Annotated in this window: 49 protein-coding genes, 2 tRNA genes and 2 pseudogenes; 30 read left to right on the top strand and 23 right to left on the bottom strand. The window is 63.0% G+C overall.

All coding sequences use genetic code 11. The features are described 5' to 3' along the window. The 6 genes from AC04SF_RS34835 to AC04SF_RS34810 form a co-directional block, all read left to right on the top strand. A partial coding sequence (locus AC04SF_RS34835; protein ID WP_488481465.1) for a DUF5801 repeats-in-toxin domain-containing protein occupies nucleotides 1-1,683 on the top strand: 1,683 nt, incomplete at its 5' end. A gap of 72 nt (nucleotides 1,684-1,755) precedes the next feature. Then, nucleotides 1,756-2,124, top strand: coding sequence for a hypothetical protein (locus tag AC04SF_RS34830; protein WP_488481464.1), 369 nt, complete (start codon nucleotides 1,756-1,758; stop codon nucleotides 2,122-2,124). Between the two features lie 387 nt (nucleotides 2,125-2,511). After that, nucleotides 2,512-3,711: an ABC transporter substrate-binding protein gene (locus AC04SF_RS34825; protein ID WP_488481463.1), complete on the top strand. Its 1,200-nt coding sequence runs from the start codon at nucleotides 2,512-2,514 to the stop codon at nucleotides 3,709-3,711. 18 nt (nucleotides 3,712-3,729) lie between these two features. Further along, nucleotides 3,730-4,452, top strand: a complete 723-nt coding sequence (locus AC04SF_RS34820; protein WP_488481462.1) for a thermonuclease family protein — start codon at nucleotides 3,730-3,732, stop codon at nucleotides 4,450-4,452. Nucleotides 4,453-4,612: 160 nt separating this feature from the next. Next, nucleotides 4,613-5,365 carry a GGDEF domain-containing protein gene (locus AC04SF_RS34815; RefSeq protein WP_488481461.1) on the top strand — a complete coding sequence of 251 codons (753 nt, stop codon included), beginning with the start codon at nucleotides 4,613-4,615 and terminating at the stop codon, nucleotides 5,363-5,365. 512 nt (nucleotides 5,366-5,877) lie between these two features. Beyond that, a complete protein-coding gene (locus tag AC04SF_RS34810; RefSeq protein WP_095198252.1) occupies nucleotides 5,878-6,099 on the top strand; it encodes a hypothetical protein in 222 nt (73 codons plus the stop codon). 52 nt (nucleotides 6,100-6,151) lie between these two features. Here AC04SF_RS34810 and AC04SF_RS34805 read toward each other — a convergent pair. After that, a tRNA-Thr gene (locus tag AC04SF_RS34805) sits at nucleotides 6,152-6,226 on the bottom strand. Between the two features lie 94 nt (nucleotides 6,227-6,320). Here AC04SF_RS34805 and AC04SF_RS34800 point away from each other — a divergent pair. The 9 genes from AC04SF_RS34800 (at nucleotide 6,321) to yacG (ending at nucleotide 12,024) form a co-directional block, all read left to right on the top strand. Then, entirely contained in the window at nucleotides 6,321-6,566 is a 246-nt protein-coding gene (locus AC04SF_RS34800; protein ID WP_488481460.1) for a hypothetical protein, read from the top strand. A 128-nt stretch (nucleotides 6,567-6,694) separates the two neighbouring features. Continuing rightward, nucleotides 6,695-7,987: a UDP-N-acetylglucosamine 1-carboxyvinyltransferase gene (murA, locus tag AC04SF_RS34795; RefSeq protein WP_488481459.1), complete on the top strand. Its 1,293-nt coding sequence runs from the start codon at nucleotides 6,695-6,697 to the stop codon at nucleotides 7,985-7,987. A gap of 205 nt (nucleotides 7,988-8,192) precedes the next feature. Next, complete coding sequence (locus AC04SF_RS34790) at nucleotides 8,193-8,624, top strand: DUF2948 family protein (RefSeq protein WP_488481458.1); 432 nt, start codon at nucleotides 8,193-8,195, stop codon at nucleotides 8,622-8,624. Between the two features lie 7 nt (nucleotides 8,625-8,631). Continuing rightward, the gene (gene hisD / locus AC04SF_RS34785; protein WP_488481457.1) at nucleotides 8,632-9,924 is read left to right on the top strand and encodes a histidinol dehydrogenase; all 1,293 of its coding nucleotides are present in this window, start codon (nucleotides 8,632-8,634) and stop codon (nucleotides 9,922-9,924) included. Nucleotides 9,925-9,930: 6 nt separating this feature from the next. Next, on the top strand, nucleotides 9,931-10,416 hold the full coding sequence (locus AC04SF_RS34780; RefSeq protein WP_096454022.1) for a UPF0262 family protein: 486 nt from the start codon (nucleotides 9,931-9,933) through the stop codon (nucleotides 10,414-10,416). Further along, a complete protein-coding gene (locus AC04SF_RS34775) occupies nucleotides 10,404-10,874 on the top strand; it encodes an arsenate-mycothiol transferase ArsC (RefSeq protein ID WP_488481467.1) in 471 nt (156 codons plus the stop codon). Before AC04SF_RS34780 ends, AC04SF_RS34775 begins: the two co-directional genes overlap by 13 nt. A gap of 87 nt (nucleotides 10,875-10,961) precedes the next feature. Continuing rightward, nucleotides 10,962-11,180: a translation initiation factor IF-1 gene (infA, locus tag AC04SF_RS34770; RefSeq protein ID WP_006200926.1), complete on the top strand. Its 219-nt coding sequence runs from the start codon at nucleotides 10,962-10,964 to the stop codon at nucleotides 11,178-11,180. 23 nt (nucleotides 11,181-11,203) lie between these two features. Further along, the gene (locus AC04SF_RS34765; protein ID WP_475436124.1) at nucleotides 11,204-11,830 is read left to right on the top strand and encodes a Maf-like protein; all 627 of its coding nucleotides are present in this window, start codon (nucleotides 11,204-11,206) and stop codon (nucleotides 11,828-11,830) included. Next, nucleotides 11,827-12,024, top strand: coding sequence for a DNA gyrase inhibitor YacG (gene yacG, locus AC04SF_RS34760; protein WP_095198259.1), 198 nt, complete (start codon nucleotides 11,827-11,829; stop codon nucleotides 12,022-12,024). Before AC04SF_RS34765 ends, yacG begins: the two co-directional genes overlap by 4 nt. Nucleotides 12,025-12,091: 67 nt before the next feature. On the opposite strand, the gene melA (AC04SF_RS34755) is transcribed toward yacG, so the two are convergent. The 6 genes from melA (AC04SF_RS34755) to melA (AC04SF_RS34730) form a co-directional block, all read right to left on the bottom strand. After that, nucleotides 12,092-13,462, bottom strand: coding sequence for an alpha-galactosidase (gene melA, locus AC04SF_RS34755; protein ID WP_488481456.1), 1,371 nt, complete (start codon nucleotides 13,460-13,462; stop codon nucleotides 12,092-12,094). 20 nt (nucleotides 13,463-13,482) lie between these two features. Beyond that, nucleotides 13,483-15,150 (bottom strand): ABC transporter ATP-binding protein, encoded by a 1,668-nt coding sequence (locus tag AC04SF_RS34750; protein WP_488481455.1) that lies wholly within the window; start codon nucleotides 15,148-15,150, stop codon nucleotides 13,483-13,485. A gap of 10 nt (nucleotides 15,151-15,160) precedes the next feature. Further along, nucleotides 15,161-16,300, bottom strand: coding sequence for an ABC transporter permease (locus AC04SF_RS34745; protein WP_096454012.1), 1,140 nt, complete (start codon nucleotides 16,298-16,300; stop codon nucleotides 15,161-15,163). After that, nucleotides 16,301-17,308: an ABC transporter permease gene (locus tag AC04SF_RS34740; protein WP_095198262.1), complete on the bottom strand. Its 1,008-nt coding sequence runs from the start codon at nucleotides 17,306-17,308 to the stop codon at nucleotides 16,301-16,303. 115 nt (nucleotides 17,309-17,423) lie between these two features. Then, a complete protein-coding gene (locus AC04SF_RS34735) occupies nucleotides 17,424-19,505 on the bottom strand; it encodes an ABC transporter substrate-binding protein (protein WP_488481454.1) in 2,082 nt (693 codons plus the stop codon). A gap of 107 nt (nucleotides 19,506-19,612) precedes the next feature. Continuing rightward, a complete protein-coding gene (melA, locus tag AC04SF_RS34730; RefSeq protein ID WP_488481453.1) occupies nucleotides 19,613-21,079 on the bottom strand; it encodes an alpha-galactosidase in 1,467 nt (488 codons plus the stop codon). Nucleotides 21,080-21,292: 213 nt separating this feature from the next. Between melA (AC04SF_RS34730) and AC04SF_RS34725 the strand changes: the two genes are divergently transcribed. Beyond that, complete coding sequence (locus AC04SF_RS34725) at nucleotides 21,293-22,201, top strand: helix-turn-helix domain-containing protein (RefSeq protein WP_488481452.1); 909 nt, start codon at nucleotides 21,293-21,295, stop codon at nucleotides 22,199-22,201. A 22-nt stretch (nucleotides 22,202-22,223) separates the two neighbouring features. On the opposite strand, the gene AC04SF_RS34720 is transcribed toward AC04SF_RS34725, so the two are convergent. From AC04SF_RS34720 to AC04SF_RS34700, 5 genes are all read right to left on the bottom strand, one after another. Next, nucleotides 22,224-24,251 (bottom strand): aldo/keto reductase, encoded by a 2,028-nt coding sequence (locus AC04SF_RS34720; protein WP_488481451.1) that lies wholly within the window; start codon nucleotides 24,249-24,251, stop codon nucleotides 22,224-22,226. A gap of 35 nt (nucleotides 24,252-24,286) precedes the next feature. Further along, nucleotides 24,287-25,366: an ABC transporter ATP-binding protein gene (locus AC04SF_RS34715; protein WP_488481450.1), complete on the bottom strand. Its 1,080-nt coding sequence runs from the start codon at nucleotides 25,364-25,366 to the stop codon at nucleotides 24,287-24,289. An 8-nt stretch (nucleotides 25,367-25,374) separates the two neighbouring features. Next, on the bottom strand, nucleotides 25,375-26,211 hold the full coding sequence (locus AC04SF_RS34710; RefSeq protein ID WP_488481449.1) for a carbohydrate ABC transporter permease: 837 nt from the start codon (nucleotides 26,209-26,211) through the stop codon (nucleotides 25,375-25,377). Continuing rightward, the gene (locus AC04SF_RS34705) at nucleotides 26,208-27,068 is read right to left on the bottom strand and encodes a carbohydrate ABC transporter permease (protein WP_488481448.1); all 861 of its coding nucleotides are present in this window, start codon (nucleotides 27,066-27,068) and stop codon (nucleotides 26,208-26,210) included. The genes AC04SF_RS34710 and AC04SF_RS34705 overlap by 4 nt, the downstream gene beginning before the upstream one ends. A 92-nt stretch (nucleotides 27,069-27,160) precedes the next feature. Further along, nucleotides 27,161-28,432 carry an extracellular solute-binding protein gene (locus tag AC04SF_RS34700; protein ID WP_488481447.1) on the bottom strand — a complete coding sequence of 424 codons (1,272 nt, stop codon included), beginning with the start codon at nucleotides 28,430-28,432 and terminating at the stop codon, nucleotides 27,161-27,163. A gap of 104 nt (nucleotides 28,433-28,536) precedes the next feature. On the opposite strand from AC04SF_RS34700, the gene AC04SF_RS34695 reads away from it, so the two are divergent. The 3 genes from AC04SF_RS34695 to AC04SF_RS34685 all read left to right on the top strand — a co-directional run bounded on the left by AC04SF_RS34695 (nucleotide 28,537) and on the right by AC04SF_RS34685 (nucleotide 30,436). Next, the gene (locus tag AC04SF_RS34695) at nucleotides 28,537-29,412 is read left to right on the top strand and encodes a helix-turn-helix domain-containing protein (RefSeq protein WP_488481446.1); all 876 of its coding nucleotides are present in this window, start codon (nucleotides 28,537-28,539) and stop codon (nucleotides 29,410-29,412) included. A 327-nt stretch (nucleotides 29,413-29,739) separates the two neighbouring features. Beyond that, nucleotides 29,740-29,815, top strand: a tRNA-Phe gene (locus AC04SF_RS34690). A gap of 180 nt (nucleotides 29,816-29,995) precedes the next feature. Beyond that, a complete protein-coding gene (locus tag AC04SF_RS34685) occupies nucleotides 29,996-30,436 on the top strand; it encodes a hypothetical protein (RefSeq protein ID WP_488481445.1) in 441 nt (146 codons plus the stop codon). A gap of 89 nt (nucleotides 30,437-30,525) precedes the next feature. On the opposite strand, the gene AC04SF_RS34680 is transcribed toward AC04SF_RS34685, so the two are convergent. Then, on the bottom strand, nucleotides 30,526-31,215 hold the full coding sequence (locus AC04SF_RS34680; protein ID WP_488481444.1) for a hypothetical protein: 690 nt from the start codon (nucleotides 31,213-31,215) through the stop codon (nucleotides 30,526-30,528). A 341-nt stretch (nucleotides 31,216-31,556) separates the two neighbouring features. Between AC04SF_RS34680 and AC04SF_RS34675 the strand changes: the two genes are divergently transcribed. Further along, nucleotides 31,557-32,681, top strand: coding sequence for a DUF4432 family protein (locus AC04SF_RS34675; RefSeq protein ID WP_488481443.1), 1,125 nt, complete (start codon nucleotides 31,557-31,559; stop codon nucleotides 32,679-32,681). On the opposite strand, the pseudogene AC04SF_RS34670 reads toward AC04SF_RS34675, so the two are convergent. Next, nucleotides 32,678-32,839 (bottom strand): annotated as a pseudogene (locus AC04SF_RS34670) (alpha/beta hydrolase); the annotation flags it as partial. The gene AC04SF_RS34675 and the pseudogene AC04SF_RS34670 sit on opposite strands and share 4 nt — an antisense overlap. Nucleotides 32,840-33,078: 239 nt before the next feature. On the opposite strand from AC04SF_RS34670, the gene AC04SF_RS34665 reads away from it, so the two are divergent. After that, nucleotides 33,079-33,498: a hypothetical protein gene (locus tag AC04SF_RS34665; RefSeq protein WP_488481442.1), complete on the top strand. Its 420-nt coding sequence runs from the start codon at nucleotides 33,079-33,081 to the stop codon at nucleotides 33,496-33,498. A gap of 21 nt (nucleotides 33,499-33,519) precedes the next feature. On the opposite strand, the gene AC04SF_RS34660 is transcribed toward AC04SF_RS34665, so the two are convergent. The 3 genes from AC04SF_RS34660 to AC04SF_RS34650 are packed head-to-tail and all read right to left on the bottom strand — an operon-like array spanning nucleotide 33,520 to nucleotide 37,357. Further along, nucleotides 33,520-34,419, bottom strand: a complete 900-nt coding sequence (locus AC04SF_RS34660; protein WP_488481441.1) for an alpha/beta hydrolase — start codon at nucleotides 34,417-34,419, stop codon at nucleotides 33,520-33,522. A gap of 21 nt (nucleotides 34,420-34,440) precedes the next feature. Next, on the bottom strand, nucleotides 34,441-36,489 hold the full coding sequence (fhuB, locus tag AC04SF_RS34655; protein ID WP_488481440.1) for a Fe(3+)-hydroxamate ABC transporter permease FhuB: 2,049 nt from the start codon (nucleotides 36,487-36,489) through the stop codon (nucleotides 34,441-34,443). Next, nucleotides 36,482-37,357 carry an ABC transporter substrate-binding protein gene (locus tag AC04SF_RS34650; protein WP_488481466.1) on the bottom strand — a complete coding sequence of 292 codons (876 nt, stop codon included), beginning with the start codon at nucleotides 37,355-37,357 and terminating at the stop codon, nucleotides 36,482-36,484. The genes fhuB and AC04SF_RS34650 overlap by 8 nt, the downstream gene beginning before the upstream one ends. 459 nt (nucleotides 37,358-37,816) lie before the next feature. On the opposite strand from AC04SF_RS34650, the gene AC04SF_RS34645 reads away from it, so the two are divergent. After that, nucleotides 37,817-38,161: a hypothetical protein gene (locus AC04SF_RS34645; protein ID WP_096453505.1), complete on the top strand. Its 345-nt coding sequence runs from the start codon at nucleotides 37,817-37,819 to the stop codon at nucleotides 38,159-38,161. 49 nt (nucleotides 38,162-38,210) lie between these two features. Here AC04SF_RS34645 and ggt read toward each other — a convergent pair whose 3' ends face one another. The 3 genes from ggt to AC04SF_RS34630 form a co-directional block, all read right to left on the bottom strand. Further along, complete coding sequence (gene ggt, locus AC04SF_RS34640; RefSeq protein WP_488481439.1) at nucleotides 38,211-39,950, bottom strand: gamma-glutamyltransferase; 1,740 nt, start codon at nucleotides 39,948-39,950, stop codon at nucleotides 38,211-38,213. A 243-nt stretch (nucleotides 39,951-40,193) separates the two neighbouring features. Then, a complete protein-coding gene (gene rhaI / locus AC04SF_RS34635) occupies nucleotides 40,194-41,486 on the bottom strand; it encodes an L-rhamnose catabolism isomerase (protein WP_488481438.1) in 1,293 nt (430 codons plus the stop codon). A gap of 101 nt (nucleotides 41,487-41,587) precedes the next feature. Then, nucleotides 41,588-43,690: a bifunctional rhamnulose-1-phosphate aldolase/short-chain dehydrogenase gene (locus AC04SF_RS34630; RefSeq protein WP_488481437.1), complete on the bottom strand. Its 2,103-nt coding sequence runs from the start codon at nucleotides 43,688-43,690 to the stop codon at nucleotides 41,588-41,590. Nucleotides 43,691-43,874: 184 nt separating this feature from the next. On the opposite strand from AC04SF_RS34630, the gene AC04SF_RS34625 reads away from it, so the two are divergent. From AC04SF_RS34625 to AC04SF_RS34595, 7 genes are all read left to right on the top strand, one after another. Beyond that, entirely contained in the window at nucleotides 43,875-44,678 is an 804-nt protein-coding gene (locus AC04SF_RS34625) for a DeoR/GlpR family DNA-binding transcription regulator (RefSeq protein WP_013897232.1), read from the top strand. A 55-nt stretch (nucleotides 44,679-44,733) separates the two neighbouring features. Beyond that, a complete protein-coding gene (rhaS, locus tag AC04SF_RS34620) occupies nucleotides 44,734-45,729 on the top strand; it encodes a rhamnose ABC transporter substrate-binding protein (protein WP_183456234.1) in 996 nt (331 codons plus the stop codon). Nucleotides 45,730-45,813: 84 nt separating this feature from the next. Next, nucleotides 45,814-47,355: a sugar ABC transporter ATP-binding protein gene (locus AC04SF_RS34615; RefSeq protein WP_488481436.1), complete on the top strand. Its 1,542-nt coding sequence runs from the start codon at nucleotides 45,814-45,816 to the stop codon at nucleotides 47,353-47,355. Next, nucleotides 47,352-48,329, top strand: coding sequence for an ABC transporter permease (locus AC04SF_RS34610; RefSeq protein WP_488481435.1), 978 nt, complete (start codon nucleotides 47,352-47,354; stop codon nucleotides 48,327-48,329). The genes AC04SF_RS34615 and AC04SF_RS34610 overlap by 4 nt, the downstream gene beginning before the upstream one ends. After that, nucleotides 48,326-49,321 carry an ABC transporter permease gene (locus tag AC04SF_RS34605; protein WP_488481434.1) on the top strand — a complete coding sequence of 332 codons (996 nt, stop codon included), beginning with the start codon at nucleotides 48,326-48,328 and terminating at the stop codon, nucleotides 49,319-49,321. The genes AC04SF_RS34610 and AC04SF_RS34605 overlap by 4 nt, the downstream gene beginning before the upstream one ends. Next, nucleotides 49,321-49,638 (top strand): L-rhamnose mutarotase, encoded by a 318-nt coding sequence (gene rhaM, locus AC04SF_RS34600; RefSeq protein ID WP_488481433.1) that lies wholly within the window; start codon nucleotides 49,321-49,323, stop codon nucleotides 49,636-49,638. The genes AC04SF_RS34605 and rhaM overlap by 1 nt, the downstream gene beginning before the upstream one ends. Beyond that, nucleotides 49,635-51,011, top strand: coding sequence for an FGGY-family carbohydrate kinase (locus AC04SF_RS34595; protein ID WP_488481432.1), 1,377 nt, complete (start codon nucleotides 49,635-49,637; stop codon nucleotides 51,009-51,011). The genes rhaM and AC04SF_RS34595 overlap by 4 nt, the downstream gene beginning before the upstream one ends. Here the strand turns inward: AC04SF_RS34595 and AC04SF_RS34590 are convergent, their stop codons facing one another. The 3 genes from AC04SF_RS34590 to galE form a co-directional block, all read right to left on the bottom strand. Next, nucleotides 51,012-52,838 (bottom strand): alanine racemase, encoded by a 1,827-nt coding sequence (locus AC04SF_RS34590; RefSeq protein WP_488481431.1) that lies wholly within the window; start codon nucleotides 52,836-52,838, stop codon nucleotides 51,012-51,014. A gap of 2 nt (nucleotides 52,839-52,840) precedes the next feature. After that, complete coding sequence (locus AC04SF_RS34585) at nucleotides 52,841-54,091, bottom strand: D-amino acid dehydrogenase (RefSeq protein WP_488481430.1); 1,251 nt, start codon at nucleotides 54,089-54,091, stop codon at nucleotides 52,841-52,843. Nucleotides 54,092-54,192: 101 nt separating this feature from the next. After that, nucleotides 54,193-55,188 (bottom strand): UDP-glucose 4-epimerase GalE, encoded by a 996-nt coding sequence (galE, locus tag AC04SF_RS34580; RefSeq protein ID WP_488481429.1) that lies wholly within the window; start codon nucleotides 55,186-55,188, stop codon nucleotides 54,193-54,195. Between the two features lie 278 nt (nucleotides 55,189-55,466). On the opposite strand from galE, the pseudogene AC04SF_RS34575 reads away from it, so the two are divergent. After that, nucleotides 55,467-55,693: pseudogene (locus AC04SF_RS34575) on the top strand (5-aminolevulinate synthase); the annotation flags it as partial.

The following is a 55,693-nucleotide window of genomic DNA, read 5'->3' as shown; positions in this document are numbered from 1 at the left end:
CTTTCGGTCAACAGCTCGACCGGCGCGGTGACGCTGACGCAGGACCGTGCGGTGCACGAGAACACGGCCGACAATCCGACCGACAGCTCCGAAGGCATCAACCTGACCTCGGGCCTGGTGACGCTGACGGCGACGGTGACCGACAATGACGGCGACAAGGCCTCGCAGTCGCTCGACCTCGGCTCCAAGGCGACCTTCCATGACGACGGCCCGGTCTTCACGTCCGTCATGGATGCGGTCGTAGCCAACCAGGCCGGTACCAGCTTCACCGGGCTCTATACCGCGGCCTTCGGCGCCGACGGGCTTGATCACTTGTCGCTCGCGCTTCAAGCGAGTGGTGTGTACAGCGGCAGCGCGGTCAATTTCGTCCAGAGCACCAGTTCGGGGGTCACGACCGTTCAGGTTCAAGACGCAACCACGCACGCTGTTGACTTCACTTTCTACTACACCGAGACCCAACAGGCCGACGGTGGTGTGCTGATGCATGCCTATTCGAATTCGAGCGATCCGGCAGGCAGCGCCTTCTTCACCCTCGATCTCAATGCGAACGGCACCTACGACTACACCTTGAACTCGCCGTCCGTGATAACCACGACAACGGTGACCGGAGATTCCGCCTTCACGTCCTCCGGTGGCGGGCAAACATCGCTCACCTCGCCTGATGGCCAGCTCGTCATCACCGGCGATCTCAACGGCGCTGCGGCGCAGGTCAAAGCTTCCAACGTGGGCATCGCTGTCGGCAGCAGCGGGCAGCAAATGGATCCGCATGAGACGCTGCACCTCAACTTCACGCAGGATCAGACAACAGTCAGCTTCCTTCTAAACAAGTGGGGCGGGTCCAACGGCAGCGTCGCCGATGTGCAGTTCCATGTCCTAGACAATGGCGGCACCGTCAAGGACTTTGACATTCAGATTACAAAGCCCGCTACCGACATCTCGATCAAAATCGTGGATACCTCGGACAACACTCTTCTCACCACCAACGGCGGCGTGGCGTTTAACGCAGCGACCAGTACCTATACGCTGTATGTCAATCACACCTACGATGACGTCAACGTCACCTATGACCATGCGGTCAGCGGCAACCCGACCTTTGCTTTCAACAACATCACCTATGGCGAGGTGACGACGATCCACGATCTCACGATGAATTTCGGCCTGTCGGCAACCGACCGCGATGGGGATACCTCTCCGCTCGCCGATCCCCTGACGATTGCCACAACCTCCTCACTGACGCTCGATGCACATAACTCGGCGTTTGCCCCAGTCGACGGAAATGACGGCGTCGTCATTTCCGGCGGCACCGGCAACGACATTCTCATCGGCGGTGACGGCAACGACATCCTCTACGGCGGCGGTGGAACGAACAATATGACGGGCGGCGCAGGCGCCGATACGTTCAAGCTCGACCATCTCGATATCAAGGATCTCATCGCCGACTACCATGGCGGCGAAGGCGACAAGATCGACTTGAGCGCGCTGTTCGACAAGGCGGCGGCCGGCAACATCACCGACTATGTGCATTACAACAGCGCAACCAGTACTGTGAGCGTCGACACCAGCGGCTCGGGCAACGCGGCCAACTTTGTCGATGTCGCCGTTCTGCAGAATGCACCTGCCGCCGGCACGATCAACATCCTTTACGACGACACGCAGCATCAACAGCATACGGCCACGATTTAGCACTTATGCGCGGCCGTTCTGGCATGCTATACATTAGCGAAGAATAAAATGGCGGTTTGGAGAGGGACTTAAATGAAGCGTTGTGCAAGATTGCTGGCTTCGGCCGTGGCGCTGCTGCTGGCTGGATCAACGGGCTTTGCCGCCGACATCATAGGGGAACCGGTAGGCGACTATTGCCGCACCGTCGGCACGTCCAACCTGGTGTTGAACGACAACATCGTCGATCTCAAGGAGCAGGTGGTGAAGCTGATGGACGAATCGGTTGCCGTCGCCAAGAGCCCGGAATGGATCAACTCATCCCGGCCTGCCTTCGTCTGGGCGTCGGAAGCCAAGGTCGCCTGCGGCATGGCCTATGGCTATCTGAAGACGAACTACAAGGACGAAGACACGCTCAACAAATGTGAGTGTTTCCACGACCGCATGGTCGAATACATGCACTGACCGGTGGGCCACGCCTGTTGGCCATCATGATATCCGACGGATCAATTTCGTGGGCGATCGCCGGGACGATCGCCTTGATCGGCCTTGGTCTGTTTGCCACGCAGGCCCGTGCCAACCGGCTGGGCCTTTGCTTTCAGGAGTTTAGCCAGCAAGGGAGGATGGCATCCTCGCCCAGGCGAAAGCCGTTTGCGTGCGCGGCGTGAGCATGCCCGGCCCAGATGTACGAAATGCGCCGACCATCGCGCCGGGCAGCCAGACGGATCATGGCGCTGAGAGCCCGGCTTTACAGCAGCTAGAGAACAGCAAGACGGTGCGGCGAGTCCGCCTTAACATGAATTAAAGAACCAGATCGGGAAAATACCCGGCGAAATGCAGGGTGGAGCAATCATGGAAGCTGGCCGACAGGTCCACTGTCCGCGGAAATCAGCAATCGCCCTGGCGCTCGCCATGACCTTGTCGGGCTGCCAGTCGAAAGGCGGCGTTTCCGAAGTGCTCGATCCGGCGGCGGTCGCCGCGCCTGCGGGACAGAATGGCGCTCCCGGCCCCGGTCCGGCCCAGGCGAGCCAGTCGCTCGGCACCGGTTCCGCCAAAGTCACGATGCTGCTGCCCTTGTCCGCTCCTGGGACGTCAGGGGAAACCGGCCGGAAGATGCTCGACGGCGCCAAGCTGGCGATGACGGATATCGGCAATGGATTGCTGACGCTGACGATAGAGGACACGAAAGGCGACAGCGCGCAGGCCAGCAAATTGGCGGTGCAAGCCATCACGACGGGATCCAAGGTCGTCATCGGCCCGACCGAACTGCCTTCGGCCCAGCATATCGCCACGCTGTCGGGATCGAAGCGGCCACCGGTTCTGGCGCTTGCCGACAATTTCGCGGGCGGCGCCGGGGTTTATGCCGTGCGCCTCAGCGAAGCCGACAGCGCCGCGGCGGGCGCAGCGGGGCTCGCCGCGAAAGGCAGCAAGAAGTTCGTATTGCTCGTCGCGGAAGGCTCGAACGCCAGTGCCGTGGAGAAGCGGGTGGCGAACGGCCTCAGCATCTATGGGGCGACGCTCGCGGTCACTGTGCCTTATTCGGCCGGCGACAGTGGCGCGAAGGCGGTCGACCAGATGGGCTCACTCGTGGACGCTCCCGACGCGGTCATCATTGCCAGCGGCGACGGCAGCCCCGCGCCTGTCCTTGCCGCCCTCAAATCAAAGGGCATTCCGGGAAAAGCAATCTCTGTCGTCGGAACGGACCGTTGGCTGGAACACCCCATGGATCCACTGTTCGAGGGCGCATACATCGCCACGCTCGATCCAGGCGAAACCGGACCGATCGCCGACCGCTTCAGGACGACATACAATTACCAGGCCGACGTCAATGTGGCCTATGCTTATGATATGGTTGCCCTGACGGCAGGGATCGCCAGCGCGGTCGGACCTGACGGCTTCAGCAAACAGGTGCTCGAAAACCCGAACGGGTTTCGCGGATCGACCGGTTTGTTCCGTTTTCGCGCTGACGGATCGAGCCAAAGATCGATGCCATTCTATCGGATAGAAAAGGGTGCGCTCAAACTGGTTGCCAAATCGACGTCGGGTTTCTGACGGGCTGCCGGCCCGATCTTGCTCGAACGCCGTGCCGGACTGATGAGCTGGCATGCCCGCCTGGTGATCGCGATCGGGGGCCTCGAGCTCGTGGTCGGGATCGCCCTGATCATGCGGGCCGGAGCCTTGCTCTCTCTCGACCGGCCGGTCCCTGCGCCGTCCCTGCAAATTGCCGGCAAGCAAGCGAATCAGGCAACCGCGGCCATCATCGAGGGACAATCGCGGGAACCCGCACGGCGGATTGCGGAGAGCCTTATCGCTCCGCCGCCGGTTGACGTGTCGGAAATCGAGCGGGTCGAAGCCCGGCCGCCGCTCGGGGAACTCGGCCTCGCCGTCCGCCCCAAAACACCCATGCCGCAGGACTGGCGCGAAACCCTGCTCTACCGTCCGATCGCGACGTCGTCGGCGACTTTCGAATCGATGGGGTGGAAAGTGGTCATCAGCGGGACCCAGGACATCGGCGTGGACCAGACCTGTTCGTTTCGCGACGAGGCCTGGCCCTGCGGCCAGCGAGCCCGCGCGGCCTTCAATGCCTGGCTGCGGGGGCGCGCGCTGAACTGTTTCCTGCCGCCGGAAACCGAGCGTTTTGCCATCGCGGCCCCGTGCCGGCTGGGCAAGCAGGATGTCGGGGCCTGGCTCGTCGCCAATGGCTGGGCGATGGCGCTGCCGGGCGGCATCTATGGCAAGGCGGAAGCAATTGCCAGGAATGCCGGGATGGGTATCTTTGGACCGCCGCAATAGGCAGCAGCTGACCGTCAAAACGCAGAATTTCTCACAGACCGGCTTCGTCGGGGCATATCGAAGACGCCATCCGGCGTTTTCCATAAAATTGTACGGTTCGGCGAAACCGAAATTACGGCAGGCAGGCCTTATACCAGCCGACCTGACAGGAGATCGGCCAATGACGAGACCAATGGCGACCACCACTGCCCAGCCCTGGAAGCAGGTCGCATGGCTGACATTGCTGGGGACCGCCGGGAGCCTCGGCCTTTCCCTTGGCCTCAACTACCTGCTGCTGTTCAGCGACGCGCTGACGCCGTTCACCCGCAGCATGATCACCGCGGGACTGCTGCCGGTGATCATCGGCCTGCCGCTTTTCGCGCTGATCGGCTGGAATCGCGTCGAAATCCACCGCTACCGGCAGGAACTCAACAAGTCCGGGACCTATGACAGGCTGACGGGCTGCCTGAACGGGCCGGTCTTCACGTCGATGGTTGAACGGCGGGCAGCCGGGCGATCGGGGCCAGGACCGCGCTCGGGCGCCTTCCTGATCATTCATCCCGAACACCTTCGCTCCATCAACATGCGCTTTGGCCTTGAATGGGGCGACGAGGCCTTGCGGCTCATCGTCTCGACCATACAGTCGTCGGTGCGCGAGGACGATCTGATCGGACGCATCGGCGCCTCGATGTTCGGGGTTTTCCTCTCGGGCGCGACGGAAGCAGAGGCCAAGGAGATTGGCGAGCGCATCCGCACGCGTATCGCGCAAGTCTACTTCGCGCCAAAAGGCACCGAGGATGTCCTCACCATCAAGGTCGGCGGCGTGATGCTGGAGAACGAGATGGAGTTCTCGGACATGTTCCGGTCCGCCGAACAGCACCTGTCCGACACGCAGGATGACGCGGGGTTTGAACTGACGCATCTCCACAGCTGACGACCCGCTGGGGGCGCTTTGGGGGGGCTGCTCGATTTCACAATCCCGCCCATCCACGCCCTGCTGGTGTCGGCGGCCATCCCGCTGTGGATCGGCACTACGGTGCTGAGTTTGATCCTCCACGGGCAGCCTTGAGGCAATATTCTTCGTGGCACGAAGTAAGCGCTCTCGCTGCCACACAGCGCGGTGAACTCGTCCGTCGCCTGAGGCCATCCCCTAAGAAAGTGGTATTGCGAGCGGGCGGGCATCGAACCCCCCGCCGCATGAGCCCGCTCTCTGCGTTCAACAATTATAACGCTATGAAACAATACTGGCGCTGCCGCCATTCAGGGGTATAATCAGCCGTTGTTTAGCTCAGGCTCGGCAACAGGTAGGAGGAGTAAGGCCTGCCGCACCCCCCAGTGCAGGCCTATCTGTCGCCTCCCCCTCCGCGACGCTCCTCCTACTGGCCCTCCGAGCCGGGCCTTGAGGACAGGGGGCCGTCCTCAACCAAGGTTGCGGAGGATTAGGCGATGTCCGTTACCGACCAAGCACTAAAATACGGCATCCTAAGTGCCAAGGAGTTGGCTCTATTGAGTCGTGCGTTCGACACGGCATGTCGTCAACGCCTGGTAGACGACCATTCGCTGGAGGCGGAAATCATAGCGGAGGAAATCGTTGCCGCATACCGACATGGGGTGAGGAGCGAGGACGAATTGATCAAGGCGGCTGGAACCTCATCACACATCGGATAGATCACGCCGCGGTGAGGAGTTTGAAGGTCAGCCGCGCTCGCGCGGAAAAGACTGGTGCTGCGAGAGAGGATTGAACTCTCGACCTCTCCCTTACCAAGGGAGTGCTCTACCACTGAGCTACCGCAGCCGCTGATGGCGGGGCTTCTGCCATATCGAACCGGCAAGCGCAAGGCCAAGAACAACGCTTCTGTGAAAGCCTTTGCCGGATAGCTTTTAATGACATGGCCGCGCCACAATGTTGGCTATCCCTGAACGGCAGGTTTGGCCGGGTCGCCGGCCGGGACGGGACGATGAGCGACAAGACAATTCCAGCGAAAAACGGCGGTACGGACCGCAAGGACCGGCTCGCCGAGCAGTTGCGCGCCAATCTGCAGAAACGCAAGGCGCAGTCGCGCTCGCGCCGTACAGGTGAAGCCGACCAGCGGCCGGACGGGCTCAGCTCGGCCAAGGAAATACAGAAAGATTAACTCAAATCAGCCACTCTTGGCTCGGATGCTGGGAAATCCTATTTCTTGAACCAAGCCGGCCGATGGTCTAGACGGGCCGATACTCAAACGATTGAACCGGCCTTTTTGGCCGAGAGGGACGTTTTCCAATGGATCGCATCAGAATTGTCGGCGGCAACAAGCTTGCCGGAAGCATTCCGATCTCAGGCGCGAAAAACGCCGCTTTGCCGCTGATGATCGCCTCGCTCTTGACCGACGACACGCTGACGCTGGAAAACGTGCCGCATCTGGCCGATGTCGAACAGCTGATCCGCATCCTCGGCAATCACGGCGTCGATTACTCGGTGAATGGCCGCCGCGAGAAGCAGAATGAGGGCTATTCGCGCACCATCAACTTCTCCGCCCGCAACATCGTCGACACGACGGCGCCTTACGAGCTCGTCTCGAAGATGCGGGCCTCATTCTGGGTGATCGGGCCGCTGCTGGCCCGCATGGGCGAGGCCAAGGTGTCGCTGCCCGGCGGCTGCGCCATCGGCACGCGCCCGGTCGACCTGTTCCTCGAAGGCCTGCAGGCGCTCGGCGCCGATCTCGACGTCGACACCGGCTATGTCATCGCCAAGACCAAGAATGGCCGCCTGGTCGGCAACCGCTATGTGTTCCCCAAGGTCTCGGTCGGCGCCACCCATGTGCTGATGATGGCGGCCTCGCTGGCCAAGGGCGAGACGGTGCTGGAAAACGCCGCCTGCGAGCCCGAAATCGTCAATCTCGCTGAATGCCTCAACGCCATGGGCGCCAGGATTTCCGGTGCCGGCACCCAGACCATCACCATCGATGGCGTCGAATCGCTGTCGGGTGCGCGCGTGCGCGTCATCCCCGACCGCATCGAGACGGGCACCTATGCGATGGCCGTCGCCATGACCGGCGGCGACGTCGTGCTCGAAGGCGCCCGCCCCGAATTGTTGCAGAGCGCGCTCGACGTGATTTCGCAGACAGGTGCCGAGATCACCCAGACCAATTCCGGCATTCGCGTCAAGCGCAACGGCGCAGGCATTTCGCCGGTCGACGTGACGACCGCGCCCTTCCCGGCCTTCCCGACCGATCTGCAGGCGCAGTTCATGGGCTTGATGACCGTGGCCAAGGGCAAGTCACGCATCACCGAGACGATCTTCGAGAACCGCTTCATGCACGTCCAGGAACTGGCCCGACTCGGCGCCCACATCACGCTTTCGGGCCAGACGGCGATTGTCGACGGCGTGGCGAAGCTGAAAGGCGCGCCGGTCATGGCAACCGATCTGCGCGCTTCCGTCTCGCTGGTCATCGCCGGCCTCGCGGCCGAAGGCGAGACCACCGTCAACCGGGTCTACCACCTCGATCGCGGCTTCGAGCGGCTGGAAGAAAAGCTGTCCAATTGCGGTGCGGTGATCGAGCGGATTTCGGCTTAGGCCAATCGGCACGATTCCAGGCGTCCTGCAACGCCGAATATTGGCGAAATCCTCGGTCAAGGAGTCCTTCTCCCCTTCACCATACGGGGAGAAGTACCCGACAGGGCGACGAGGGGCAGCGCAAACCGAAGATATTGGCGCGGTTGCACCGATCGCCAAGACCGCCTAACAGAGGGCTGAAACCAACCTTAGGTGCAAATTCCGCATGGCCCTCAAGCTTATCGCGCTCGACGACCAGGACCTGAGCATCGTTTCGGCCCATGTCCAGGACGCCGTCCTGAAAGTCAGCGACCTCGAATACGTGCCTGCGGCCAAGCGTTTCGTGCTGACCATGAACCGTTTCGTCTGGGAGGCGAAGTCGGGCCTGTTTCGCCAGCACAATGAGCGGCGGCAGGCCGTGCTGCATTTCGACCGGGTGCTGGGCGCCAAAACCAATGGCATCGCCCGTAACAAGCCGGCCGAGGTGCTGTCCCTGCTGGCGATCAGCTTCATCGAAATCAGCAAGCCAGCCGGCATCGTCGAACTGATCTTTTCGGGCGGCGGCACCATCATGCTCGATGTCGAGTGCATCGAGGCCCGCCTTGCCGATATAGGCGGCGCGTGGGAAGCCACGTCACGCCCCGTCCACAAGGCTTGAGCGTCCCATGGCCATCACGCTTCGCCAATCCGATGCCGATTTCGAGCAGCGTTTCGCGGCCTTCCTGACGACCAAGCGGGAAGTGTCCGCCGATGTCGACGCCGTGGTGCGCGACATTATCGCGCGCGTCCGCGCCGACGGCGACAAGGCCTTGATCGACTACACGAAGAAATTCGGCGGCGGCGACCTCAGCACGCTGGGCATCGCCGTCTCCAGGGACGACATTGCCAGAGCCTATACCGAGGCCGATCCACGGACAGTCGAAGCGTTGCATTTCGCGCGCGACCGTATCCGCTCGCATCACGAGCGGCAGAAGCCCAGGGATGATCGTTACACGGATGCCGCCGGCGTCGAACTCGGCTGGCGCTGGACAGCGATCGAGGTGGTCGGGCTCTACGTGCCGGGCGGCACGGCGAGCTATCCGAGCTCGGTGCTGATGAACGCCGTGCCGGCCAAGGTCGCCGGCGTCGAACGCATCGTCATCGTGGTGCCAGCGCCGCAAGGCATTATCAATCCGCTGGTGCTGGTGGCAGCCGATATCGCCGGTGTCTCGGAGATCTACCGCGTCGGCGGCGCGCAGGCGATCGCAGCACTTGCTTACGGCACGGAGACCATAAAGCCGGTCGCCAAGATCGTCGGCCCCGGCAATGCCTATGTCGCGGCGGCCAAGCGCCAGGTCTTCGGCACGGTCGGCATCGACATGATCGCCGGCCCTTCGGAAGTGCTTGTCGTGGCCGACGGCAGCAATGATCCGGACTGGATCGCCGCCGATCTTTTGGCACAGGCCGAGCATGACGTCTCGTCACAGTCGATCCTGATCACCGACGATCCAGCCTTCGGCAAAGCAGTCGAAGCCGCCGTCGAGCGCCAGTTGCAGAGCCTGCCGCGCGCCGAGACGGCTGCCGCAAGCTGGCGCGATTTCGGCGCGGTGATCCTGGTGCCGACAATCGAAAAGTCGCTGCCGCTGGTCGACCGCATCGCGGCCGAACATGTCGAGCTGGCTATCGACGACGCCGAGGGCTTCCTGGCGAAAATGCGCAATGCCGGCGCCGTCTTTCTCGGCCGGCATACGCCGGAAGTCATCGGCGACTATGTCGGCGGCTCCAACCATGTGCTGCCGACCGCGCGCTCGGCGCGCTTCTCGTCGGGCCTGTCGGTGCTCGATTTCGTCAAGCGCACTTCGATCCTGAAGCTCGGGCCGGAGCAGCTGCGCGCGCTGGCGCCGGCCGCGATCGCACTTGCCAAGGCGGAAGGGCTCGACGCGCATGGCCGTTCCGTCGCCATACGGCTGAACATGTAGGCTGAGATGACGGGCTCTGATCAAACCCGCGCAAAGCTGATCGATGTCGAACTCGATGAATCGATCGGCCGTTCGACGCCCGATGTCGAGCATGAGCGGGCGGTGGCAATCTTCGATCTGATCGAGGAGAACAGTTTTCAGCCCGTCAACGACGCCGGCACGGGTCCTTACCGGCTGAAACTGTCGCTGGCCGAGCAGCGCCTGGTCTTCGCCGTGGCGCGCGAGGACGGCGCCGCGGTGGTCACCCACATCCTGTCGCTGACGCCGCTCAGGCGCATCGTCAAGGATTACTACATGATCTGCGAGAGCTATTACGATGCTATCCGCTCCTCGACACCGAGCCATATCGAGGCGATCGACATGGGCCGGCGCGGTTTGCACAATGAAGGTTCGCAGACGCTGATGGACCGGCTTTCCGGCAAGATCGACATCGACTTCGACACGGCGCGCCGGCTGTTCACGCTGGTCTGCGTGCTGCACTGGCGGGGCTAGCCCTGGCACCCGGCGCCCTGCCCCGCTCGATCCTGTTCCTGTGCGGCATGAACGCCGTGCGCTCGCCGATGGCCGAGCAACTGGCGCGCCGGATGCTGCCCGCCACCATATTCGTCGCCTCTGCCGGCGTGCGCGCCGGCGAACGCGACCCGTTCGTCGATGCCGTGCTGGCCGAAGACGGTCTCACGTTGGGCGAACGTCATCCCAGGACGCTGGACGACCTCGAGGACGACTATTTCGACCTGATCGTCACGCTGGCGCCGGAGGCGCACCATGCCGCGCTGGAACTCACCCGCTCGCTCGCCGTCGAGGTCGAATACTGGCCGACACAGGACCCGACCAATGCTGGCGGCACGCGCGAGCAGATCATGGCGGCCTACCGCGATGTGCGCGAGCGGCTGAAGTTGCGCATAAGCCGACGTTTTTTGCCTCCGGAAGCAAAAAACGCGACGGATTAAGCGTGTTCACAAGCGGACGATTATCATATAGGTTCCGCCGAAATTCCAGCCGGGGCGCTGGAACTGCCATCCAAGCAAAGGTATCGAATGCCGAAGGAAGAAGTCCTCGAGTTTCCGGGTGTCGTGACGGAATTGTTGCCCAACGCGATGTTCCGGGTGAAGCTCGAAAACGAACACGAGATCATCGCCCATACGGCCGGCCGCATGCGCAAGAACCGCATCCGCGTGCTGACCGGCGACAAGGTTCTGGTCGAGATGACGCCATACGACCTGACCAAGGGCCGCATCACCTACCGCTTCAAGTAAGATCAAGGCTCGACTGGTCCGCGATGAGCATTTTGCAGAAGCTGGTGCTTGCCTCGGGTTCGCCGCGCCGCATCGAACTGTTGCAGCAGGCCGGCATCGAGCCGGACCGTATCCTGCCAGCCGATATCGACGAAACGCCGCTGCGTGCCGAGCATCCGCGCTCGCTGGCCAAGCGGCTGTCGAAGGAAAAGGCCGAGAAGGCGTTCGCGTCGCTGAAGACCGAGACGGATTATGCGCCAAGCTTCGTGCTGGCCGCCGACACGGTGGTCGCGGTCGGCCGGCGCATCCTGCCCAAGGCCGAAACACTGGACGATGCCGCCAATTGCCTCGGGCTGCTGTCGGGCCGTTCGCACCGGGTCTATTCCGGCATCTGCCTGATCACGCCGGGCGGCAAGCTGCGCCAGCGGCTGGTCGAGACGCGGGTACGTTTCAAGCGGCTGCCGCGCGAAGAGATCGACGCCTATGTCGCCTCGGGCGAATGGCGCGGCAAGGCCGGCGGCTATGCCGTCCAGGGCCTCGCCGGCGCTTTCGTCGTCAAGCTCGTCGGCTCCTACACCAACATCGTCGGCCTGCCGCTCTATGAGACGGTGGCGCTGCTGTCGGGCGAAGGCTTCAAGACCCATCAGAGCTGGCTTTCCCCACGGCCATGAATTCCGACTCCAAAGTCACGCCGCTGCGCCCCAAACGCCCCTGCCCCGAATGCGGCAAGCCGTCAGCGCGCGACAGCTTTCCATTCTGCTCGACGCGCTGCAAGGACATCGACCTCAACCGCTGGCTGAAAGGCGCCTATGTCATCAAGGCCCGCGACGATGAGGAAGAGCCGGACGCCGACGAGCCTAAGTAAGGCCGGCCTTGTTTCTATGCATGTCGTTGTCCCAAAACCGGGGCCACTTTTGGGCGACATGCATTGGTCAGGCCGCCTCGGTCTTGCGGCTCGTGCGCGCCCAGGCCGGTAGCCAGTCGCCGTGAGCGGTCAGGAGATCATCGACCAATGACCAGATCTGGTCGAGGTCGAGCTCGGCCGCCGTGTGCGGATCCATCATCGCCGCATGGTAGATGTGCTCGCGGTTCTCGCTCATCAGCGCCCGCACCGTCAGTTCCTGGACGTTGATGTTGGTGCGGATCAGCGCCGTCAACTGCGGCGGCAGGTCGCCTATATAGGTCGGCTGGATGCCGGAGGCATCGACGAGGCAGGGAACCTCGGCGGCGCAATCGCGGGGCAGCGAGGTGATGCAGCCATTGTTGCGGACATTGCCGTAGATCACCGACGGCTCGCCGGTCCAAACCGAGTTCATGATCGAGGAGGCATACTCCCTGGACTCCTCAACCTCGATGCGCTGGGCCGAGCGATAGGCCTGCGCCTGATCCTTCCAACGCTCGATCTGCTCGATGCAGCGCTTGGGGTATTCGTCGAGCGGAATGCCATATTTCTCGATCAGATCGGGGCGGCCCTCCTTGATGAAATAGGGCGTGTATTCGGCGAAATGCTCCGAGCTTTCGGTGACGAAATAGCCGAGTCTGGTCAGCATCTCGTAGCGCACCTTGTTGGGGCAGCGCGGATTCCAGCCCAGCTTGGGCGCGCGGCCTTCGCGATAGGCGCGCACAAGATCCGGATAGAGGTCGCGGTAGGAACCGTCAGGCTGGCGGTGCTCGAATTTCAGGTAGAAGGCCATGTGGTTGATGCCGGCCGACCGGTAGCGGATCTCGTCATAAGGCAGGGAGAGGTCGTGAGCGAGTTCCATCGCCGTGCCCTGCACCGAGTGACAGAGCCCGACCTGCTTGATTTCGGGGTATTTCTCCGAAATCGCCCAGGTGTTGATCGCCATCGGATTGACGTATTGCAGCATGATCGCTTCGGGGCAGACGGCGAGCATGTCCTCGCAGATCTTCCACAGATGCGGCACGGTCCTCAGGCCGCGCATGATGCCGCCGACGCCGAGCGTGTCGGCGATCGTCTGGCGCAGGCCGTATTTCTTCGGCACTTCGAAATCGGTGACGGTGCAGGGCTCATAGCCGCCGATCTGGAAGGCGACGACGACGAAATCGGCCCCGGCAAGTGCCTTGCGCTGGTCGGAATAGGTCTCGGCCTTTGCCTTCACGCCGAGCGTCGCGATCAGCTTGTTGACGACGATGGCGCTCTCTTCCAGCCGCTGCGGATTGATGTCCATGAGCGCGATCGTCGCGCCCGAGAGTGCTGGCCGCTGCAGCACGTCGCCGACGATGTTCTTCATGAACACCGTCGAGCCGGCGCCGATGAACGTGATCCTGGGATTTCTTGCCACTTTAAACCTCCGGCACTTTGCTACGCCACGTCGAATGCGGCCCTGACGAGCCGTTCGGTGTAGGCGGTCTTGGGATTATTGAGGACTTCGTCGACAGGGCCTTGCTCGACGATCTTACCGTTCTGCATGACGATGACGCGGTGGCACAGCGCGCGCACCACCTTGAGATCGTGCGAGATGAAGAGGTAGCTCAACCCACGCTCATCCTGCAGCTTGCGCAGCAGATCGATGATCTGCGCCTGCACTGACAGGTCCAGCGCCGATGTCGGCTCGTCGAGCAGGATGAATTCGGGCTCCAACGCGATGGCGCGGGCGATGGCGACGCGTTGCCGCTGGCCGCCGGAGAATTCGTGGGGAAAGCGCGACAGTATATCGCCGGGCATGCCGGCGCTGACCAGCGCCTCGCGCACCCGGTCGACCCGCTCGGCCCGCGTCGCGCCGATGCTGTTGACGATCAGCCCTTCCTCGATGATCTGGCCGATCGTCATGCGCGGGTTGAGCGAGGAGAACGGATCCTGGAAGACGATCTGCATACGCGAGCGAAACGGCCGCATCTCGTTGCGTGACAGGCCGTGGATCGGCTGGCCGTCGAAGCGGATTTCGCCGCGCTTGGCGTCGGTCAATCTCAGCAGCGCCTGGCCGAAAGTGGTCTTGCCGGAGCCGGATTCGCCGACCAGCCCCAGCGTCTCGTGGCGGCAAAGCTTGAGGCCGAGATCGTCGACGGCGACCAGTTCGCGCCAGTCCGGTTTCAGGAAACTTCCATGGCGCAGCATGAAGCAGACGCGCACATCATTCGCCTCGAGGATGGCGCCGCTGCGCTCAGGAAGCGGTTGCGGCCGCCCGCGCGGCTCGGAGGCCAGCAGCCGCTGCGTGTAGGGATGCTGCGGGTTTGCAAACAGCCGTTCGGTGATGTTGTGCTCGCACATCGCGCCATGCTGCATGACATAGACGTAGTCGGAGAATTTGCGCACCACGGTGAGATCGTGGGTGATCAGAATCACCGCCATCCGCAGCTCTTTCTGCAGGTTGCGGATCAGGTTGAGGATCTGCGCCTGAACGGTGACGTCGAGCGCGGTGGTCGGCTCGTCGGCGATCAAAACGTCGGGATTGTTGGCCAGCGCCATGGCGATCATCACGCGCTGGCGCTGACCGCCCGAGAGCTGGTGCGGGTACTGTTTGAGCCGCGCTTCCGGCTCGGGAATCTGCACATGCCGCAACAGTTCAAGCGCTCGTACCCAGGCTTGCCTGCGACCCACCTTGCGATGCACCCGGATCGCCTCGACGATCTGGCTGCCGACTGTATAGATCGGGTTGAGCGAGCTCATCGGTTCCTGGAAGATCATCGAGATGCGGTTGCCGCGCAGCTTGCGCCGCTCGCTCTCGGGGAATTTCAGGATGTTCCGGCCGTCGTAACAGATGCTCGATTTCGGCGACACGGTGGCGCGCCTGGACAGCAGCCCCATGACGGCGCGTGCCGTCACCGACTTGCCGGAACCGGATTCGCCGACGATGGCGATCGTTTCGCCGCGATAGAGCTGGAACGAGATGTCCTTGACCGCTTCGACAACGCCGTGCTCGACCTTGAAGGCGACCTCAATGTTGCGGGCGTCGATGATGGGCTGGTCCTGGCGCCCGTCATGGTCGAGGCGGAAGGCTGGTGCGAAAGGCTCGGCGAGCACGACGGTCATCCCAGCCACCTCAATACGGATCGACGGCATCGCGCAGGCCGTCGCCCAGCGCGTTAAAAGCAAAAACGGTGGCGAGCACGAAACCGACCGGCGACAGGATCCAGGGATAGGTGCCGATGACGGAATAGGTTGCGGTGTCCTGCAGCATCAGGCCCCAAGAGATCAGCGGTGGCTTGACCGCGAAGCCGAGGAACCCGAGGAAGCATTCGAGCAGCACCACGGTCGGGATCGCCAAGGTCACCGCGACGATCACGTGGCTCATCACATTGGGCAAGATGTGCTGCAGGATGATGCGCCGGTCGGTGGCGCCGACCGCCATGGCGGCACGCACATATTCGATGCGCGCCAGCGCCAGCGTCTTGCCGCGCACCTCGCGCGACATCTGCGCCCAGCCCAGCGCCGACATGACGATGATGACGAAGGCGAGGAAGACATTGGTCGGCGCGGTGACGGGGATCAGCGTCGTCAGCGCCAGATACAGCGGCAGTTGCGGGAAGGCGAGCACCAGTTCGACGAAGCGCTGCGTCCAGATATCGAACCGACCGCCGAAATAGCCCGAAACCATGCCGACGGTGGTGCCGATGACGGTGATGATGAAGACCACCGTCAGCGCGATCATCAGCGAGACCCGTGAGCCATGTATGGCGCGCGACAGCACATCACGGCCGAACTTGTCGGTGCCGAGGAAATGCACCGGCTGGCCGTCCGTTGAGGCGAAGAAATGCCGGTCCGCCGGGATCAGCCCGAAGAGCTTGTAGGGTGCACCCTCGACAAAGAAGCCAAGCAGCCTTGGATGGTCATAGTCGGGGCCGACGACGGGCTGGAAGGTGACCGGATCGAGGTCGGCCGAATCGGCCAGCGCATAGACCCGCGGCCGCATGACGAAATTGCCGTCCTTGTCGTGGAAGGAAGGCAGTTGCGGCGGCGCGAAGCCGACATCGGTCGCCTTTGGATCCATCGGCGCCAGGAACTCGGCGAAGACGGCCATCACCAGCAGCAGCACAACGAGCCAAAGCCCGGCCATGCCGGTCCAGGAGCGCTTCAGCCGGCGCCAGACGAGCGCGATATAGCTCTCATTGCCGCGCGCCGGTCTGGCGACGATGGGTCCTTCGGCCGGCAGCGGCGGGGGCGATGGATCGCGGGCCAGCATCTAGCTCTCTCCGTATTGGCGGATGCGCGGGTCGAGCAGGACGAGCAGCATGTCGGCGATGATGTTGCCGACGATCAGTGTCGCCGCCAGCACCATCATGAAGGTGGCGGTGACATAGACATCGCCGACCGCCATCGAGCCGACAACCGCCGGGCCGACGGTCGGCAGCGCGAAGATGATCGCCGTCTCGATCTCGCCGGTGAGCATGTAGGGCAACACCACGCCCTGATACATGACGAGCGGATGCAGCGCATTGGGCACGGCGTGGCGCATGACGACGGCGCTGCCGGTCAGGCCCTTGGCTCTCGCGGTCTCGACATATTGCGCGTTGAGCGTGTCCAGCAGATTGCCGCGCATGACGCGCATATTGTAGGCGAGGCCGCCGAAAGTGGCGATCGCCACCACCGGCCAGACATGCTTGACGAGGTCGACGAACTTCGCCCACGACCATGGCGCGCCGCCATATTGCGGCGAGAAGAACGAGCCGATCTCCGACACGTTGAACTGGAAGACCAGCAGGTAGACGATGATCAGCGCCATCAGGAAGCGCGGCACTGTCATGCCGAGGAAGGAGATGGCCGACAGTGTCGAGTCGATCCAGGTGTATTGCCTTGTCGCCGCCCATATGCCGAAGGTGATGCCCAGCACCGAGGCGAGCAGATGGCAGACCAGCGCCAGGAGCAGCGTGCGTGGCAGCCGTTCGCCGACCACATCGGCCACCGGCTTGTTGTAGTAGAGGCTGTAGCCGAAATCGCCGCGGGTGATGATGCCGCCGATCCAGTTGAGATACTGAACGGGCAACGGCTTATCGAGGCCGTGTTCGACACGATAGGCCTGCGCCTGCGCATCGGCCTCGGCGAAGGAAGCGCCGCCCTGGTTGATCAACTGCGAGCGGATGTAATCGGCATAGTCGCCAGGCGGCGCCTGGATGATGGCGAAGGTGACGAGGCTCAGTATGGCGAGGACCGGAATTGCCGACGCTATGCGCATAGCCAAGAATCGCAACATGGTCGGTCTGCTTCCTCGTTTCGCCGGACGCTCCCGTTGAGGGCCGTTCGGAGGGTTGGTTCACCCGGCCGCGCCAGCAGCGCGGCCGGGTCTCTCTTGGTCAGGGGAGGTAAACTTACATCGGACCTTTGTCTCCAGGCTTGCCGGGGAGCTCTTGCGGGAACAACTCGTATTTGGCCTGCTTGTCGGCCGCGACGAAGACGCGTTCGCGAACGATCGAATCCTCGGCCCAGTTGAACATGAAGATCGGCGTGCCCTGCGGAATGTTCGAGAAGCGCTTGTTGACGATCAGCGCGCCGGGATATTCCGTCAGGCCGACATTGTAGACATGTTCGGTCGAGATCTTCTGGAACTCCCTCATCAGACTGGCGCGCTTGTCATTGTCCTCTGACGCGACGAACTTGTTGACGATGTCGACAAGGTCTTTTTCGAAAGGCATCAGGTCGACTTCGCCGCTTTCCGGCGCGCGGTGGTTCCAGCTGGTCTTCGGACCGACGGGCGCGAGCTGCTCCGTGTTCTGCACGACCGAGGTCAGTTCCTGGTCGTTACGCCGGATCAGCCAGTCGAAACGCCCGGAATATTGCGAGGCATCGCGCTGGGTGCCGTTGAGGCCGTTGAGCACGACTCTAAGGCCAAGCTTTTCCATCTGGGCTACGACGCCTTCTGCGAGACTCTTGTCCGTGCCGTAGTCGTTGTTGACCAGCATCACGATCTCGACGTTCTTGCCGCCCGCGGCGCCGGCCGGGAAGTTCACGAAACCGTCGCCGTCCGTATCTTTCAGGCCGGCCTTGGCGAGTTCGGCCTTGGCGCCCGCGAGGTCGAATGGATAGTAGACGGTCGACTTGCGGTCATAGAAGCTGGTGCCCGAGGAGAAGCCGCCGGGATAGATGGCGGTGAACGGTCCCTTGACGAGGGAGTCGCCCAGCGCCTTGCGATCGAGCGCCATGGTGACGGCCTTGCGGAAGTCCTCATTGCGGTTCAGCTCACGGACCGCCTGGCTTCGCTCGTCCGGGTTGCCCCAGCCATTGGCGGAATAGTTCAGGCGCAGATTGTAGCCGATGAGCCGGGGACCGAAGGCGAGCCGTGCCGGCGCATTGGCCTCCGCCGCGCGCTTCAGCGAAGCGACGAAGTTTTCCGGCTGCTCGAGGTTGGAGAAGTCGCCCGAGCCGGCAACCGCCTGGACGTCTCGGTCGGCCCAAGTCGACAGCTTGTACTGCAGCTCGTTGAGGTAAGGCAGCTGGTTGCCCTTCTCGTCGACCTTCCAGTAGTAGGGGTTGCGGCGCATGACGATGATGTCGTCCGGCCGGTATTCGACCGGCACCCAGGCGCCCATGACCGGCATGTTCATATATTCCGGCGGAAAGGCATTCTTGAACTGGTCGTAGGTGTTCTTCGAATATTTCGGGTGCTGCGGCTTCAAGATGTGCGCGGGGCCGGGGCAGAAGGTGCCGTAGGCCATGGCGTAGAGGTACTGTTTCGGGAAGGCATCCTTGAACGTCCACTCGACGGTGTAGTCGTCGATCTTCTTCAGCGTCGTGCCGACGCCGAAGGTTTCCGGCGTCGCGCCATTGAGCGGCGAGACATTCGGGTCGACCACCTCGTCATCCCAATAGAACATGACATCGTCGGCGTTGAAGGCCACGCCATCGGACCATTTGGCGCCTTCGACAAGATGCATGGTCAGCTTGTGGCCGTCCTTCGACCACTCCCAGCTCTTGGCGAGGTTCGGCAGCGGCTCGGTGTCCTTGGCCTCGACCTGGAAAAGCGGCGCGGTACGCGTCAGGCATTCGGAGAGGCCGATATCGATGCCGCCCCAGCCTTGCGTCTGGCCGGCGCCATAGTTCCAGCCTTCCGGCCGTCCGCCGATGACATGGCGCATCGTATCGCCATAGACACCGATGCCGTCGGGCATGTTGGCCGTCTTGAAGACCAGCGGCTCCTTCGGCAGCCGGTCCTTGACCGGCGGCAACTTGCCGGTCTTGACGTATTTTTCGGTCACCCAGTCCGGCTCGTGATATTCGGGCAGCGCCTTGAACTCCAGGATGGAGTCACGCGCCACATACTTGATCTTGCCCTCGGCCGGAAAGGTCGCCGGCACCGGCGGGACTGTCGGCTCTGATGCGAAAGCGTTGAGTGCCGGAACGGAGACGCTCAGCGCCAGTCCGGCGGCAATGCCAATGCTGCGTAGATTCCTCATTATCTATCTCCTCCCTCGTGTTTAGACGTTTGCTGCTGCGCGTCTTCTGCCTGGACGGCTGACTGCGGCGGAACTGCCTCCCAAGGTCCGTCGCCGCGCCCGAGATTTCAGCCGGCCTGTTTGAGCGCGGCTTTTTCGGCGCGCAATTCCTCGATCGAGCGCACGTTTCGCCGTGCGGCGCCGGCCCATTCGCGGGTCTTCACCTGCGATTTCGATAGCCGTTCTTTAGCGGCCGGAACCGCATGCGCATATTGTGGCAACCAGGCGGCCTGGGCGACGACCATCTCGTCGACCATCTGCCAGACCTCCTCCGGCGTCGACACCGCACCGACCAGCGGGTCGTGCAGCACGGCCAGTTTCAAGAGATCGACGTCACCTGATATCGCGGCATGGACCGACATGCGCTGGACATTGATCGAGGCCATGCAGGTCGCCGCGCAGGCTTCGGGTAGTGTGATGCCTGCGGCCATGTTGATGCCGAAACGGTCGACGAAACCGGGCGATTCGATGATGGCGTCCTGCGGCAAATTGGTGATCACGCCATTGTTCTTGACGTTGAAATGGCCGCGATAGACGCGGTTGGTCTCCAGCGCTTCGAGGATATGGCTGGCATGCTCGTTGGAGCGCTTCGTGGGATCGATCGGCTTCGACGCCGCTTCGAGGAATTGCGGATATTCCGTCTCGAACCAGTTGCGGGTTTCGGTGGAGTAGCGGAGATAGCCGCCGGTCTCGCCGTGAATCCAATCCGACATGTCGATCCAGCGCGTGATCTCATCGGGCCGCTTGCGGTACCAGGGCAGGTATTCGGAGAGATGCCCGTTGCTTTCGGTCGAATAGACGCCAAAGCGCTTCAAGACATCGATTCGGAGCTTTTCCTGCTGCGAATAAACCGGATGCGCCTCGAAGGCGGCAACCAGCTCGTCCTTGCCGACCTTGCGGCCGTTCAGCCGCAGATCGATGAACCAGGTCTGGTGATTGATGCCCGAACAGACATAGTCGAGCTCCTTGGGCGATTTCGCGCCCAGCACCGCGGCGATCTGCTCGGCGCCATGCTGGACGCCGTGGCAGAGTCCCACCGTGTCGACCTTGCCATATTCGATCGCCGCCCAGGTGTTCATCGCCATCGGGTTGGCATAGTTGAGGAATTTGGCGCCCGTCGCGGCGACCTCGCGTATGTCCTTGCAGAAGTCGAGGATCACCGGAATGTTGCGCTGGCCATAGAGGATGCCGCCGGCGCAGATCGTGTCGCCGACACACTGGTCGATGCCATATTTCAGCGGGATGCGGATATCGTCGGCATAGGCTTCGAGACCACCGACCCGCACGCAGCTGATGACATAGCGTGCGCCTTCCAGCGCCTTGCGGCGATCCGTTGTCGCCGTCACTTTTGCTGGCAATCCGTTCGCCTCGACGATCCTGTCAAGGATCGCCTTGATCATCCCGAGATTGTGCTCGCTGAGGTCGGTCAGCGCGAATTCGATATCCCTGAATTCGGGCACACAGAGGATGTCGGTGAACAGTTTCTTGGTGAACCCGACGCTGCCGGCGCCAATGATAGCGATTTTGAAACTCATCAGCCGCACCTCATCTTGTTCCAATAACAGGCCGGGAACGACGGGGATGGGTTGCAGCCACATGTCGTGACATATGTGCGGGACAAGCCGGATTCCGGCCTGCCAACCTCCCTGTCCGCTCCTCGCCTGCGGATCTCTCTCGCTTTTCGAAGGGGATTATGCCCTTATTCACGAGCGCGACCAGAGAAGGATTATGCTTTCAAGGGTAATTTTGTGCTGCAGAATTTGATCGCCAACGGACAGTCTATGCGCACGATCTCGCTGCCGCGGGGCCGCCAGCGCCTGCATGCCATGCCGACCAGCACCGGCTACGAGGTGCGCGAGGACGAGACCTACGACTGGGACGGGCGCAAACGCGGTCAGACCCCGTTCACCGTGCTCCAGCACACGATCAGCGGCACAGGCCGGCTGCGCTACGAGAACCGCAACTACCGCCTGCAAGAGAACGACACGCTGCTGGTGCTGGTGCCGCACAACCACCGCTACTGGCTGGCCAAGGACGAGCGCTGGGAATATTTCTGGATTTCGATGAACGGCGAAGAGGCGCTGCGCATCCACAAGTCGATCCTCAGCGTCTCCGGTCCGGTGTTTCGGCTTAAGCCGGCGACGGTCGACCACCTTGCCGATTGCAGCCTGCGCCTCATCAAGGGGGCGGCCTCACCGGGTGCCGCGTCCGCTATCGCCTACGAGGCGGCGATGGCGCTCTATGACGATGTGTTCGGCTCGCACGCCTTTGCCGAGAAGCAGAGCGCCATGCAGCCGGTCATCGACCATATAAACTCCAATCTCGACAAGCCGCTGCCGGTGGCGGAGCTGGTCCAGATCAGCGGCCTCAGCCGCGCCCATTTCTCGCGCTGCTTCGCTGAGAGCGAAGGCCTGCCGCCGGCCGAATTCGTGCTGCAACAGCGCCTGCAGCGGGCGGCAAAGCTGTTGACCAAGGCGGACTTCCTGCCGGTGAAGGAAGTCGCCATCCTGTGCGGCTTCGAGGATGCGAACTATTTTTCGAAGGTCTTCCGCCGCCTCTACGGCACCACGCCAAGCCAATTCCGTACCACCGGCATGTATGCCAGTCTGCGAACCCCGACCAGGGGCGGCGTCAAGGTGCCGGACGACGAGACCTGACGCCGCTTTGCGGCCTGTTCTATCAGGCCGCGTGCAGGCTGCCGCCGTCCAGCCACTCGAGATCGGCAGGCGAAAGCGCGATGTCGAGCGCCCGCAGGCTGTCTTCCAGCTCACCCAGCGTGCGCGGCCCGATCAGCGGAACCGACGGGAAGGGCTGGTTGAGCACATAGGCCAGAGCGATGTGGATCGGGCTTTTATGCAGCCTGGCGGCGAGCTCGATGGCGCGGTCGCGACGGCCGAAATTGCGCTCCGAATACCAGACCCGCACCAGTTCCTCGCTGTCGTGCCTGTCGCGCCCGGCGCGCTCGGTGAAGAAGCCGCGTCCCTGGCTCGACCAGGCGAAATTCGGCATCTGCCTGGATGTCAGCCAGGCCTTCCAGTCATCAGTGGACGAGGTGACGCAACCCGCCCAGATCGGCTCCAGCATTTCGGCCAGCGAAAAATTGTTGGAGAGTGCGCCGGGCTTCTGCTTGCCGTTCTTCTCGGCATAGGCAATCGCCTCGTCCATGCGCTGCATCGTCCAGTTCGAGCCGCCGAACGGGCCACGGATGCGGCCTGCTTTAGCCTCTTGATCCATCGCATCGACGAATTCGCCGACCGGCACGTCCGGATTGTCGCGGTGCATGAAATAGATGTCGACATGGTCGGTCTGCAGGCGGTCGAGCGACTGGGCAAGCTGCTTGCCGATCACGTCGGGATAGCAGAGCGGTGAGTGCGCGCCCTTGGCAATGATCACCGACTGCTCGCGCACGCCGCGGTTCTGCAACCACTGGCCAAGTAGCGTCTCGGTATAGCCGCCACCGTAGACATAGCCAGTGTCGAACAGATTGCCGCCGGCCTCGAAGAAGGCATCGAGCAGGATCGAGCCCGAGGAGAATGTGCGGAAATCCTCGAAGCCGAGCGCCACCACCGATGCCGGCTTCGCCAGGCCCGGAATGGCGCGCTTGCCGATCGCCGTGCCGCCGGACCGCAGAGGCCGGCCGGAAATGGTGCCGGTGCGCAGCGCGGCCCTTTCGATCCCATATTCCAGCCCGACCGCGGCGCGCCATCTGTCGAGCACGCGCAAGGTGCCCAGGCTGTCGGCCCAATCCATGCCCGGCCAGGCGAATTCCTGCCGTCCGGCAAGGATGGCCTCGCCGGCGCCATCGACCTCGAAGGAATAGAGATGGCGCTTTTCGTCGACGCTGATGGTCTGGCGCGAGCCGTCGGCGCCGATCACGTCGATCCGGCCGAGGCCGACATCGCGATTTCCGCCGGCGAACCAGAAGTCCGGCACTTCGATACGGCCCTTGGTGCCGAGGATGCGCAGCACATTGTCCTGGTCGAGTGAGATGCTGCAGGAGACCTCGGCGACGATGCCGCCGGGAAAGTGCAGCAGCGCCGAAGCCCATTCATCGACGCCGGACTGGCCAAGATGGGCAGTACCGACCACCTTGTCCGGCTCGGCAAAGGGGAGGCCTGCCGCCGCCCCGGCAATCAGCCGCGCCATCGAGACGGTATAGCCGCCGACGTCGAGAATGCCGCCGCCGGCAGCTTCGTTGGCATAGAGCCGGTGCCCCGGCATGAAGCGCGGCATGGCGAAGCCGAAGCTCGATTTGATCATCCTGATCTCGCCGATGATATCGGACTTGATCAGTTCCATCAGCTTCAGTGTCTGCGGATGCAGCCGGTACATGAAGGCTTCGCCGAGAAAGGTGCCGGCCTTGCGCGCGGCATGGATCATGGCGTCGGCCTCGAAGGCGGTCAGCGCCAGCGGTTTTTCGCACAGCACATGCTTGCCCGCTTCCGCCGCCCGGATCGCCCATTGCGCGTGGCCGGGATGCGGAACCGCAATGTAGACGGCATCGATGTCGGGATCGGCAAGCAGCGCTTCATACCCGTCGACGATGCGGGCGCCGGGAAAATTCTCGGCGAGGCCCGGCTTGCCGGGATTGCGCGCGCCGATGGCGACCAGTCTTCCGGTGCGCGAAGCGGCCACGCCGCTGGCGAAGGCCTGGGCGATGCTGCCCGGGCCGAGAATGCCCCAGCGAATGGGCGTGGTTGCGGTCATTGTCATTCTCCTTGAAAGCTGGAAGGGGCGGCCGGTCAGCGCAGCCGCAACCCGTTTTCGTCGAACAGATAGGATTTGCGGATGGAGACGGTGACCTCGGAGGTGGTGGGAACCTTCGCCGCGTCGCGCTGGATCACCACATCTTCGCCGTGGGCGGTTCGGGCGTAGAGAAAGCTCGTGCCGCCGAGATGCTCGACCACGTCGATGGTCACGACAAGGTCGGTGTCGCCCTCCCCGGCACTGCCGAAATGCTCGGGCCGCACGCCGACGATGACCTTGCTGCCCGCGTCAGGCGCAGGGCCTGTCAGCGGCTGGATGATACGGGTCTTCTCCTGGCCCGCCAGTTCGATCACGACCCCGCGCGCATCGTGCCCGACGATTTGCGCCTTGATGAAGTTCATCTTCGGCGAGCCGACAAAACCGGCCACGAACAGATTGTCGGGATCGTCATAGAGATCGAGCGGCCGGCCGATCTGCTCGATATGGCCAGCGCGCAGCACGACGATCCGGTCGGCGAGCGTCATCGCCTCGGTCTGGTCGTGCGTGACATAGATCATGGTGGCGCCGAGTTCCTTGTGCAGTCGCGAGATCTCGACCCGCATCTGGACGCGCAGTTCGGCGTCGAGATTGGAGAGCGGCTCGTCGAACAGGAACACCTGCGGCTCGCGCACGATGGCGCGGCCTATGGCGACGCGCTGGCGCTGGCCGCCCGAGAGTTTTTTCGGACGCCGGTCCATCAATTCGCTGATGCGCAGGATTTCCGCCGCGCGCTTCACCCGCCGGTCGGTATCGGCCTTGGGGTTGCCGGTCATGCGCAGGCCGAAAGACAAGTTCTGCTCGACGCTCATATGCGGATAGAGCGCGTAGGACTGGAAGACCATGGCGATGCCGCGGTCGGCCGGCTCGACATCGTTGACCAGCTTGCCGCCGATGGCGATCTCGCCGCCGCTGATGTCCTCGAGCCCGGCGATCATCCTGAGCAGTGTGGACTTGCCGCAGCCGGACGGGCCGACGAAGACGACGAACTCGCCGTCCTTGATGTCGATGTTGGCGCCATGAACGACTTCGAAGGCGCCGAAGCGCTTGACCACATTGCTCAGCGTAACGGTTGCCATGCTGCCTCTTACTTGACTGCGCCGGCGGCGATGCCGGCGATGAAATGGCGCTGCAGGAGCACGAAGACGATGAGCATCGGCACGGTCAGCATGACCGCGCCCGCCATGATGCCGCCCCAGGAAACCTTGGTGAGGCCGATCAGCGTGCCGAGCGCCACCGGCGCCGTCATTGAACCAGGCTGGCTGTTGATCAAAAGCGGCCAGAGGTAGTTGTTCCAGGACGCGAGGAACAAGATGATGGCAAGTGCCGCCAGCATCGGCCGCGCCAGCGGCAGCGCGACGAAGAGGAAGATGCGCCATTCTTTCACGCCTTCGACGCGGGCGGCATCGAACAGATCATCCGGCATCATCGAAAAACTCTGGCGCATGAACAGCACGCCGAGCGAATTGAACAGCGGCGGCACGATCAGCGCCACCCAGGTGTTGGCGAGCTGGAAGTCGCGCGCCACCATGATGAATTGCGGGATCAGCACCACCGCATAGGGCAGCGTGATGGTGCCGAAGATGATGCTGACAACCACCCCCTTGCCGAAGAACTGATAGCGCGCCAGCGCCCAGCCGGCCATCGACGTCAACAGCACCGACAGGAAGGTGTAGGTCACCGCCACCGAAACGGAGATGCCGATGGCGCCGACGAAGTTGGTGTCGCGCTGCAGATTGTTGAAATTGTCGACGAAATTGCCGTGCGGCAAGAGCTCGATGCCGGGGCTGAAGATGCCGTTGTCGGGCATCGTCGAGAACACCACCATCATCCACAGCGGGAACAGCCAGATCAGCGCCAGCGGCGTAAGGAAAAGATGCAGTAAGAGGCTGCGCCGCAGGCGGGCGGAGGAGAGCGAGCTCATTGCTTTTCCCTCGTCAGCCACAGTTGCACCAGTGTGATCGCGATCGCCAGCGCCGCCATGGTGTAGGCGACGGCCGAGGCGTAGCCGAAATTGAGCGACCGGAAACCCTGGCGGTAGAGCAGCAGGCCGAGCGTCTCGGTGCCGCCACCCGGCCCGCCGCGCTCGGTGATCAGGAAGGGCTCGGTGAACAGCTGCATGGTGCCGATGATCGACAGCACCAGGCAGAAGACGATGACCGGCTTCAACAACGGCAGAGTGATATAGAAGAACTGCTTCATCTTGCTGACACGGTCGAGCGTCGCCGCTTCGTAGACATCCTCGGGGATCGATTGCATGCCGGCCAGCAGGATGATGGCGTTGTAGCCGGCCCAGCGCCAGGTGACCGCGATCATGATCAGCGCCATGGCCGGCGTGACATTGGAGAACCAGTCGATCTTGGGAAGCCCGACGCTGTTCAGGAGCTTGTTGACGATGCCGAAATCGAGGCTGAACATCAGCCGGAACACCGCCGAATAGGCGACCTCGCCGACGACGACCGGAGCGAAGAAGGCGAAGCGGTAGAGCCCCCTCGCCTTCAGGAGCGGCGAATTCAAAAGCACCGCCATCACCATGGCCAGCGCAATCATCACCGGTACCTGGATGACGAGGATGAGCAGCGTGTTCTTCAGCGCGTTGAAGAAGGCCGGATCGCCGATTAGCCGGCCCCAGTTGAAGCCGGGCGCGAAACGCCAGGGCACGGTGCGTGTCGCCTGGAACGAGATCATGAACGAAGAGATGATCGGCCACACCCAGAAGACGGAGAAGATCAGGAGATAGGGCGCCAGGAAACGATAGGCCGTGGCGTTGCGGTTGCGCATCTTCCTCCTCCCTTCATCCCAGATGTTTCAGACAAGTTTGCACGCGGAGGGTCCGGGCGGCACGAGCCGTCCCGGACCCCATCCCTGGGAGGTTATGATTTGACCGGCAATCCGGTCGCCGCGGCGATCTGTTTTGCGGCGTCGTCGAGTGCGGCCTTGGCGTCGGGATAGCCGCCGCCAAGATATTTGGTCTGCACCGCGCGAACGATGATTTCGGCATCGCTCTGGAATTGTGTGCCGCGGCTGGGGACAACCTTGGGCAAGGTGCCCAGAATATCCTTCCACACCGCTTGGCCACCCCAATAGGGCAGGCCTTGGCTGACGTAGGGGTCGTCAAGCGCCGAGACCAGCGAGGGGACGAGGCCGAACTCCTTCAGCATGGTGATCTGGCCTTCATTGGTTCCGAGCGTGTATTTCAGGTACTCGTAGGCCGCTTCCTTGTTCTTCGAGGCCGAAGTGATGGCCAGCGACGACCCGCCGAGATTGGCAGCACGCGGGCCGTCTGCGGTGAGGCTCGGCATCAGATAGACGCCCCATTTGCCGTTTTCACCGGCCGATTCGGTGCGGATGGTGCCTTCATACCAGCCGCCATAGATTTGGGTGGCGACGGTGCCCGCGGTGTTGTTGGTAATCTTGGTGCCCCAGTCGGCGGACGAGACGATGCCGGCGTCCTTCATTTCCTTGACCTTGGTCATGGCGTCGACGCATTTGGGCTGGTTGACCGTGATCGACTGGCCGTCCTCGGAGAAATAGGCGCAGCCCTGTTCGTTGGAGATCATGCGAAAGAATTCGCTATCGCCGTTGAAATCCGCGTTGGTCATCGAGACGCCCGGATTGGCGGCCTGGATCTTCTTGCCGGCGGCGATGAAATCGTCCCAGGTCTTGATCGACGCCGGGTCGACACCGGCCTTCTCGTAGAAGTCGCGGCGATAGAAGGCGGCGACAGGGCCTGAATCCCACGGCATGGCATAGGCCTTGTCGCCGACCTCGAGCTCGGTGCGTTTGAAATCGGGGAATTTCTTCTGGTCTTCCGCGCTGTAGCCCAGCGTATGCAGGTCGACGAAGCAGTCGGGGAACTGGCTCCAGTAATTCTCGGCCTCGCCATTCTCGATGGTGACGATGTCGGGCAGGCCGACGCCGCCGGCGGCACATCCGGCGATCGACTTGTCGTAGGTCGGCTGGTTGCCGAGATCCTGAACGGTGACCTTGATGTCGGGATGCAGCTTGTTGAAGCCGGCCACCGTTGCCTTCAGCGACGAAGCGGCGACATTCCAGCTCCAGATGGTGATTTCGCCGGACTGCGCAAAGGCCGGGGCTGAGCCCAGGGCAAGCGCGAGCGCGGCGCAGGTCAGTGTGATGCGCATTGAAATCCTCCCATTTCATTTGCTCTCTCTGCGAGCGTGGCTAGACTATGCAGCGCGGAAGGCTTGTCGCCGACAAAGGGAATACGGAATTGGCGGAAAGTAAGATGCCCGAACGGCCGTTTTACCAGCCGGGCGCCAGCAGCGTCGAAGGCCTGCCGCTGCTCCTGCAGATGTTTCACACCACTCCGCTGGTGATGCTGAAGCCGCATTGGCATGCCCAGGTGGAGGTGAATTTCATCGTCCGCGGCAGCGTGCACTACCGCATGAACGAGCACGAAATCTCGCTTTCGGCCGGCGAGATGTGCTTCTTCTGGGGCGGTCTGCCGCACCAGATGGACGATCTCAGCGACGACGCCATCTATGCCGGCGCGCATCTGCCCCTGGTGCATTTCTTCCGGCTGCATCTGCCGGCGGATGTGCGCCACCGGCTGATGACGGGCGCGACGCTGGTGACCGCCGCCACCGATCAATCCGACAACGATAATTTCGCCCGCTGGAACCGCTACGCCCGCTCGGGCGATCCGGCCAAGGCCGAGCACGCCGTCAACGAGCTTCTGCTGCGGCTGGAGCGGGTGCGGTTCGAGCCTTACCGGCTGGTGCCCGAAACGGCGGCCGGACAGGAAGCCGGCAGTGCCTTCGACCAGCAATCGTCGCGCAATGTCGGGCGCATGTGCGATTTCATCGCCGAGAATTTCCTCTACGACATCGATTGCATGAACATCGCGGCCGCCGCCGACATCCATCCCAAATACGCCATGAGCCTGTTCAAGAAATCGACCGGCATGACGCTCAATGAATATGTCAACCTGTTGCGACTGAGCTACGCGCAGGCGCTGTTGATGCATCAGGACGCCAATGTGCTGCGCGTCGCCATGGATTCCGGTTTCGGCTCGCTCAGCGCCTTCAACAAATCCTTCCGCAAGCTGGCCGGCATGACGCCGTCTGATTTTCGCAAGGGCGTGGCCGGAGGCGCCCGGTAGAGGCGACAGCCAGTTTGCCGCTGGCCTGTTGATGCGAATGCATTGCGGCATCCCGATCGTCGGCTAAGGACGGATCCCGGCAGTTGCAGCGCGCCATGGCGGCGCCCGGACAGAGGCCAAAGGGCCGAAAGGGGCCAGCCCGCGCACCATTGTGGTGATGAACGTGCCTGAGGAAGCCGCCCTTTCCACAGGCTCCCTTTTCCTGCCGGAAATCGCCACCTAGGCGCTGGACAGGCCGAATTCCCGTGCTATAACCCACGCGCTTTCAAGGGGCGCCCACGGCGCCTTCATGAAATCCGGTTCACGCAGTTTCGTTTGCCGGAACAGGCCCAGATAGCTCAGTTGGTAGAGCAGCGGACTGAAAATCCGCGTGTCGGTGGTTCGAATCCGCCTCTGGGCACCATTTTTCGACCAGAATTTGTTGTCTCGGTCTGCTTCCGCTAGCTTGGCTGAAAGCAGCCCGTCACGCCCTCTGACTCGAGCGGCGAAACGACTTTGCTCCTATCGGCCCGCATCCGGATTCAATTTGCTTGGCGCCCCCTCATCCCTAGGGCAAACTTCCCATGGGGCTGCAGGAGGTGAAATGAGAGCACGTGCAGCGACGCTCGGGGATCTCGAGGATGTGTTTCATGGCCTGTCCAAGCGGATGTCGGACGAGTATGCGGCGGCCGGCAAGGACAGCAAGATCGCCTACGACAATCTGATGATGAATTTGAAGGAAGCCAGGGCGCACGCGCTGGTCGAGGGCGAGAAGGCCGTGGCGATCATCGCCTGGCATGAGAACAGCGATGCCGCCGATACGCTGTTTGCCGCGCAGGAGGATTTCTTCCGGGCCTCGACCGTGCGTTTCTGCAAGCGGCACATCAGGCACATCCAGGCGCTCGCCGGCAATCTTCCCATCCATTCGCGCAGCTGGCTACAGGGGCCTGATGTCGCCAGATGGTTCGGCATTATCGGCTATGTCGAGCGCGGCCAGGAGAACGGCGCCAAATTGTTCGAACTGCCGCCGGCTTCTGCTGCATAGAACCGCGGGTGACCTGATGTCTGCGCCGGCGTTTGGTTTGAAGCTGTCGCGGAGGCGTCGAGGAGCCGCCCCGGTTTTGCGGGCGCCGCCTAGCGTCCGAAGATGGCTTTCATCAGCGGCAGCCTGAAGCGGCCACTCGAGGGGCGTGGTGCGGCTTCTTTGGTAATCCCGCGGCGCTTCTCCTGCGCAATGAGTTCCAGTTCCCGGAACAATCCAGCGTCATAGAACCGAAAGGCCTCGACTTTCCGGAACGCCTTGACACCGGCATTGGCGGTCCACTCCTCGCCGCCTTGCTTGGTGACGGCGACGTGGGTTTCGTTCTTCACAATGCGCGCCAGGCGCTCTTCATCGGGTTGCTCTCCTGGTGCAAAGAACGGGATGACCCTCTTCATGGTCCCTTGCGGGTCGGACACAAAATCTTCGTACGCCACCAGCAGGCGCTCGAACTTAATCCGGCTGTCCACCCACTTTGCCATAAAGGCAGCCCATCCATCGGTTCGGATGAGTGCGAATTCTTTAAAACTTTCCTTCGTGTCCGCGCCGCCATCGAGCAGATACAGTTCAAAGTCCGATACGGTTCCAGGCATGAACGAGCGATGCTGGACCAGATAAGGAACATCCGGCAGGATCCGCCCGGATAGATCGAAATCATGGTTCTTCGAGAATTTGACCCCCGGCCGGATGCAAGGGAAGGTGCGGCAACAATCGGGATTATCAGTGGGATAAAACAGGCAGTAATTGAAATCGTTGCCGAAATAGCTCAGGGCGAGCCGATGCATCAGGTGATGTCCACTGCGCGGCCAGCTTATGCCAGCGACGTATCTGATTTTCACTTTGGATGGTCCCCGAGTCTGCCCTCTTTTGATATCGATCTAGCTAGCTGGCGAACCGGGAGAAGTCTACCGACTTTGACGGGTACCTCCCGACATTCAGGACCATTCTCCGGTGAAATTCGCCAAGGTCGGACCAACACCCAAATATTCGAAGAAATTGTCCGGCGATCGCCAAACTGCCGGTCCGCCAGGTCGAGAGCGCCAGCCGGTATGGCGGAGCATCCGAGGCTCACAGCCGTTGATTTCCAGACGCTTCCTGCGACTATCGGCATGTACGCTTGCGGCAGATGAAGGTCGAAACAATGCATTACGACTATTCCGATCATGTCTTCGTCGACCTCGTGCCCGAACAGTTTGGTCCGCTGGAAACCACCGTGGCGCGATATCGCGGGCTTGTTGCCACCGCCTTTCACTATCGATCCGGAGTTGCCGGTCTTCGCATCAGCAACGCGAAGGGCGAAATCGTCATGCTGCCGTTCCAGGGGCAGCAGATTTGGGACGCAACGTTCCTCAACCGCTCGCTGACCATGCGCTCGATGTTCGACGAGCCGGTTGCGACCCGGGACTATCTCTCCAACTACGGCGCGTTTTTCATTCACTGTGGCGCCACTGCGATGGGGAATCCGGGTCCGGACGACCACCATCCGCTGCATGGCGACCTGCCCAATGCGCCCTATGGGGATGTCCAGCTGATCATCGGGGACAATGCAGAAGGGCCGTTCATGGCCCTGACCGGGCGCTGCCGCCAGACAGTCGCCTTCAGCCACGACTATGTGACGCAACCGACCGTGCGGCTGCAGCGCGACGCCACCGGCGTTGCCGTCGACATCGCCATCACCAACCTGAAGCGCTCGCCCATGAATTTGATGTATCTGGCGCACATCAATTTCAGACCGGTGGATGACGGTCGTCTGGTCGACAGCGTGGTCGACGACCGCGCCAACATTATCGTGCGCCAGGTGCTTCCCCCTTTTTTCACGCCGAGTGAAAGCTACCTTGCCTATCGCGATGCCATAGTCGCCGATCCCTCGCGGCATCGTCTGCTGACCAAGGGCGAGCCGATCGACCCCGAACTCGTGTTGACAATGAAGGCAAGGGCGGATGCCGAGGGCTGGGCGCACGCATTGCAGGTCCACCCTGACCAGACAGCGGATTTCGTCAGCTTTCGCCCTGATGAACTGAATTATGCCGTGCGCTGGATCACGCGCGGCCGCGACCAGGACGCGCTCGGCCTTGTGCTGCCGGCAACTGCCGAACCCGATGGCTATCGCGCGGCCGAGGAAAGAGGCCGCCTCGTTCGCATCGCTCCGGAAGGGATGTTCCGCTGCACCCTTCGCTTTGGCGCGATGGACGCGGACATGGCCGCAAAACAGGAAAACATGATTTTAAGGATCAAGGCCGCGGGCGCCTAGCGGCCTCTCACCGCGAACGCCGCCTGCACAGCGCGGTTGACCGTCACCGGCAGGATCGACATGTGGTTCTCGCCGGCATGCAGTTCGAAACTCGCGCGCACGCCAGGCAGTCTATCGAGGCGCTCGGCTATCGCCCGCGCAAATTCGTCGAGGCGGGTCAACTCTTCGGCTCCAAGCGCTTTAACTCGGTGGCCTTGCGAATTGCACACGCGGCCGCCTTATGGACTGCCCCAGCAAGCGGCTTGCGCAGGGCGACGATTGGCGGGATGTTACTGGACGGGCAACCGGGGCCAAACCGGCAGGCCGAGATCGATGTGGCTGCTGGAAAATGTCGCGAGCTTGCTTCGCCTTTCTTACCTTTGTTGTCTTGCTGACGCCGGTTGAGGCAAGCGAGCGCATGTCTCATCTGCTTGACCGCTCCAACCTGCCGATCGCCTATTTTCGCGAACCAGATCTTGTGACCGCATACGCGACTGCAATGGCGCGCTTCCGTCTGCAGCTCACAGGGCGTCCCGGCGAAACCAATCTTGCGGTCTCTCTCGAACCATCGCTTTTGCGGGCGGAATTCCGTGCGCGGACATGGCGCGCGGCGGACGGCAGCTTGTTGCAAGGCTTCGTCGGCAAGGGCGGCTTCCGATTGACTATCGGTAACTGCCTGGCGCGTATCTGCGCTGCCAGCGAATGCAGCGATGCCGGTTGGCCGGTTTACGCCTGCAGCGACGGACGCAAGCGCAAGATGTCCGTCACGGATTTTGTGACGGCAAGCTTCGATGGCGTCCCCTATCGTCGATTGAGCGCCCCCCCTTCACAGGAATGACGGCGCGCGGTGCCTACCGTCTCACCGAGGCAGGCGTTCAAGGGCGGTATTCCTTTCCCTCACCGCGAAGGCAGCCTGCACCGCACGGTTGACCGTCACCGGCAGGATCGACATGTGGTTTTCGCCGGCATGCAGCTCGAAGCTCGCGCGGATCCCAGGCAGAGCGTCGAGGCGCTCGGCCATTGCCCGCGCGAATTCACCTGTGCGTGTCAGCTTCTTCTGCTGCAGGCGCTTTTCCTCGTCCTCCGCGCCGATTTGGAACGGCGCCAGCTTCTCGGTCTCGTACTCGCCGGCCGACAGGATCACATCGGCCGTCAGGCCATCGGGGACGGCCGCCTCGAAGCCTTCGAGAAAGCGGTCGATGGCGCGGTCTTCCCAATAAATGGCGGGGCTGGCGGCGATAAAGGTGCGGAACGAAAGCGGGCGGGTGAACAACGCGTAGAGTGCGAACAGGCCGCCGAAGGAATGGCCGTAAAGCGCCTGGCGCTTCTCATCGATCCTGGTCCGGCCGGCGACCCAGGGCTTCAGTTCTTCCTCGATGAAGGCCAGAAAATCCCCTGCCCCGCCGGTCCTGACTTCTGATGTGCCCTCATAGAAGGGCGGATAGGTCTTACCCGGCGGCGGGCCGAGGTCCCAGGAGCGGCGCAGTGGGTCATAAGCGCCGTCGACGGGATAGCCGATGGCGACAATGACGCCCCAGCCGACATTGGTGCCCAAGGGATAGAAGGCCTGCGCACGCATGGCGTCGACCGCCGTGCCGATGACGGCGTTGCCGTCGGTCAAGTAGAGCACCGGCCAGCCGGCCTCGGGCGCCGGCCCGGACGGCACATGGATGAAGACCCGCCAGGGGTCGCCGCCCGCGCTGGACAGGAGATCGTGGACGGTGGTGTCGGCGATCGAGGCTGGCGTCGACTTGGACATGAATATCTCACAGGGACAAAATCAGCGGCGGCGCAACAGCCACATCAGCACCGGGCCGCCGATCAGCGTGGCGACGAGGCCGGCCGGGATCTGGCGCGGAAAGATGGCGGTGCGGCCGACCCAGTCGGCGCAGACCATGATCAGCGCGCCGGCAAGCATCGCGCCGATGGCTTGCGGCAGCGCGCGCGACAGGCCGAGGCGGCGTGCCAGGTGCGGCGCCATCAGGCCGATGAAGGTCAACGGCCCGACCACCAGCGTCGACGCGGCAGTGAGCGCTGCCACCATCAGAAGCACCAGAAGCCGCGTTGCCCTGAGGTTAACGCCAAGGCTTTGCACCGCGGCCGATCCAAGCGGCAGCATGTCCAACCAGCGCATGAAGAGCGGGGTTGCCAGGAACAGGCAAAAGGCTGTTGTCGAGGTGAAAAAGGCCGAACCCGTGTCGACGCTATAGGTCGAGCCGGTGAGCCAGTTGAGCAAAAGCATGGCGCGCGGGTCACCGGTGGCGGTGAGCACCAGGATCAGCGCGTCGAATAGGGCGGTCATAGCGACGCCGGCAAGCAGCAGCCGCTCCGGCGCGTAGGCGGCGCGGCGGCCGATCGACAGCGTCACCAAGAGGGCAGCGAAGGCACCGATGGTGGCGGCGGCGGTCTGCACTGGGCGGCCGGCATCTGACAGCGAAAACAGCGCCACCATCATGCCGAGCGCGGCGCCGGCGCTGATGCCGAGCACTTCGGGGCTGGCCATCGGATTGCCGGTGAGACGCTGCATCATCAGCCCGGCCAACGCCAGCATGGCGCCAGCCGACAGCGCAGCGGAGACCCGGGGCAGCCGCCAGGACAACAAGGGTTGCAACTGGTCGCCAAACGCGAATGCCCAGCCATGCGGCCCCGGCGCATAAAGCAGGGCCAGCCCGAGCAGCAGAAGCAGGACGCCGCCGATAACCGCCAGCACGAGGGCGGAGTGGCGAGCGCGCGGCAGGCGCTCCGAACCGAGCGCCGGCGTTTCCAGCCCGAGCGCCAGGCGCGGCAGCAGCCACAGCAACAGCGGCGCGCCGAGAAGCGCCATCATCGCGCCGGTCGGCAGCAGGTCACCTTGCGGGCCGGTCGCGATCTGCACGCCCTGGTCGGCAGCCCACAGCAAGGCGGCGCCGATGAGCGACGCCATCACCAGCTGCTGGCCGAGCCGCCGGGCGCCGCCGATGCGGGCAAGGGTCGCGGCGGCGAGGCCGACAAAACCGATGACGCCGACGGCGGCGACGACAAAGGCGATGAGCGCGACCGCCGCCGCCAGTCCGGCGAAGCGATAGGCGCCGAGCGGGACGCCCAGGCTGCGCGCGCCTTCATCGTCGAGGCCAAGCAAGGTCAACGGCCGCACCATCAGCCCGATCAGCAGCGCGGCACCGCCCAGGCGCGGCAAGAGCCACAGCGTCTTCGACCAGTCCTGCTGGCCGAGCGAGCCGGCGCCCCAGATGAATAGGCTCGCCAGCCATTCATGCCGCAGCACCACCAGTGCGGCACCAATGGCGCCGGCATAGAGGCTGACGACGAGCCCGGCGAGCACGACCGAGAGCGGCGACAGGCCCTTGTGCCGGGACAGCGCGAAGACCGCGGCAAGGGCGGTCAAGGCGCCGGCAAGCGCCACCCATTCGCGGCCGTGGGCAAGCAGCGACGGCGCAAGCAGCGTCGCCAGCGCCAGCGCCAGATGGGCGCCGGCCGAGACGCCGATGGTTTCGGGCGAGGCGAGCGGGTTGCGCAGGACCTGTTGCAGCACCGTCCCGGCCAATCCGAGGGCCGCGCCGCAGAGAAGGCTGACGGCAAGCCTGGGCAGGAAGGCGTAATGGACGAGCACCTGCCGCATGTCGTCGATATCGGGGCTGGCGAGCGCATCGAGCCAGAGCGCCGGCGGCAATTGCACGACGAGGTTCGAGAGGGTCGCTGCGGCTGCAGCGCCAAGGAGCACGACGCAAAGCAGAATCGCGCCCAGGGGATATCTGTCTGATATACGGGACGACGACGCACGACCGGAGACGAGGCTGGCATCGCCGGACAAGATTGCTTGCTGCTCAGCCACCGGCGTGCTCCGCCGTCAGCGCAGCGGCCAGCAGCCGGGCAAAGCGGCTCGCCGAAGGCAGCGCGCCGAACATCAGCGCTGGGGCAAGGCGCATGATCGAGCGGTTGCGCACGAAAGGCATGGCGTTCCAGACCGGGCTTTCGGTCAGCGTGCCGCCCGCCCCTTCAGGCAGGGGCTCGAGATAGGCAAGGCGCGCGTCACTCGACGTCGCCAGGCCGTCGATGCCGACGGTTGCAAATCCCCAGTAATTTGTCTCGCCGGTCCAGGCGTTACGGATGCCGATGCGGTCGAACACCGCCTGAAACAGGCTTTTCTCGCCATAGACGCGCACATTGCGGGGATCGAGAAAGCTGACGGCGTAGATCGGCCGCGCCGAAAGCGGTTCCAGCCTCTGCCTGACATCGGCGAAACAGGCTTCCGTCGCCGCGATCAGCGCTTCGCCTTCGCTTTCCTTCCCGACCAGTGCCGCGAGCTGCCGGGTCGCCTCGATTGCACGCCGATAGGGCTGGCCGTCCGGCGTGTAGATGCCGATCGTCGTCACCGGCGCGACGCGTTCGAGCAGCGGCTTGATGCCGTCGAGATAGGGAGTGGAGAGGATGATGTCGGGGCGAAGCTGCTGCAGGAATTCGAGATTGGGCTCCAGGATCGTGCCGATATCGGCAACTTCAGGCGGCAGTGGCGGCTCGACCACCCACTTCTCCCAGACTTCATGGTCGGCGACGGCGATTGGTGTAACGCCGAGCATCAGCAAGGTCTCCGCCAGTCCGTCGTCCAGGCAGACGATGCGCAAAGGCTTCGCCGCGGCCGCCCGCGGCATGAGTACGGCCAAGGGCAATGCGAACAGCGCGAAAGTGCCGCGTCGGGTTATCCAGCCGCGCGCACGATTGGCTGTCCTGCCGGGCCGGGCTTCCTGGTCTGTTTCCAACGTGGCGTGCCTGTTTGCGGACGACGGCCTCGAGCGGCCCATGTCGGTTGACTATAAAACATGATTTTCATAGTCAACATTTAAGATGCAACCGGATATCAACAATCTCGCTGTCGCATGCCTGGATGCTGCGACTCCCCGCCGCAGCCGCGTGGCGCATGCGGGCGTCGAATTGATCGGCGGCATCATCTTTTCTCCGAGAACGGGGCCTATATGGAAATGAGATCACGGCGTGCCGTCAGAGCGCTGGCGGGTGTTGCATTCGAGCAGGGTGCCCCGAAAAAGCGGTGACAAGCGCCGCCGGAACGTGTTGAAGATGACGGCCAACACGGAGAGGGGCGTGCGATCGGGTTGCACTCGGCAAGTGTTGATGGTTTGTTGCCGGTCAGCGGAGAATGAGTGATGCGAGAATCGATCGGTCAAGACGAATACGGGTCGACGAACCCTTTCGATCCGGACGACCTGTCCAATCTGAATGCGATCGGGCCAGCCATGGGCGGTGGCAACGATTTCGAGAAGTACGCGGTCGCCGTGATCATCGTGTTCGGCGCTCTAATCATTGGCGGACTGATGGCCGCGTCGATGACCTTTGGCCATCGCAACGGCTTCCTCTTCGCGCTCGGCGGCGCCACCTCGGCCTGGATCTCCGGAAACGCGCTTCTGCTCGACCGGCCGCGCATCTACGCGCTGTTCGTCGGCATCGCCGCCCTGATGCTGATCGCATCGACCGTCACGCTGGTTACCTGATGACCCCGGCCCTACCGTGAGCCGGCGCTATCCGAGAATCCACCTGGGATCAGTATCCGAGCGCCTCGCCTGAGGCGGCGCGGCTGTCGATGGCGCCATTGTAGCGCGCGCCGCCGCCCTTCTCGATTTCCGCCAGACTCTTGCCGCCGACCAAGATGCCGGCCGCCTGCCCCCAGGTCTGCCCGCCGAGATCGAGATGGTAGCCCATTCCGGCCAGCAATTTCTCGGTGTCCGGCGACAGGCCGAACGGCTCGACATAAACCGTGTCGGGCAACCATTGATGATGGATGCGCGGCGCGTCGATCGCTTCCTGGATGTTCATGCCGTGGTCGATGACGTTGACGATCACTTCCAGCGTGATGGTGATGATGCGCGAGCCGCCCGGGCTGCCGATAACCATGAACGGCTTGCCGTCCTTGGCGACGATGGTCGGGCTCATCGATGAGAGCGGTGTCTTCTTCGGCTGGATGGCGTTGGCCTCGCCCTGGACCAGGCCATAGAGGTTGGGCACGCCGGGCTTCTGGGTGAAATCGTCCATCTCGTTGTTGAGCAGGATGCCGGTGCCGTCGGCAACGACGCCGGCGCCGAAGGAGCCGTTCAGCGTATAGGTCACCGCGACCGCATTGCCGTCCTTGTCGATGATCGAATAATGCGTCGTTTCCTTCGACTCGCCAAAACCCTTCGGCATCAGGTCCTGCGATACGCCGGCCCGGAACGGATCGATCTTGTCGCGGATATCCTTGGCATAGGCCTTGTCCAGCAGTTTCGAGATCGGATTGTCGACGAAATCGGGATCGCCGAGCGCCGAGTTGCGATCGACATAGGCATGGCGCATCGCCTCGACCATGACATGCACCGTCTCGGCCGAGCCAGTACCGAGATAGGACAACGGATAGCCTTCGAGCACGTTGAGGATTTCGCAGATGATGACACCGCCGGAGCTCGGCGGCGGTGAGGAGGTGATCTCGTAGCCGCGATAGGAGCAGGTGACGGGTTTCAGTTCGCGCACCGCATATTGCTCGAAATCCTGTTTGGCCAGAATGCCGCCCTTGGCGCCGCTCACCTTGACGATGGCGTCGGCGATGGCGCCCTTGTAGAAGGCATCGGGGCCTTTTTCGGAAATCGCCGAGAGCGACGCGGCAAGGTCAGGTTGAACCAGCTTCTCGCCGATGCCGTAGGACTTGCCGTCGGGTTTCAGGAAGGCGGCAGCCGCCGCCGGGTCCTTCGCCAACCTTTCAGCACTGCCGGCAAATGAGGCGGCATCGCCCTGATTGAGGATGAAACCATCCCTGGCATAGCGAATAGCCGGAGCCATCAGGTCCTGTCTTGAAAGCGTGCCATATTTCTCGCGCGCCATTTCCAAACCGGCGACCGAGCCAGGCACGCCGACGGCGAGATAGCCGTCCAGGCTGGCGCCCTTCACCGGGTTGCCATCCTTGTCGAGATACATCGTCTTGGTCGCCGCCAGCGGCGCGCGCTCGCGAAAATCGAGAAAGGTCGACTTGCCATCGGCGAAACGGATGGTCATGAAGCCGCCGCCGCCGATGTTGCCGGCATTGGGGTAGACGACGGCCAGCGCATAGCCGACGGCGACCGCCGCATCGACGGCATTGCCGCCCTTCTTCAGCACCTCGACGCCGACCTCCGAGGCCAGATGCTGGGCAGTCACCACCATGCCATGCTCGCCCTTGGCCGGTGCGGGGGATGCCGCAAAGACGCTGGTCAGTGGCGCGAGGGCGAAGGTGATGGAAAGACTGGCGGCGATCAATGTCCGACGGGTGACGTGCATGGCGGGTTCTCCTGGCGGGGGATGCCTAGAAGACCGTGTTGGACTGATCGAGTCTACTGACAATTGAAGGAGCGTGAGAAAGAGACCCCCTCACCCTAATTGCCAACCGAATTGCGAAGGGCAATTCGAGGCAATCCGACCTCTCCCCGAGGGAGAGGAGCTTGTCAGCGCCGACGCCAGTCTCTTCTACCCAATGGGGAGAAGGTGGCCGCGAAGCGGCCGGATGAGGGGGCTGGCTCGGTGTCAGACAATTCCGCCCGAGCCACCGGCAACCGCCGGCCGCTCGGCCGCGACCTTGGCCCGGTAGCCCGCCGCGCGGTAGGCGGCGACCGGATCGATGGCGCCGCCGGTGTTCAGCCGCGCCATGGCCAGGATCGGCTCGACATCGGTGCGGTAGGCCGCCTTCAGGGTTTGCGTCGCCATCAGCGCGTCGTTGGCCTCCTGAAAACCTTCCAGCGCCTTGCGATCGACCAGCAGCGCCTGCGCATAGGCGCGCTGCACCTCGACCGCCGACAGCATCAGGCTTTCGATCGGATCGGTGACGTTGTGGCTCTGGTCGAGCATGTGAGCGGGATCGAAACCCTCGGCGCCGGACAGTTCGGCATCGACCAGTTCGTAGAAGACCAGGAACAGCCGGTAGGGATCGATCGAGCCGGCGTCGAGGTCGTCATCGCCATATTTCGAATCGTTGAAGTGGAAGCCGCCGAGTTTCTTGAACTGGATCAGCCGCGACACGATCATCTCGATGTTGACGTTGGGCGCGTGGTGACCGAGGTCGACGAGGCAAAAGGCCTTGTCGCCCAATTCCTTGGCGATGAGGTAGTTGGTGCCCCAGTCCTGTACGACCGTGGAATAGAAGGCCGGTTCGTACATCTTATGTTCGGTGAACAGCTTCCAGTCAGCGGGCAGCCCGGCATAGACTTGCTTCATGGCGTCGAGATAGCGCTCGAACGCCTTGGCGAAATTGACCTGGCCGGGAAAGTTCGAGCCGTCGCCGATCCACACCGTCAGCGCCTTGGAGCCGAGCGTCTTGCCGATCTCGATGCATTCGAGATTGTGCTCGACCGCTTGCCGGCGCGTGCCGGCATCGGCATGCGAGAGCGAGCCGAATTTGTAGGAGAGCTTCTGGTCCTTGGCGTCGGAGAAGGTGTTGGAGTTCATGGCGTCGAAGCCGAGGCCGAAGCGCGAAGCCGCCTGTTTGAGCCGGTTCGGATCGGCCTTGTCCCACGGAATGTGCAAGGAAACGGTCGGCGTCGCCTGCGTCAACTGGCTGATGACAGCGCAGTCCTCGATCTTGTCGAAGATGTCGCGCGGCTCGCCGGCGCCGGGAAAGCGGGCAAAGCGCGTGCCGCCGGTGCCGACGCCCCAGGACGGTATGGCAACCGCGAATTTTTCCACCTTGCCGCGGATAGCGTCGATGGCGATGCCCCGGCGGTCGAGGCGCTCGCCGAGCGAGGCGTAGTCGCGCTCGAGGTCGGGCTCACGCGCGGTGTTGTGGCTGGCGACGAGGTCGGCCGAGATGATGGTTTCGGACAAGTGCAGGTTCCTCCCAAGAATGTGTTCGGCTGGCGCCGCCCCTCATCCGGCCCATCGGGCCACCTTCTCCCCGTGAACGGGAGAAGGGAAGCGCTCCAAAATTAGCGCGTAAAGCTCTGCGCGTTGCCGGCGTCGACGTTGATGATGTTGCCGGTCGATTTGGCCGACATGTCGGAGGCGAAGAAATAGATCGCCTCGGCGATGTCTTCCGGGAAGACCGAGCGCTTCAGCATCGAGCGCGAGCGGTAATGTTCTTCCAGATCGTCCGTGGACATCTTGTAGGCGGCGGCGCGCTGTTCCTTCCACTCGCCGGTCCAGATTTTTGAACCGCGCAGCACCGCGTCCGGATTGACGACATTGACCCTGATCTGCGCTTCCGCGCCCTCTAGCGCAAGGCATCGCGCCAGATGGATTTCGGCGGCCTTGGCGGTGCAATAGGCGGCCGCATTGGGCGAAGCGGCAAGGCCGTTCTTGGAGGCGACGAAGACGACATTGCCGCCGATTTTTTGGACCCTGAACAGCCGGAAGGCTTCCCGCGAGACCAGGAAATAGCCCGTGGACAGGATATCCATGTTCTTGTTCCACAGCGCCAGCGACGTCTCCTCGATCGGCGCCGAGGAAGCGAGACCGGCATTCGACACCAGAATGTCGATGCCGCCGAACTCGACCGCCGTCTCGGCAAAGCCGGCGATGACCTGGTCTTCCGAGGTGACGTTGATGACCACGGGGCGGACAAAATCCTTGCCATAGGCCTTGGCCAGCTCCTCATTGGCGCTGGCGAGCGCTGTTTCATCGATGTCGGCCAGCACGACGCAGGCGCCTTCGCGCAGCAACCGGTTGGCCGTCGCGCGGCCGATGCCGCCGGCGCCGCCGGTGACCAGCGCGATCTGGCCGGCGAGCGACTTCGGCTTCGGCATGCGCTGCAATTTGAGATCCTCGAGCAGCCAGTATTCGATGTCGAAAGCCTCCTGCGCCGGCAGCCCGACATAGGAGGAGACAGTCGAGGCGCCGCGCATGACGTTGATGGCGTTGACGTAGAATTCGCCCGAGATGCGCGCCGTCGCCTTGTCGCCGGCGAAGGTGAACATGCCGACGCCGGGCATCAGATAGACCACGGCATTGGGATCGCGAATGGCCGGCGAGTCCGGATGCTTGCAGCTGTCGTAATAGGCCTGGTAGCCGACACGGTATTCGGCGATGTCGTCGGCGAGGCGGGCGATCACCGCATCGACATCAGGCTTTGCCGGATCGAACTCAATGACCAGCGGTCGGATCTTGGTGCGCAGGAAATGGTCCGGGCAGGAGGTGCCGAGTGCCGCCAGCGGCCGCAAATCCCTGGAGTTGACGAATTCGAGCACGGCGGCGGAATCGTCGAAATGGCCGAGCTTGTGGCTCTTTTCCGAGATCAGGCCGCGAATTTTCGGCATCAGTTTCGCCGCGATGGCACGGCGCTCCTTGGCATCGAGCGACTTGACCACTTCGCCGCCGAAGATCGCCAGGCCCTCGGAGCGGCGCTCGAACCACTCGATCGCCTGGTTGATCACCGAAATCGTCGTCTCGTAGCATTCCTTGGGCGTGTCGCCCCAGGTGAACAGGCCGTGGCTTTCGAGGATGACGCCCTTGGCGGCCGGGTTTTCGACGCAGAACTTCTCCAACCACAGGCCAAGTTCGAAGCCAGGCCGCTTCCACGGCAGCCAGCCGATGGCATCGCCGAAGATCTCCTTGGTCAGCGCTTTGGAATCCTTCGCCGCGGCAATCGCGATGATGGCATCGGGATGCATGTGGTCGACGAAAGGCTTCGGCACATAGGCGTGCAGCGGCGTGTCGATCGAGGCCGCGCGCGGATTGAGGTTGAAGGTGCAGTGGGGCAGATAGCCCACCATCTCGTCCTCATGCTCAACGCCGCGATAAAGGCCTTTCAGCGCGCGCAATTTGTCCATGTAGAGCGTGGCGAAGCCATCGAGCTTGATCGAAGCGCTGTCGCCACCGGAGCCCTTGACCCAGAGCACTTCGACGGTCTCGCCGCTGAGCGGATCCTTCTGCTGGATCTTGGAGGAGGTGTTGCCGCCACCATAATTGGTGACGCGCTTGTCGGAGCCGAGTGTGTTGGAACGATAGACCAGAAGCTCGGGGTCGCTCATCCCCTTGGCTTTCGCATCATCCCACAGATTGGCAAGGCGCGAGCCGGAGCGCTTGTCGAGCATAGTTATCCTCCCTGGGACGCAAAGCGCCGCGGTCCATTTTGCCGGGAATGTCTACGCAAGCAGCCCGCTTGTCAATCATAAACGATCAACATCAATCATATTGCACTGCACAATGAAATTATATGATCGGAAATGATTGACACTGCTCGTTTTGAGTGCCTAGATGACCAGGCAGGGAGGAACCATGCACGAAAAAGAGCGCCACAGGATCATTCTGTCCGCCGTCCAGGAAAAGCCTGTGGTGACGGTGCAGGAGATGGTCGACCTGACGGAGTCGTCCGAGGCAACGATCCGGCGCGACATCGCGGCTCTTCATGTGCAAAAGCGCCTGCGCCGGGTGCGCGGCGGCGCCGAGGCGATCTCGCCACCGCAATTCATAGGCCTGGCCGGCCGGCCCTTTTCCGTCAACGAAACGATCAACGCTTCGCAGAAGCGGGCGATTGCACGAGAAGCGGTCGAATTGTGCGGGGACGGCGAGCCGATCATCATCAATGGCGGCACCACCACCTTTCAGATGGTGCATTTCCTGACCGGCCGCCGCATGCCGATCTTCACCAATTCGTTCCCGATCGCCGAGCATCTGCTCAAGCACTCCAAGAACACGGTGATGCTGTCGGGTGGCACGATCTATCGCGAGCAGAACATCATCCTGTCGCCCTTCGACAATGACGTGACGCGCAATTTTTATGCGCGCCGCATGTTCATGGGCGCGCAAGGGCTGGGCCCGCTCGGCCTGATGGAAGGCGACCCGCTGCTGATCCAGGCGGAACAGAAATTGATCGACCAGGCCGACGAGCTGGTGGTGCTGGTCGACTCCTCGAAATTCCGCAAGCGCTCCAGCCTGATCCTGTGCGGCCTGTCGCGCATCGCCACCGTCATCACCGATGACGGCATCGAGGATCGCGAAGCCAAGATGTTGGAGACCGCAGGCGTGACGCTGATCGTCGCCCGCAAGTCGGCAAAGGAAGAATCTTCACTGCAGGCCTGAGACACCCTCACGCCCGCAGCGGCGATGGAATGCAACGCTCAAGGGAGGATATTCGATGAGCTTTCTGAAGAAATTGATGGTGACGGCCGCGTTCTCGGCCGCCATGTTCGTGAATGCCGCCTATGCCGAGAACGTCAAGATCGCATTGGTGGTGAAGTCGCTCGGCAACGGCTTCTTCGACGCCGCCAACAAGGGCGCCGAAGAGGCGGCTAAGGAACTCGGCGATGTCGACATCATCTACACCGGTCCGACCAAGGCTACCGCCGAAGCGCAGATCGAAGTGGTCAACTCGCTGATCGCGCAGAAGGTCAACGCCATCGCCATTTCCGCCAATGACGCCGACGCGCTGGTGCCGGTGCTGAAGAAGGCCATGGAGCGCGGCATCACCGTCATCTCCTGGGATTCCGGCGTCGCCAAGGAAGGCCGCCAGCTTCACCTCAATCCGTCCGACACCGGCCTGATCGGCGAGACCATCATCAAGCTTGCCGCCGACTATCTGCCGGAAGGCGGCGACGTCGCCATCCTGTCGGCGTCCTCGACCGCGACCAACCAGAACGCCTGGATCGACGCGGCCAAGAAAATCCTGCCGGAGAAATTTCCGAAGATCAAACTCGTCGCCACCGTCTATGGCGATGACGACTCGGCCAAGAGCACCGACGAAGCCAAGGGCCTGCTGAAGTCCTATCCGAACCTCAAGGCGATCATCGCGCCGACCACCGTCGGCGTCGTTGCCGCCGCCCAGGTCGTCACCGACGAGAATCTGATCGGCAAGGTCAATGTCACTGGCCTCGCACTGCCGTCCGAGTTCAAGAAGTTCATCGACAACGGCGCTTCACAGGCCGTGGCTCTTTGGAACCCGATCGACCTCGGCTACTCGGCCGTCTACCTCGCCCATGATCTGGCGGTGAAGAAGGAAGAGGCGAAGCCCGGCGCGACCCTGTCGATCGGCCGCGTCGGCAAGGTCACGCTCGACGACTCGAACTCGGCTGCGATGGCTCCGCCCTTCCAGTTCGACAAGACCAACATCGAGAAGTTCTCCAAGATCTATTGATCCGGAACCCTCTCAAGCTGCCGCGGCGGGGCTCACGTCCCGCCGCGACTTTAAACGGACCCTTCTTTCAGGCTTGATACGACCATGGACACGACAGCCCAACACGGCACGGTGAAGGAGGGGTCAACAGCCTCCACCCCACGCCTGACGCTGTCCGGCATCTCGAAGAGCTTTCCCGGCGTGCGTGCGCTGCATGATGTCAGCCTGTCGCTCTATCCCGGCCAGGTGACGGCGCTGATCGGCGAAAACGGCGCCGGCAAGTCGACACTGGTCAAGATCATGACCGGCATCTATCAGCCCGATGCGGGCACCATCAGCATCGACGGCCAGGCCGCCACTCTCCACAGCGCGCATGCCGCTTTCGGCCACGGCGTCACTGCCATCCATCAGGAAACGGTCCTGTTCGACGATCTTTCGGTCGCCGAAAACATCTTTCTCGGCCATGCGCCGCGCACGCGCTTCGGCATCATCGACTGGCGCACGATGCGCAAAAATGCGCGCGAAGTGCTCGACACCATGCATGCCGGCCACATCGGCGCCGACGCGCGGCTGAAGGACCTTGGCATTGCCAACAAGCATCTCGTTGCCGTGGCGCGGGCCATGTCGATCGACGCCCAGATCGTCATCATGGACGAGCCGACCGCAGCCCTTTCGATGAAGGAGATCGAGGAGCTCTTCCTGCTGATCGAATTCCTCAAGAGCGAAGGCAAGGCGATCCTGTTCATCAGCCACAAGTTCGACGAGATTTATCGGATCGCCGACCGCTACACGGTGTTCCGCGACGGCGAGATGGTCGGTGAAGGCCTTATCAAGGACGCCAGCCAGAGCCAGATCGTGCGCATGATGGTCGGCCGCTCCGTCGACCACATTTTTCCGCGGCGCAAGGCCGAGATCGGCGCGCCGGTGCTTTCCATCGCCGGCCTGTCGCACCCGACCGAGTTCAACGACATCGGCTTCGAGCTGCACAAGGGCGAAATCCTCGGCTTCTACGGTCTTGTCGGCGCCGGACGCAGCGAAGTGATGCAGGCGATTTCAGGTATCACCCGCACATCAAGCGGCACGATCACGCTGGAAGGCAAGGTGATCGCACCGAAATCGGCGGCGGATTCGATCGAGGCCGGCATCGTCTATGTGCCGGAAGAGCGCGGCAAGCAAGGCGTGGTGATCGGCCTGCCGATCTTCCAGAATGTCTCGCTGCCCTCACTCAAGCGCACCTCGAAGTCAGGCCTGCTCCGGTTGGCCGAGGAATTTTCGCTCGCCCGCTCCTACACCGAGCGCCTCGACCTGAGGGCCTCCTCACTTAGCCAGGATGTCGGCACGCTGTCGGGTGGCAACCAGCAAAAGATCGTCATTGCCAAATGGCTGGCGACTGCGCCAAAGGTGATCATCCTCGACGAACCGACCAAGGGCATCGACATCGGCTCCAAGGCGGCCGTGCACGGCTTCATGGCCGAGCTCGTGGCGCAGGGCCTGTCCGTGATCATGGTGTCATCGGAACTGCCCGAAATCCTCGGCATGTCCGACCGCGTCGTCGTCATGCGCGAGGGTCTGGTCGCGGCGGTCTATGACAACAAGGGGCTGGACGCCGAGACGCTGGTCCGGACGGCAGCGGGGATCGCGGCATGAAGGCTTTCCTGAAATACCGCGAAATCTGGCTGGCAGCGGCCATCATCGTGCTGATCGGGCTGATCTCGACCCGCTTCCCGGCCTTCGCCGACCCAGGCAATCTGCGCCAGGTGTTCAACGACACCTCGATCCTGATGATCCTGGCGCTCGGCCAGATGGTCGTCATCCTGACCCGGTCGATCGACCTGTCGATGGCCTCCAATCTGTGCTTCACCGGCATGGTGGTGGCGATGCTGAACGCGGCGCATCCGGCGATCCCGATCCCGGTGCTGATCGTCATCGCGCTCGCCGTCGGGCTGGTGCTGGGAGCCATCAACGGCCTTCTGGTATGGCGGTTGAACATTCCTTCGATCGTGGTGACCCTGGGTACGCTGACCATCTATCGCGGCGCCACCTTCGTCCTGTCCGGCGGCGCCTGGGTCAATGCCGACAAGATGAGCCCCGAGTTCATCGGCTTCCAGCGCGCCGCCTTCCTCGGCATTCCAGTGCTGTCCTGGATCGCCATCCTGGTCATCGCGCTGTTCTTCGTGCTGATGACGCGTACCGCGCTTGGCCGCTCGATCTATGCCATCGGCGTCAACCCGACGGCGTCGGTCTATACCGGCATCGATGTCGGCCGCACGAAATTCATCGTCTTCTGCATCTCCGGCATGATCGGGGGGCTTGCCGGCTACCTCTGGATCTCGCGCTATGTGATCGCCTCGGTCGAGGTCGCCAACGGCTATGAGCTCAACATCATCGCGGCCTGCGTAATCGGGGGCATCTCGATCGCCGGCGGCATCGGCTCGGTCGGTGGTGCGGTGCTCGGCGCGCTGTTCCTCGGCATCATCTCCAACGCGCTGCCGGTCATCAACATCTCGCCCTTCTGGCAGATGGCGATTTCGGGCAGCGCCATCATCCTGGCCGTCGTGCTGAATGCGCGTGGCGAACGCCAGCAGGGCCGCATCATCCTGAGAAAGGTGGAGGCGGCATGACCGACATCCCTGCCCCGCGTCACATTCCCGACCGGCTCGACAAGCCGCTCTCTTCGGCGATCTTTTCCTGGGAGGCGCTGCTGGTCTTGGTGGCTGTCGCCATCTTCGCCATCAACAGCTTCGCCTCGCCCTATTTCCTCGACCCCTACTCGCTCTCGGACCTGACCTTCAATTTCACCGAGAAGGGCCTGATCGCCTTTGCCATGGCGCTGCTGATCATTTCGGGCGAGATCGACCTGTCGGTGGCCGCTATCATAGCGTTGGCGTCGACCATGATGGGCATGGCGGTGCAGGCCGGCGCCGGCACGCCAGAGCTGGTGGCGATCGGCATCGTCGTCGGGCTCGGCTGCGGCGCCTTCAACGGGTTGCTGGTGACGAGGCTCGGCCTGCCGTCGATCGTCGTGACCATCGGCACGATGAGCCTGTTTCGCGGCATCGCCTTCATCATTCTCGGCGACCAGGCCTACAAGGGCTATCCCGAAAGTTTTGCCTTCTTCGGCCAGGGTTATGTCTGGTGGGTGGTGTCGTTCGAACTGGTGCTCTTTCTCATCGCGGCAGTCGTCTACTGGTTCCTGCTGCACCGCACGAGTTTCGGCCGCCGCGTCTTTGCCATCGGCAACAATCCGGTCGCGGCACAGTTTTCGGGCGTGCGCGTCGGCCGCATCAAATTCATCCTGTTCTGCCTGACCGGGCTGATGTCGGGTGTCGCCTCGGTGCTGATCACCTCGCGGCTCGGCTCGACCCGGCCGTCGATCGCGCAGGGCTATGAGCTCGAAGTCATCACCATGGTGGTGCTCGGCGGCGTCAGCATCCTCGGCGGCGCCGGCAGCATTGTCGGCGTCGTGCTCGCCGCCTTCATCATGGGGCTGGTGACCTTCGGGCTTGGCCTGCTCAATGTGCCCGGCATCGTCATGTCGATCTTCATCGGCCTGCTGCTGATCATCGTCATCGCCCTGCCGATCGTCTGGCGGCGGCTGCGTGGTAACAGGTGATGCCGGAGAAATACGCGTTCAAGATGAAGCTCAAGCCCGGCATGAGGGCCGAGTACAAGAAGCGCCACGACGAGATCTGGCCGGCGCTGGTCGCGCTGCTCAAGCAGGCCGGCGTTTCGGATTATTCCATCCATCTCGATGAGGAAACCAACATCCTGTTCGGCGTGCTGTGGCGGCGCGACGACCATGGCATGGCCGACCTGCCCAGGCATCCGGTGATGCAGCGCTGGTGGGCCCATATGGCCGACCTCATGGAGACGAAGCCGGACAACGAGCCGGTGGCAGTGCCCCTGGAAACAATGTTTTATATGGCATGAGTGCTCTGCGCCACATCGCCGTCATCGATATCGGCAAGACCAACGCCAAGGTGGCGCTGGTCGATCTGGCGACATTGAGCGAGGTGGCGCTGCACCGCATGGCCAATGCGCCGCTGCGCCGGGCGCCCTACCCGCATCACGATGTCGAGGCGCTGTGGACGTTCATCCTAGACAGCCTGGCCAGCCTCAACGGCGAACAGCGCATCGACGCCATTTCGATCACCACCCACGGCGCAACCGGCGCACTGGTCGATGCCGCGGGCGAACTGGTGCTGCCGGTGCTCGACTATGAGTTCGACGGACCCGACAGGCTGGCGGCGGAGTATGATGCAATTCGTCCGGCTTTCGCCGAGACCGGCACGCCGCGCCTGCCCCTCGGCCTCAATCTCGGCGCACAATTCTTCTGGCAGCAGAAAAGCTTTCCGGTGGAGTTCGCGCGGACCGCTGCGATGCTGATGTACCCGCAATACTGGGCGCTGCGTCTGACCGGCGTCGTCACCAACGAGGTGACTTCGCTCGGTTGCCACACCGATCTGTGGAACCCATGGACCGCGGATTTTTCGTCGCTGGTCGACAGTCTGAATTGGCGTCACCTGATGGCGCCGGTGCGGCCGGCCAAGGACCGCCTCGGCCCGATCCTGCCGGCGCTTGCCGCGCGAATCGGACTTGATGCGCAGACGCCGGTGTTCTGCGGCCTGCACGATTCCAACGCCTCGCTGTTGCCGCATCTCCAGTCTGACGCGCCGCCCTTCTCCGTCGTCTCGACCGGCACCTGGGTGGTGTCAATGGCGGTCGGCGGCAGGACGGTAGACCTCGATCCGGCGCGCGATACGCTGGTCAATGTCAATGCGCTGGGCGACCCCGTCCCCTCGGCCCGTTTCATGGGTGGCCGAGAGTTTTCGCTGCTGACGGAAGGGCAGCCGGAGAACTGGACCGAAGACGATATCGGTGCCGTGCTGGGGCGAAAGACGTTGCTGCTGCCTTCGACCCAGCAAGGGTCAGGGCCGTTCCCACACCAGGCCGCAACATGGCTCAATGCCGATGGCATCAGCAACGGCCAGCGCTTCGCCGCCATCTCCTTCTATCTGGCGCTGATGACGGCGACCTGCCTCGAGCTGATCGGCGCCGACGGCCCAACCACCGTCGAAGGACCGTTTGCCCGCAACCGTCTTTTCGTCGGCATGCTGGCGGCAGCGACTGCACGGGGCATCATCGCATCAGAGGCCGCAACCGGGACCAGCATCGGCGCGGCATTGCTGGCATCGGATCAGGTAACGACGCACGGCAAGGGCGAAAGAACAGAGCCGCCAACCGACCCGGCCTGGGCGGACTATGTCAGCGCCTGGCGCACGGCGGTCGAAGCACGGGGCTGATCACAGGATCCGCTTACCGAAGGCAGACATGACGAAGTTCACCATGTCGGTGCCGATCCGGGGCTCCAAATCCGCGACCAGGCCAGAAACATCCATCGACAGCAGCCCGCCGGAGAGCGCGATCGCCTCCATCGCCTGATGCGTCTCGCGCACCGTCAGCCCGCCAGAGCCGGCCGCCCAGCCGGCGAACTCGGTTGCCGTCGGAGAATAGCTGACATGAAAACCTTGCGTGCCCGATGTGGCTATGCGGATCGCCTCATGCATCAGATCGCGCATGCCCGTGGCGTCGATATCGGTCATGGTGAAGGCCGATACCCGCGAATCTTTCAGCACCCGCGCCTCGGCCGGGTCGGCATGGCGCAGACCAACGATGACGACATTTTCCGGCGACAGCTGCGGCTGCAGCGCGCCGGCCTTATGGTCGAGACCAAGGGTACGCGCCAGAACCGAACCCTCCGGCAGGTCAATGCCATCCTCATCTTCGGGCATCAGCGCGGCGATGGAATCGATCCAGATCAGGCCGAAGGAATGCGTCGCGCGCGCCGTCGCCGTCAGCGCCTTGTGGGCGATACGGCGATCGGCGCCAACACTCAGCCGGATCAAGCCTGAGGGCGGCCGCTCGACATCGGCGAGTTCAACGACATCGAAATTCATCGCTTCCAGCCGCGCGCCGGTTCCCTCGCGGGCGAGGATGCCGCCGGCCTCCTGTTCGGCCGAGATCGAAACCATCTTGCGGCCGGAAAAGTCGGCGACGTCATGCATCGGCGCCTTCTCGACATACTCCGACGTCATCGCCAGCAGCATGGCACCATAGCTCATGCGGAAGGCGACGCGGTCGCCGACGACGGGCCGCGGGTCGGCGTCCTGCACATCGAGCAGCAGATGGTCGCTGGAAGCGCCGAGCACCCTTATCCCCTTGGCGATCGGCGTCAGCCCTTCGACCAGCACGTCCTCCCGGCCGATGTTGGCGATGGCGCGCACCCGATCGCCTTCATCGGGGAAGACCGGCTGGTTGCCGAAGGCGTCGTAGCCGGATTCGCCGATCGGCCGCGACGGCTTGAGCTTGACCTCGATGATGTCGCTGGTCAGGCGGCAGGCATCGGGTTCGAGTTCAGCCCATGGCACATCGCGGAAGGTCTCGATGCCGCCTTGCAGGATCGCCTCGCCGACCCGGAGATTGTTGATGCCGGCCGGCAGCTTGCCTTCGAGCAGCAGCGTGAGAGATGACGAGGCGCCGCCGGAAATCCAGTCGAGGCTTTTGCCGGATAGGCGCTCGGTCTTGTAGGCATGGGCGACGAGCTGCCCGAGATTCTCCGGCGTCGGCATGATGGCGCCGAAGCAGCCGAGATTGGTGCCGATGCCGGCGATGCGCACGCCCTTGAACTCAAGGATCCGCTCGACAGTGGGGATTAGGTCGCTCGGCCAGATGCCTTCGCGGAGATCGCCGAGATCGATCATCAGCATGATGTCGTGCACGCGGCCCATGCGCTCGGCGATGCGCGAGATCTCGCGGATGGTGGCGAGTTCCGATTGCAGGCTGATATCGACGGTGCGCACCACCTCCTCGATGCGCGCCATGGGCGGGCTGCGCAGCAGCATGATCGGCGCGTTAATGCCGCTGTCGCGCAGCCGGCGGATGTTTTCGAAGCGCGATTCGGCAATGCCGGCCACGCCGCCGCGCAGGATGGCACGCGCCACTTGCGGCATGCCGCACGTGCCTTTGGTGACACCGAACACCTTGATACCCGATAGCGCACAGCGGTCGACGATGGTGCGGGCGTTGCGCTCGATGCGGCCAAGGTCGATGGCGACTTGCGGTCCCGACATTTTTATCCCCTGTAGACCAGCCCTTGCGGATCGATCTCGGGCTTTCTGCCGGCAACGAGGTCGGCCAGGAACTTTCCGGAGCCGCAGGCCATGGTCCAGCCGACATGACCGTGGCCGGTGTCGAGGTAAAGGTTGCGGTATTTCGCCTGGCCGATGACCGGCACCGAGTTCGGCATCATCGGCCTGAGCCCTGCCCACAATACGGCTTTCTTCTCGTCGAAGGCGCCGGGGAACAGATCCTTTCCGGTCCGGAACATGGTGGCAAAGTCGCTGGGTTTGTGAGTGCGGTCGAAGCCGGTGAATTCGGCGGTCGAAGCCAACCGCAATCGATTGCCAAGGCGCGAATAGGCCATCAGCTGGTCCTCGTCAGCGCCGCCCATGGTTGGCCCTTTGCTCTCGTCTTCCAGCGGAATGGTCGCGGTATAGCCCTTCACCGGATAGACCGGCAGGTCGATGCCGTAACGGCGGCCAAGCAGGCCGCTTTCCGGCCCCATCGAAATAACCACGGCGTCGGCTGCAATCGGACCAGCCGAGGTCATCACCGCACGCACGCGGTCGCCGTCGATATCGAGGCCCTCGACCGTGGTGTCGAACAGGAATTTGACGCCAAGCTTTTCGCTGATATAGGCGGCGAGATTGTCGACGAACATTCTGGAATCGCCGGTCTGGTCGATCGGCGAATAGACGCCGCCGGCGATCTTCTCCTTAACCCCGGCAAGGCCTGGTTCCAGCTCGACCAGCCGGTCGCGGCCAACAATCTCGATCGGCAGGCCATGCTCGGCCAGATAGCGGTAATTGTCGGTGCCGGTGTCGAGGCTGTGCTGCGAGCGGAAGAAATAGAGAATGCCTTTCTTGCGCTCGTCATAGTGGATGCCGGTGTCGGCGGAGATGGCGTTGATGCACTCGCGCGAATAGAGCGCCAGGCGCAATTTGACCTCACTGTTGGCGCGCAGCCGCGCCACCGTGCACTGGCGCAGGAAACGCAGGCTCCAGGCGAGGAAATAGGGATCGAAGCGCAGCCGCACCTTGATGCCGAGATCATGGTTCCAGAGCGCGCGCAGGAACGTCCTCAGGGCCGCTGGAGAGGCCCAGGCAGTGGCATCGCCCGGAGAAACCAGGCCTGCATTGGACTGGCTGGTGCCGCGCGCCGGCGCTGGATGCCGCTCGATCACGGTGACCTCGTGACCGTCGGCCGCCAGGTAATAGGCGGCGGCCGTACCGACAACGCCGGCCCCGAGCACCGTTATTTTCATGCCATCCCCCAAAGCTCGTCGTGGCGCAGCGCCTCCACGCTGCGTCGCGACTGCTTCCATAGCGCGTCACCGCGCGGCTTGCGAGCCCTTGGGGTCTTGGCTCAGCCGCGCGCGGAGTTCTTGCTGGTCAGGATGCGTTCCCAGGCAAGCGCATCAGCAACGATCTGGTCGAGGTCGTCACGTTGCGGCGTCCAGCCGAGTTCCGCCCGGGCAAGGTCCGAATTGGCGACCACGGCAGCGGCGTCACCGGGACGCCGGTCACCCATCTTCACCTCGAAATCGTGGCCGAAGGCGCGACGCACACTGTCGATCACCTCGAGCACCGAATAGCCATGGCTGTAGCCGCAATTGGCGACGAGGCTCTGTCCCCCGGCGCGCAGCCGCTGCAAGGCCAGGCGATGCGCCGCCGCCAGATCGCTGACATGGATGTAGTCGCGCATGCAGGTGCCGTCCGGCGTCGGGTAGTCGGTGCCGAACACCTGCATGAACGGGCGCTTGCCGAGCGCGGTCTCGCAGGCGACCTTGATCAGATGGGTGGCGCCCGGGGTCGACTGGCCGGTGCGGCCCTTGGGGTCGGCGCCGGCGACGTTGAAATAGCGCAATGCAGTGTAGCGGATATCGTGCGCGAGGCCGGCATCGCGCAACATCCACTCGCTCATCAGCTTGGACATGCCATAGGGCGATTCCGGTGCCAGGCGGGCATCCTCGCGCACCGGCTCCAGCCCGGCGCCGCCATAGACGGCGGCGGTCGAGGAAAAGATGAAATGCGGCACGCCCTCGCGCACCGCGGTTTCGATCAGCGTGCGCGTCTTCGAGGTGTTGTTTTCGTAATAGGCGAGCGGGTCGGCGACCGATTCCGGCACCACGATCGAACCGGCGAAATGGATGATCGCATCGACATGGTTGTCCCTGATGATCGAACCGACCAATTCCTTGTCGGCGACATCGCCGACCACCAGCTTTGCCTCCGGCGCCACCGCCCATTCGAAGCCGGTGGAAAGCCGGTCGAGCACGACCACGCTTTCGCCGGCATCCAGCAATTCCCAGACCATGTGGCTGCCGATATAGCCGGCACCGCCTGTCACCAAAACCGTCATCAGCGTCCTCGCATCTCAAGATTTATCGGAAACTGTCTCAAACCCCGCTCTACTGGAAAGCCTGCCGCATGGCCATTAGAACCCTCGGTAACCGGCGTTCACCAAATGTGGCATCATGCTGAAACAAAAGTGATCCACAGAGCGTGTCGTGGAATGGGAATAGGCCACGATCGGCCAGCGTTAGGAACAGGTGCGGGGCGTGGCATTTTGACCAAAACGGCCCGGTGGACGACCAATAGGCCAATGATTATGATCCCGCGCAAAATTGGGAAGCTGACATGAACTACCAGCGGTTCTTCGAAGAAGCGATCGACCAGCTCCATGCGGAGCGTCGCTATCGTGTCTTCGCCGACCTTGAGCGCATCGCGGGCAAGTTTCCGCGCGCCATCTGGCGTTCCAATGGCCGCGCCGAGGAAATCACCGTCTGGTGCTCCAACGACTATCTCGGCATGGGCCAGCACGCCGATGTCATCGCCGCGTTCCAGGAAGCGGCCGGCAAGATGGG

It is taken from the genome of Mesorhizobium sp. CNPSo 4671 (assembly GCF_057784245.1).
This window is presented reverse-complemented; position numbering and strand designations above follow the sequence as displayed.

What these genes read in the sequence shown, in the direction of transcription:
- AC04SF_RS34830 (WP_488481464.1), top strand. Translation starts at nt 1,756, where the DNA reads ATGAAGCGTTGTGCAAGATTGCTGGCTTCGGCCGTGGCGCTGCTGCTG.
- AC04SF_RS34680 (WP_488481444.1), bottom strand. Translation starts at nt 31,215, where the DNA reads ATGCATCGGCTCGCCCTGAGCTATTTCGGCAACGATTTCAATTACTGC.
- murA (WP_488481459.1), top strand. Translation starts at nt 6,695, where the DNA reads ATGGATCGCATCAGAATTGTCGGCGGCAACAAGCTTGCCGGAAGCATT.
- AC04SF_RS34625 (WP_013897232.1), top strand. Translation starts at nt 43,875, where the DNA reads ATGCACGAAAAAGAGCGCCACAGGATCATTCTGTCCGCCGTCCAGGAA.
- AC04SF_RS34685 (WP_488481445.1), top strand. Translation starts at nt 29,996, where the DNA reads ATGAGAGCACGTGCAGCGACGCTCGGGGATCTCGAGGATGTGTTTCAT.
- AC04SF_RS34595 (WP_488481432.1), top strand. Translation starts at nt 49,635, where the DNA reads ATGAGTGCTCTGCGCCACATCGCCGTCATCGATATCGGCAAGACCAAC.
- AC04SF_RS34615 (WP_488481436.1), top strand. Translation starts at nt 45,814, where the DNA reads ATGGACACGACAGCCCAACACGGCACGGTGAAGGAGGGGTCAACAGCC.
- AC04SF_RS34705 (WP_488481448.1), bottom strand. Translation starts at nt 27,068, where the DNA reads ATGCGCAACCGCAACGCCACGGCCTATCGTTTCCTGGCGCCCTATCTC.
- AC04SF_RS34695 (WP_488481446.1), top strand. Translation starts at nt 28,537, where the DNA reads ATGCCCGAACGGCCGTTTTACCAGCCGGGCGCCAGCAGCGTCGAAGGC.
- AC04SF_RS34790 (WP_488481458.1), top strand. Translation starts at nt 8,193, where the DNA reads ATGGCCCTCAAGCTTATCGCGCTCGACGACCAGGACCTGAGCATCGTT.
- rhaS (WP_183456234.1), top strand. Translation starts at nt 44,734, where the DNA reads ATGAGCTTTCTGAAGAAATTGATGGTGACGGCCGCGTTCTCGGCCGCC.
- AC04SF_RS34780 (WP_096454022.1), top strand. Translation starts at nt 9,931, where the DNA reads ATGACGGGCTCTGATCAAACCCGCGCAAAGCTGATCGATGTCGAACTC.
- AC04SF_RS34645 (WP_096453505.1), top strand. Translation starts at nt 37,817, where the DNA reads ATGCGAGAATCGATCGGTCAAGACGAATACGGGTCGACGAACCCTTTC.
- hisD (WP_488481457.1), top strand. Translation starts at nt 8,632, where the DNA reads ATGGCCATCACGCTTCGCCAATCCGATGCCGATTTCGAGCAGCGTTTC.
- AC04SF_RS34675 (WP_488481443.1), top strand. Translation starts at nt 31,557, where the DNA reads ATGAAGGTCGAAACAATGCATTACGACTATTCCGATCATGTCTTCGTC.
- AC04SF_RS34610 (WP_488481435.1), top strand. Translation starts at nt 47,352, where the DNA reads ATGAAGGCTTTCCTGAAATACCGCGAAATCTGGCTGGCAGCGGCCATC.
- galE (WP_488481429.1), bottom strand. Translation starts at nt 55,188, where the DNA reads ATGACGGTTTTGGTGACAGGCGGTGCCGGCTATATCGGCAGCCACATG.
- AC04SF_RS34720 (WP_488481451.1), bottom strand. Translation starts at nt 24,251, where the DNA reads ATGACCGCAACCACGCCCATTCGCTGGGGCATTCTCGGCCCGGGCAGC.
- AC04SF_RS34590 (WP_488481431.1), bottom strand. Translation starts at nt 52,838, where the DNA reads ATGTCGGGACCGCAAGTCGCCATCGACCTTGGCCGCATCGAGCGCAAC.
- AC04SF_RS34745 (WP_096454012.1), bottom strand. Translation starts at nt 16,300, where the DNA reads ATGCTGGCCCGCGATCCATCGCCCCCGCCGCTGCCGGCCGAAGGACCC.
- yacG (WP_095198259.1), top strand. Translation starts at nt 11,827, where the DNA reads ATGAATTCCGACTCCAAAGTCACGCCGCTGCGCCCCAAACGCCCCTGC.
- rhaM (WP_488481433.1), top strand. Translation starts at nt 49,321, where the DNA reads ATGCCGGAGAAATACGCGTTCAAGATGAAGCTCAAGCCCGGCATGAGG.
- AC04SF_RS34815 (WP_488481461.1), top strand. Translation starts at nt 4,613, where the DNA reads ATGACGAGACCAATGGCGACCACCACTGCCCAGCCCTGGAAGCAGGTC.
- AC04SF_RS34810 (WP_095198252.1), top strand. Translation starts at nt 5,878, where the DNA reads ATGTCCGTTACCGACCAAGCACTAAAATACGGCATCCTAAGTGCCAAG.
- AC04SF_RS34605 (WP_488481434.1), top strand. Translation starts at nt 48,326, where the DNA reads ATGACCGACATCCCTGCCCCGCGTCACATTCCCGACCGGCTCGACAAG.
- AC04SF_RS34735 (WP_488481454.1), bottom strand. Translation starts at nt 19,505, where the DNA reads ATGAGGAATCTACGCAGCATTGGCATTGCCGCCGGACTGGCGCTGAGC.
- AC04SF_RS34710 (WP_488481449.1), bottom strand. Translation starts at nt 26,211, where the DNA reads ATGAGCTCGCTCTCCTCCGCCCGCCTGCGGCGCAGCCTCTTACTGCAT.
- AC04SF_RS34750 (WP_488481455.1), bottom strand. Translation starts at nt 15,150, where the DNA reads ATGACCGTCGTGCTCGCCGAGCCTTTCGCACCAGCCTTCCGCCTCGAC.
- AC04SF_RS34700 (WP_488481447.1), bottom strand. Translation starts at nt 28,432, where the DNA reads ATGCGCATCACACTGACCTGCGCCGCGCTCGCGCTTGCCCTGGGCTCA.
- AC04SF_RS34660 (WP_488481441.1), bottom strand. Translation starts at nt 34,419, where the DNA reads ATGTCCAAGTCGACGCCAGCCTCGATCGCCGACACCACCGTCCACGAT.
- AC04SF_RS34665 (WP_488481442.1), top strand. Translation starts at nt 33,079, where the DNA reads ATGTCTCATCTGCTTGACCGCTCCAACCTGCCGATCGCCTATTTTCGC.
- AC04SF_RS34585 (WP_488481430.1), bottom strand. Translation starts at nt 54,091, where the DNA reads ATGAAAATAACGGTGCTCGGGGCCGGCGTTGTCGGTACGGCCGCCGCC.
- AC04SF_RS34765 (WP_475436124.1), top strand. Translation starts at nt 11,204, where the DNA reads ATGAGCATTTTGCAGAAGCTGGTGCTTGCCTCGGGTTCGCCGCGCCGC.
- AC04SF_RS34630 (WP_488481437.1), bottom strand. Translation starts at nt 43,690, where the DNA reads ATGCTCGACAAGCGCTCCGGCTCGCGCCTTGCCAATCTGTGGGATGAT.
- infA (WP_006200926.1), top strand. Translation starts at nt 10,962, where the DNA reads ATGCCGAAGGAAGAAGTCCTCGAGTTTCCGGGTGTCGTGACGGAATTG.
- AC04SF_RS34740 (WP_095198262.1), bottom strand. Translation starts at nt 17,308, where the DNA reads ATGTTGCGATTCTTGGCTATGCGCATAGCGTCGGCAATTCCGGTCCTC.
- AC04SF_RS34800 (WP_488481460.1), top strand. Translation starts at nt 6,321, where the DNA reads ATGGCCGCGCCACAATGTTGGCTATCCCTGAACGGCAGGTTTGGCCGG.
- AC04SF_RS34825 (WP_488481463.1), top strand. Translation starts at nt 2,512, where the DNA reads ATGGAAGCTGGCCGACAGGTCCACTGTCCGCGGAAATCAGCAATCGCC.
- melA (WP_488481453.1), bottom strand. Translation starts at nt 21,079, where the DNA reads ATGAGTTTCAAAATCGCTATCATTGGCGCCGGCAGCGTCGGGTTCACC.
- AC04SF_RS34715 (WP_488481450.1), bottom strand. Translation starts at nt 25,366, where the DNA reads ATGGCAACCGTTACGCTGAGCAATGTGGTCAAGCGCTTCGGCGCCTTC.
- ggt (WP_488481439.1), bottom strand. Translation starts at nt 39,950, where the DNA reads ATGCACGTCACCCGTCGGACATTGATCGCCGCCAGTCTTTCCATCACC.